57 protein-coding genes and 1 pseudogene (2 of these 58 only partly in view) are annotated in these 57,671 nt (G+C 45.6%); 38 read left to right on the top strand and 20 right to left on the bottom strand.

Annotation, left to right across the window (positions count from 1 at the left end; all coding sequences use genetic code 11):
* The 3 genes from K3F53_RS08125 to K3F53_RS08135 form a co-directional block, all read right to left on the bottom strand.
* Positions 1 to 1,122: the 5' portion of a recombinase family protein gene (locus K3F53_RS08125; RefSeq protein ID WP_057899032.1), read on the bottom strand. It extends 348 nt beyond the left edge of the window; 1,122 of the gene's 1,470 nt are visible here — the first part of the coding sequence; the start codon lies at positions 1,120 to 1,122; the stop codon falls past the left edge of the window.
* Between the two features lie 895 nt (positions 1,123 to 2,017).
* Positions 2,018 to 2,275 carry a hypothetical protein gene (locus K3F53_RS08130; RefSeq protein ID WP_057899031.1) on the bottom strand — a complete coding sequence of 86 codons (258 nt, stop codon included), beginning with the start codon at positions 2,273 to 2,275 and terminating at the stop codon, positions 2,018 to 2,020.
* A gap of 6 nt (positions 2,276 to 2,281) precedes the next feature.
* Positions 2,282 to 2,581 (bottom strand): helix-turn-helix domain-containing protein, encoded by a 300-nt coding sequence (locus tag K3F53_RS08135; protein WP_091259901.1) that lies wholly within the window; start codon positions 2,579 to 2,581, stop codon positions 2,282 to 2,284.
* Between the two features lie 141 nt (positions 2,582 to 2,722).
* Here K3F53_RS08135 and K3F53_RS08140 point away from each other — a divergent pair, with 141 nt between their 5' ends.
* The 8 genes and pseudogenes from K3F53_RS08140 (at position 2,723) to K3F53_RS08170 (ending at position 6,162) form a co-directional block, all read left to right on the top strand.
* Entirely contained in the window at positions 2,723 to 2,929 is a 207-nt protein-coding gene (locus K3F53_RS08140) for a helix-turn-helix domain-containing protein (protein WP_057899030.1), read from the top strand.
* Between the two features lie 220 nt (positions 2,930 to 3,149).
* Positions 3,150 to 3,323 carry a hypothetical protein gene (locus K3F53_RS08145; RefSeq protein ID WP_156424053.1) on the top strand — a complete coding sequence of 58 codons (174 nt, stop codon included), beginning with the start codon at positions 3,150 to 3,152 and terminating at the stop codon, positions 3,321 to 3,323.
* 55 nt (positions 3,324 to 3,378) lie between these two features.
* Complete coding sequence (locus tag K3F53_RS08150; RefSeq protein WP_156424052.1) at positions 3,379 to 3,555, top strand: hypothetical protein; 177 nt, start codon at positions 3,379 to 3,381, stop codon at positions 3,553 to 3,555.
* A 42-nt stretch (positions 3,556 to 3,597) separates the two neighbouring features.
* Positions 3,598 to 3,723 (top strand): hypothetical protein, encoded by a 126-nt coding sequence (locus tag K3F53_RS19655; RefSeq protein WP_257721568.1) that lies wholly within the window; start codon positions 3,598 to 3,600, stop codon positions 3,721 to 3,723.
* 12 nt (positions 3,724 to 3,735) lie between these two features.
* Positions 3,736 to 4,047 (top strand): hypothetical protein, encoded by a 312-nt coding sequence (locus K3F53_RS08155; protein WP_057899029.1) that lies wholly within the window; start codon positions 3,736 to 3,738, stop codon positions 4,045 to 4,047.
* A gap of 343 nt (positions 4,048 to 4,390) precedes the next feature.
* A complete protein-coding gene (locus K3F53_RS08160; RefSeq protein WP_057899028.1) occupies positions 4,391 to 4,588 on the top strand; it encodes a hypothetical protein in 198 nt (65 codons plus the stop codon).
* 146 nt (positions 4,589 to 4,734) lie between these two features.
* Positions 4,735 to 5,354, top strand: a pseudogene (locus K3F53_RS08165) (recombinase RecT); the annotation flags it as partial.
* A gap of 229 nt (positions 5,355 to 5,583) precedes the next feature.
* The gene (locus K3F53_RS08170; RefSeq protein WP_057899027.1) at positions 5,584 to 6,162 is read left to right on the top strand and encodes an OmpA family protein; all 579 of its coding nucleotides are present in this window, start codon (positions 5,584 to 5,586) and stop codon (positions 6,160 to 6,162) included.
* A gap of 354 nt (positions 6,163 to 6,516) precedes the next feature.
* Here K3F53_RS08170 and K3F53_RS08175 read toward each other — a convergent pair whose 3' ends face one another.
* Positions 6,517 to 6,711, bottom strand: coding sequence for a hypothetical protein (locus K3F53_RS08175; protein WP_057899026.1), 195 nt, complete (start codon positions 6,709 to 6,711; stop codon positions 6,517 to 6,519).
* A 179-nt stretch (positions 6,712 to 6,890) separates the two neighbouring features.
* On the opposite strand from K3F53_RS08175, the gene K3F53_RS08180 reads away from it, so the two are divergent.
* Positions 6,891 to 7,064 (top strand): hypothetical protein, encoded by a 174-nt coding sequence (locus K3F53_RS08180; protein WP_220560323.1) that lies wholly within the window; start codon positions 6,891 to 6,893, stop codon positions 7,062 to 7,064.
* 91 nt (positions 7,065 to 7,155) lie between these two features.
* On the opposite strand, the gene K3F53_RS08185 is transcribed toward K3F53_RS08180, so the two are convergent.
* Positions 7,156 to 7,512: a group I truncated hemoglobin gene (locus K3F53_RS08185; protein WP_057899024.1), complete on the bottom strand. Its 357-nt coding sequence runs from the start codon at positions 7,510 to 7,512 to the stop codon at positions 7,156 to 7,158.
* Between the two features lie 340 nt (positions 7,513 to 7,852).
* On the opposite strand from K3F53_RS08185, the gene rarD reads away from it, so the two are divergent.
* The gene (gene rarD / locus K3F53_RS08190; RefSeq protein WP_057899023.1) at positions 7,853 to 8,809 is read left to right on the top strand and encodes an EamA family transporter RarD; all 957 of its coding nucleotides are present in this window, start codon (positions 7,853 to 7,855) and stop codon (positions 8,807 to 8,809) included.
* A gap of 335 nt (positions 8,810 to 9,144) precedes the next feature.
* Here the strand turns inward: rarD and K3F53_RS08195 are convergent, their stop codons facing one another.
* Positions 9,145 to 10,065, bottom strand: a complete 921-nt coding sequence (locus K3F53_RS08195) for a LysM peptidoglycan-binding domain-containing protein (RefSeq protein WP_220560333.1) — start codon at positions 10,063 to 10,065, stop codon at positions 9,145 to 9,147.
* A gap of 59 nt (positions 10,066 to 10,124) precedes the next feature.
* Between K3F53_RS08195 and K3F53_RS08200 the strand changes: the two genes are divergently transcribed.
* Complete coding sequence (locus K3F53_RS08200; RefSeq protein ID WP_057899021.1) at positions 10,125 to 10,904, top strand: alpha/beta hydrolase family protein; 780 nt, start codon at positions 10,125 to 10,127, stop codon at positions 10,902 to 10,904.
* 145 nt (positions 10,905 to 11,049) lie between these two features.
* On the top strand, positions 11,050 to 11,307 hold the full coding sequence (locus K3F53_RS08205; RefSeq protein WP_057899020.1) for a GlsB/YeaQ/YmgE family stress response membrane protein: 258 nt from the start codon (positions 11,050 to 11,052) through the stop codon (positions 11,305 to 11,307).
* A 69-nt stretch (positions 11,308 to 11,376) separates the two neighbouring features.
* On the opposite strand, the gene K3F53_RS08210 is transcribed toward K3F53_RS08205, so the two are convergent.
* Positions 11,377 to 12,336, bottom strand: coding sequence for an MBL fold metallo-hydrolase (locus tag K3F53_RS08210; protein ID WP_062731156.1), 960 nt, complete (start codon positions 12,334 to 12,336; stop codon positions 11,377 to 11,379).
* A gap of 167 nt (positions 12,337 to 12,503) precedes the next feature.
* A complete protein-coding gene (locus tag K3F53_RS08215) occupies positions 12,504 to 13,490 on the bottom strand; it encodes a type I phosphomannose isomerase catalytic subunit (protein WP_057899018.1) in 987 nt (328 codons plus the stop codon).
* A 642-nt stretch (positions 13,491 to 14,132) separates the two neighbouring features.
* Between K3F53_RS08215 and K3F53_RS08220 the strand changes: the two genes are divergently transcribed.
* The 5 genes from K3F53_RS08220 to K3F53_RS08240 all read left to right on the top strand — a co-directional run bounded on the left by K3F53_RS08220 (position 14,133) and on the right by K3F53_RS08240 (position 20,116).
* Positions 14,133 to 15,176, top strand: a complete 1,044-nt coding sequence (locus tag K3F53_RS08220) for a nucleotidyltransferase family protein (RefSeq protein WP_057899017.1) — start codon at positions 14,133 to 14,135, stop codon at positions 15,174 to 15,176.
* Positions 15,173 to 16,387, top strand: a complete 1,215-nt coding sequence (locus K3F53_RS08225) for a glycosyltransferase family 4 protein (RefSeq protein ID WP_057899016.1) — start codon at positions 15,173 to 15,175, stop codon at positions 16,385 to 16,387. Before K3F53_RS08220 ends, K3F53_RS08225 begins: the two co-directional genes overlap by 4 nt.
* Complete coding sequence (locus tag K3F53_RS08230; RefSeq protein WP_220560335.1) at positions 16,368 to 17,486, top strand: glycosyl transferase; 1,119 nt, start codon at positions 16,368 to 16,370, stop codon at positions 17,484 to 17,486. Before K3F53_RS08225 ends, K3F53_RS08230 begins: the two co-directional genes overlap by 20 nt.
* Positions 17,470 to 18,888, top strand: a complete 1,419-nt coding sequence (locus K3F53_RS08235) for a phosphomannomutase/phosphoglucomutase (RefSeq protein WP_220560347.1) — start codon at positions 17,470 to 17,472, stop codon at positions 18,886 to 18,888. The genes K3F53_RS08230 and K3F53_RS08235 overlap by 17 nt, the downstream gene beginning before the upstream one ends.
* A 307-nt stretch (positions 18,889 to 19,195) precedes the next feature.
* Positions 19,196 to 20,116, top strand: a complete 921-nt coding sequence (locus K3F53_RS08240) for an ROK family protein (RefSeq protein ID WP_246615696.1) — start codon at positions 19,196 to 19,198, stop codon at positions 20,114 to 20,116.
* Positions 20,117 to 20,214: 98 nt separating this feature from the next.
* Here K3F53_RS08240 and K3F53_RS08245 read toward each other — a convergent pair whose 3' ends face one another.
* From K3F53_RS08245 to K3F53_RS08255, 3 genes are read right to left on the bottom strand one after another with little or no spacing between them, the layout of a single operon-like run.
* Complete coding sequence (locus tag K3F53_RS08245; protein WP_057899013.1) at positions 20,215 to 21,666, bottom strand: sigma-54-dependent transcriptional regulator; 1,452 nt, start codon at positions 21,664 to 21,666, stop codon at positions 20,215 to 20,217.
* Between the two features lies 1 nt (position 21,667).
* Positions 21,668 to 23,359 carry a GAF domain-containing sensor histidine kinase gene (locus tag K3F53_RS08250; protein ID WP_327859958.1) on the bottom strand — a complete coding sequence of 564 codons (1,692 nt, stop codon included), beginning with the start codon at positions 23,357 to 23,359 and terminating at the stop codon, positions 21,668 to 21,670.
* Positions 23,360 to 23,372: 13 nt separating this feature from the next.
* Positions 23,373 to 24,521, bottom strand: a complete 1,149-nt coding sequence (locus tag K3F53_RS08255; RefSeq protein WP_057899012.1) for an iron-containing alcohol dehydrogenase — start codon at positions 24,519 to 24,521, stop codon at positions 23,373 to 23,375.
* A 321-nt stretch (positions 24,522 to 24,842) separates the two neighbouring features.
* Between K3F53_RS08255 and K3F53_RS08260 the strand changes: the two genes are divergently transcribed.
* Positions 24,843 to 26,000 (top strand): iron-containing alcohol dehydrogenase, encoded by a 1,158-nt coding sequence (locus tag K3F53_RS08260; protein WP_057899010.1) that lies wholly within the window; start codon positions 24,843 to 24,845, stop codon positions 25,998 to 26,000.
* Between the two features lie 110 nt (positions 26,001 to 26,110).
* On the opposite strand, the gene K3F53_RS08265 is transcribed toward K3F53_RS08260, so the two are convergent.
* Positions 26,111 to 27,700: a sigma-54 interaction domain-containing protein gene (locus K3F53_RS08265; protein ID WP_220560359.1), complete on the bottom strand. Its 1,590-nt coding sequence runs from the start codon at positions 27,698 to 27,700 to the stop codon at positions 26,111 to 26,113.
* 208 nt (positions 27,701 to 27,908) lie between these two features.
* On the opposite strand from K3F53_RS08265, the gene K3F53_RS08270 reads away from it, so the two are divergent.
* From K3F53_RS08270 to K3F53_RS08315, 10 genes are all read left to right on the top strand, one after another.
* Positions 27,909 to 28,820, top strand: a complete 912-nt coding sequence (locus K3F53_RS08270; RefSeq protein WP_343211545.1) for a proline dehydrogenase family protein — start codon at positions 27,909 to 27,911, stop codon at positions 28,818 to 28,820.
* 201 nt (positions 28,821 to 29,021) lie between these two features.
* A complete protein-coding gene (locus tag K3F53_RS08275; RefSeq protein ID WP_057899009.1) occupies positions 29,022 to 29,513 on the top strand; it encodes a hypothetical protein in 492 nt (163 codons plus the stop codon).
* Between the two features lie 392 nt (positions 29,514 to 29,905).
* A complete protein-coding gene (thiM, locus tag K3F53_RS08280) occupies positions 29,906 to 30,706 on the top strand; it encodes a hydroxyethylthiazole kinase (protein ID WP_057899008.1) in 801 nt (266 codons plus the stop codon).
* Between the two features lie 27 nt (positions 30,707 to 30,733).
* The gene (thiE, locus tag K3F53_RS08285; RefSeq protein ID WP_057899007.1) at positions 30,734 to 31,384 is read left to right on the top strand and encodes a thiamine phosphate synthase; all 651 of its coding nucleotides are present in this window, start codon (positions 30,734 to 30,736) and stop codon (positions 31,382 to 31,384) included.
* A 194-nt stretch (positions 31,385 to 31,578) separates the two neighbouring features.
* Positions 31,579 to 33,561 carry a DNA gyrase/topoisomerase IV subunit B gene (locus K3F53_RS08290; RefSeq protein ID WP_175493543.1) on the top strand — a complete coding sequence of 661 codons (1,983 nt, stop codon included), beginning with the start codon at positions 31,579 to 31,581 and terminating at the stop codon, positions 33,559 to 33,561.
* A gap of 7 nt (positions 33,562 to 33,568) precedes the next feature.
* Positions 33,569 to 36,064, top strand: a complete 2,496-nt coding sequence (gene parC, locus K3F53_RS08295; RefSeq protein WP_082706007.1) for a DNA topoisomerase IV subunit A — start codon at positions 33,569 to 33,571, stop codon at positions 36,062 to 36,064.
* A 150-nt stretch (positions 36,065 to 36,214) separates the two neighbouring features.
* Positions 36,215 to 36,613: a S1 RNA-binding domain-containing protein gene (locus tag K3F53_RS08300; protein WP_057899006.1), complete on the top strand. Its 399-nt coding sequence runs from the start codon at positions 36,215 to 36,217 to the stop codon at positions 36,611 to 36,613.
* Between the two features lie 102 nt (positions 36,614 to 36,715).
* Positions 36,716 to 37,630, top strand: coding sequence for an aspartate carbamoyltransferase (gene pyrB, locus K3F53_RS08305; RefSeq protein ID WP_408863343.1), 915 nt, complete (start codon positions 36,716 to 36,718; stop codon positions 37,628 to 37,630).
* Positions 37,631 to 37,708: 78 nt separating this feature from the next.
* Complete coding sequence (gene pepF, locus K3F53_RS08310) at positions 37,709 to 39,604, top strand: oligoendopeptidase F (RefSeq protein WP_162265026.1); 1,896 nt, start codon at positions 37,709 to 37,711, stop codon at positions 39,602 to 39,604.
* Between the two features lie 128 nt (positions 39,605 to 39,732).
* The gene (locus K3F53_RS08315; protein ID WP_057899004.1) at positions 39,733 to 39,993 is read left to right on the top strand and encodes a hypothetical protein; all 261 of its coding nucleotides are present in this window, start codon (positions 39,733 to 39,735) and stop codon (positions 39,991 to 39,993) included.
* Positions 39,994 to 40,077: 84 nt separating this feature from the next.
* On the opposite strand, the gene leuD is transcribed toward K3F53_RS08315, so the two are convergent.
* Both leuD and leuC read right to left on the bottom strand, forming a co-directional pair.
* Positions 40,078 to 40,686 carry a 3-isopropylmalate dehydratase small subunit gene (gene leuD / locus K3F53_RS08320; protein ID WP_091259891.1) on the bottom strand — a complete coding sequence of 203 codons (609 nt, stop codon included), beginning with the start codon at positions 40,684 to 40,686 and terminating at the stop codon, positions 40,078 to 40,080.
* Complete coding sequence (gene leuC / locus K3F53_RS08325) at positions 40,673 to 42,112, bottom strand: 3-isopropylmalate dehydratase large subunit (RefSeq protein ID WP_057899002.1); 1,440 nt, start codon at positions 42,110 to 42,112, stop codon at positions 40,673 to 40,675. The genes leuD and leuC overlap by 14 nt, the downstream gene beginning before the upstream one ends.
* Before the next feature lie 143 nt (positions 42,113 to 42,255).
* On the opposite strand from leuC, the gene K3F53_RS08330 reads away from it, so the two are divergent.
* Positions 42,256 to 43,164 (top strand): LysR family transcriptional regulator, encoded by a 909-nt coding sequence (locus tag K3F53_RS08330; protein WP_057899001.1) that lies wholly within the window; start codon positions 42,256 to 42,258, stop codon positions 43,162 to 43,164.
* On the opposite strand, the gene K3F53_RS08335 is transcribed toward K3F53_RS08330, so the two are convergent.
* The gene (locus tag K3F53_RS08335) at positions 43,130 to 44,203 is read right to left on the bottom strand and encodes a CapA family protein (RefSeq protein ID WP_162265025.1); all 1,074 of its coding nucleotides are present in this window, start codon (positions 44,201 to 44,203) and stop codon (positions 43,130 to 43,132) included. The two genes, K3F53_RS08330 and K3F53_RS08335, sit on opposite strands and share 35 nt — an antisense overlap.
* Before the next feature lie 163 nt (positions 44,204 to 44,366).
* Between K3F53_RS08335 and K3F53_RS08340 the strand changes: the two genes are divergently transcribed.
* Positions 44,367 to 44,783 carry a hypothetical protein gene (locus K3F53_RS08340; RefSeq protein ID WP_057898999.1) on the top strand — a complete coding sequence of 139 codons (417 nt, stop codon included), beginning with the start codon at positions 44,367 to 44,369 and terminating at the stop codon, positions 44,781 to 44,783.
* A gap of 63 nt (positions 44,784 to 44,846) precedes the next feature.
* Here K3F53_RS08340 and K3F53_RS08345 read toward each other — a convergent pair whose 3' ends face one another.
* Entirely contained in the window at positions 44,847 to 45,065 is a 219-nt protein-coding gene (locus K3F53_RS08345) for a hypothetical protein (protein ID WP_057898998.1), read from the bottom strand.
* A gap of 334 nt (positions 45,066 to 45,399) precedes the next feature.
* On the opposite strand from K3F53_RS08345, the gene K3F53_RS08350 reads away from it, so the two are divergent.
* The gene (locus K3F53_RS08350; RefSeq protein ID WP_057900339.1) at positions 45,400 to 45,645 is read left to right on the top strand and encodes an AbrB/MazE/SpoVT family DNA-binding domain-containing protein; all 246 of its coding nucleotides are present in this window, start codon (positions 45,400 to 45,402) and stop codon (positions 45,643 to 45,645) included.
* A gap of 50 nt (positions 45,646 to 45,695) precedes the next feature.
* On the opposite strand, the gene K3F53_RS08355 is transcribed toward K3F53_RS08350, so the two are convergent.
* Entirely contained in the window at positions 45,696 to 46,301 is a 606-nt protein-coding gene (locus K3F53_RS08355; RefSeq protein ID WP_057898997.1) for a hypothetical protein, read from the bottom strand.
* 76 nt (positions 46,302 to 46,377) lie between these two features.
* Positions 46,378 to 47,115 carry a BMQ_0737 family morphogenetic spore coat protein gene (locus K3F53_RS08360; RefSeq protein WP_057898996.1) on the bottom strand — a complete coding sequence of 246 codons (738 nt, stop codon included), beginning with the start codon at positions 47,113 to 47,115 and terminating at the stop codon, positions 46,378 to 46,380.
* A 213-nt stretch (positions 47,116 to 47,328) separates the two neighbouring features.
* Between K3F53_RS08360 and K3F53_RS08365 the strand changes: the two genes are divergently transcribed.
* The 4 genes from K3F53_RS08365 (at position 47,329) to K3F53_RS08380 (ending at position 53,174) form a co-directional block, all read left to right on the top strand.
* Positions 47,329 to 51,246: a hypothetical protein gene (locus tag K3F53_RS08365; RefSeq protein WP_220560379.1), complete on the top strand. Its 3,918-nt coding sequence runs from the start codon at positions 47,329 to 47,331 to the stop codon at positions 51,244 to 51,246.
* Positions 51,246 to 51,668: a M67 family metallopeptidase gene (locus tag K3F53_RS08370; RefSeq protein ID WP_057898994.1), complete on the top strand. Its 423-nt coding sequence runs from the start codon at positions 51,246 to 51,248 to the stop codon at positions 51,666 to 51,668. Before K3F53_RS08365 ends, K3F53_RS08370 begins: the two co-directional genes overlap by 1 nt.
* 127 nt (positions 51,669 to 51,795) lie before the next feature.
* Positions 51,796 to 51,978, top strand: a complete 183-nt coding sequence (locus K3F53_RS08375; protein WP_057898993.1) for a hypothetical protein — start codon at positions 51,796 to 51,798, stop codon at positions 51,976 to 51,978.
* 704 nt (positions 51,979 to 52,682) lie between these two features.
* A complete protein-coding gene (locus K3F53_RS08380; RefSeq protein ID WP_139184894.1) occupies positions 52,683 to 53,174 on the top strand; it encodes a hypothetical protein in 492 nt (163 codons plus the stop codon).
* 154 nt (positions 53,175 to 53,328) lie between these two features.
* Here K3F53_RS08380 and K3F53_RS08385 read toward each other — a convergent pair whose 3' ends face one another.
* Positions 53,329 to 53,682: a hypothetical protein gene (locus tag K3F53_RS08385; RefSeq protein ID WP_057898990.1), complete on the bottom strand. Its 354-nt coding sequence runs from the start codon at positions 53,680 to 53,682 to the stop codon at positions 53,329 to 53,331.
* 197 nt (positions 53,683 to 53,879) lie between these two features.
* On the bottom strand, positions 53,880 to 54,218 hold the full coding sequence (locus tag K3F53_RS08390; RefSeq protein WP_057898989.1) for a DUF1360 domain-containing protein: 339 nt from the start codon (positions 54,216 to 54,218) through the stop codon (positions 53,880 to 53,882).
* Positions 54,219 to 54,436: 218 nt separating this feature from the next.
* On the opposite strand from K3F53_RS08390, the gene K3F53_RS08395 reads away from it, so the two are divergent.
* The 3 genes from K3F53_RS08395 to K3F53_RS08405 all read left to right on the top strand — a co-directional run.
* Complete coding sequence (locus tag K3F53_RS08395) at positions 54,437 to 56,041, top strand: tetratricopeptide repeat-containing glycosyltransferase family 2 protein (protein ID WP_057898988.1); 1,605 nt, start codon at positions 54,437 to 54,439, stop codon at positions 56,039 to 56,041.
* The gene (locus K3F53_RS08400) at positions 56,034 to 57,431 is read left to right on the top strand and encodes a glycosyltransferase family 2 protein (protein WP_062731155.1); all 1,398 of its coding nucleotides are present in this window, start codon (positions 56,034 to 56,036) and stop codon (positions 57,429 to 57,431) included. Before K3F53_RS08395 ends, K3F53_RS08400 begins: the two co-directional genes overlap by 8 nt.
* A 117-nt stretch (positions 57,432 to 57,548) precedes the next feature.
* Positions 57,549 to 57,671, top strand: partial view of a glycosyltransferase gene (locus tag K3F53_RS08405; RefSeq protein WP_057898986.1) — the beginning only. It continues 3,300 nt past the right edge of the window; 123 of the gene's 3,423 nt are visible here — the first part of the coding sequence; it begins with the start codon at positions 57,549 to 57,551; its stop codon lies beyond the right edge, outside the window.

A 57,671-nucleotide genomic window follows, 5' to 3' on the forward strand; every position in this document is an offset into this window, starting at 1 on the left:
TTCTAGCCGATCATGTTCGGAGCGTTCTTTTTTGTGTGATGATTTTCGAGTTGTTTTGGCAACAGTCGAATAGGAGTCGGTGATTTCATCTAACTTCTCTGCAAATGCCTCTTCAACAAGGTAGTCGGTTAGAGCGGGACAGTCGCATTTTTTGAACTTTACGTTCTGACATAAATATTGCCGAATCGTATATCCACTTTTTTTACGAATCGTATGACCTACCATAGAGCTTCCACATCGAGCGCAGCGGAGAAGCCCGGAGAAAACATACGTTGAGGCAATCTGACGGGGATGCATCGGGCGTTTTCGTTGCATGATGAGCTGGGCATGTTCGAATGTTTCTTTTTCGATGATAGCCGGATAGACCCCTTCAAGTAAAATCCAGTCTTCGGGAGCATTTAGTTTAGCACCATTTCCGTATTCTTTGTAATTCCACCGCAGAGCGCCGTAATAGGCAGGGTTGTTTAAAATATCAAAAATTGCTGTGCGTTTGAACTCATTTCCTTTTTTTGTTCGATAGCCTAGTTGATTGCATTCTACAGCAATGGAAGCCATACCAGCCCCTTGCAGGTAACGGTCATAGATAAAGCGCACAACAGAAGCTTCTTTTTCGTTTATAACAAGCTTTTGGTCAACCAGTTCAAATCCAAATGGGGGAGGGCCACCAGGACGACGTTCTTGGCGCACCATTTGCTCCATACCGAAGCGCACTCTCTCGGCCAGGTTCTCTCTTTCCCATTGGGCTAACGCAGCTACAAGAGTCAAAAATAAACGTCCTATGGCACTTGTTGTATCGTATACCTCGGTGGCTGACTTAAACTTTACCTCATATTTTTCAAATTCCTGAAGCAGCTTATAGAGATCGAGTACAGATCGGGTAAGACGATCAAGTCGGTAGACAAGAACGATATCCACTTTCTTGTTCCTGATATCCCTCATCATGCGTTGCAGCTCCGGGCGGTTTGTGTCCTTTGCTGATACACCTTCTTCGATGTAATGGTCGAATATGTCCCAGTTCTGTGATTGAACGTATTGAGTCAGCCGTTCCTTCTGAGCCGGTATTGAGAATCCTTCTTTGGCTTGTTCATCTGTCGAGACCCTTATATATAGCGCTGTACGCAATGCTATCCCTCCTGTGAATATTGTGGATAAACTTGCTAATAACAGGAATATATGTTCTATTTTATGACGAAAAAGAGAGCCTGAGGGTGGCTTATCCCCCGGCAATAACTTCGGCTGATTCCCCTTCATTATCAAACATTTCAACAGATCCGCCGTTTTGAACTTCTATGCTGGATTCTTTTTGAACATATGAAAACACGTCATAAGAATAGACCATAGAAATAGTAATAATGTAAATGAGAATAGTGCTAACCAAAAATCTTTAAATATGGGCTAGGAAGCGGCCAATAATGAGCCCCATATAATCAAATGTAACGGAATTATAGATTTGATTCCTTTTTGTTTATTCCGATACCAAAGATATGCACCATATATAGCTGCTCCGAATCCACCTATCCAAAGAATGTTCTTTAATATCCAAACAACCAATTCACCTGATGTTCAATCCCCATATGTAAACCCCTCCAGAAATGTTTTATTTTTCCATCCCAAAGGTGTAAATAAAAACGACTTCTTAATAAAAAGCAAGGGAAGTCGCCATCAATTCTAGCTGTTAATTATTCTGTTTTTCTAAATTATCAAGGCGAATATTGAGTTTTTTAGAAAATACCTTGCTGAAAAAGAGTTATCAGAGAGTGATTTTGCAACAGTAATCGGGGGAGCGCATCGTACCGTAAATCGCATACTTAATGGTAAGCATAATCCTGGTAGCAAGTTTATTGTCTGTGTCCTAAGAAATTGTGAAAATATAACCTTTGAACAGGCATTTTCTTATACATTTTCATTACCAAAAGGTAATAAAAACAACTCTAAATCAGCCTGAAAGAAGGTGAGAGCATGAACATCGAGCAGCATCTTGCTGAACTAGGGAAGGAAGTCACCAAATAGATGATAGCTACTTGATACGCTTGAGTTCGCGCAGTTCGGTTTCTTGTTCCAGGGAGCGAAGAGCAAGCGATTCAAGGATTTTGTCTTGGCGTTCTTGCCCTTCAATAAGGCGAGCAAGTAAATCATCGTGTTTTTGTAGTGTCTCTTTTAGTTCTGTTACATCACCTTGTATGTGCGCTACATCCATCTTAAGTTGTTCGAGCGTGGCGCTTTGTACGTCCAAACGTTCGATAATTTTGTTCAGTAAAACTTTTGTTTCATCCATAAGAGATCATCCTTTCAAAGTTTGTAGAAATGTGGTTAACGCTTTCCGTTCCTTTGGTGTGAGTTTCTTGGCAGTCTCGATGAGTTGCAGGAGGTCGGGGGGCAGGTTGGGGGTATATCCAAAAAATTCCCCCAACGTTACATCCAGTGCTTCGCAAATTGATGTCAGCTTATCAATAGATGGTGTGGTTCTGCCTTTTTCTATATCGCTTAAATAAGGTTGTGAAATATGAGCTTTTTTTGCAAGTTCAACTACCTTCATACCTTTTAAAGTTCGTAAGTCTTTAACTCTTTGTCCAATATCCAAAATAATCACCCACCTATCATTATATAGCTGACAACTATATAAAAACAGAAAAACTGAATAAAAAATATCGTAAATAACTATCTTTTTTCTTTTTATATCGCTGAAAACGATATAATAGAAAGTGAAAAGAGGCTGACAGCGATGAAGAAAGTCAGAATGGTGAGAAACAGCAAAGACATGACTCAAAATGAACTTGCTGATAAAGCTGGAATCGCTCAAGCATACCTGAGTGAAATTGAAACTGGTAAAACCATTCCGTCAATACCAGTTTTAAGACGCATCGCCAAAGCTCTCGGCATAATGGTCGCCGAACTGCTGGATGATGAAACAAACAGCCTAAGGAGGTGAAACCTTGAAAACGACTGAGCAACGTCTCGCTGAGCTGGAAGCTCGAGTTGAGAAGTTGGAAGCCGCTATCGGAAGAACTCAAACTTGCCAAAATCCTAGTTCTTCCGAATACCATAATTCGACAGGGAGAGAGGAAAATCTTACAAATTAATAAGTTTAAATCACAGGGCAGTCCTCGTTGTCCTACACCATATCTTTAAGCAAGAAGGGAGGGGAGGATATGAAGCAATCCAAGACGATCATCATTTTCAACACACCTCCAGAAGAACTTTTTAAGCAGTACTTTGACTATCTTGCAAACTCGGGTATCCCCGAGCGTGTATTGGCAGCTGAAGCAGAAGAAAGAGCCAAACAGCAAGAGAAGTCCAAGCCCACTACGCCTACTACCGGGTGAATCCCGGAATTTTTCTTCGGGACAAGCCTTTAAACGAAGGAAAGGAGGTCAGTGCATGAACCACCAAGCCGAAGAACTTCGCAAAGAAAGCGAAGAAATCAGTCGCGGCATCGATCGGGTTTTTGCACAGCGCACGCCGGAGCAAAAGCAACAAGAGCTGGCACGACTGATCGAAGCTGCTCATCGACTACTGGGAAACGCCCGGCGGGTGAAAGGTGGTGAAAGGAGATAGTTGGCTTCTACTTTTATTATCCTATCGAAAGGGGGGGGAGCCATGTACCGAGAGTGTAGAAATTGCGCCGGACTTAGCATCGAGGTTGCATCTGAAGAAATCGGAGTGGCGCCACGGACGCTTAATAGCACAAATGGAGACGGTAGAAGAATGGGGGCAGGAAGTTAGGAGGGTGTTGCGATGAGCTGGAATATACGTATACAGGAAGTGCTAGAACGGACGGCTGACTACGATATGAGCTTGATGGATGCCGAACAAAACGAAGCCTATCAACATCGTCTGGAACTGAATCGAATCAAACTAGAAATGCAAGAAGCCAAGAAAGAAGCTGATGAGTTCTTGAAGTTGGCTGAGGCATATAAAGCAGCAGGGGAAGAGAAAGGATATCTAGCAGCATGGTCATATCACAAATTGAATCTGCGGCGCTATCATGATTTGTCACTTTATTACATGAAAAAAGCTGCCGAGTGCGGGAACACTCAAACAGCTTAGCAGAAATGGTCACAAAAATCATAACACACGTTCGTGTGTACGGCAAGCTCGGGCTTGCTGTAGGGGCCGGGAATTCCACCTCTTAACCACATCTTTTCTCTCTGCCTGGCTCCTACAGCACTTCCGAAAGGAGGGATGAGCTATGAAGTAAAGACATAAGCCCTTTGCCTTCCAACCTTTACTATCTTACAGGGCGATGCCCTGACTTTTTAGCCCATAGGACAAGCCTACAGTCGGTGTAAGTTCGACAGGGGGCCACCACAACAAGAACTACATAGGCGCAGCTAAAGGGCTGCAACGCCAGTGTAGGGGTAGGGGCGCTGGCACGAAAGGGGGTTAGAATATGACGAACTTAGACAGGTTTTCTCAAGGTCTTCCAGACCCAAAAGAAGCGCGAGTCGTTGGTGAATGCATCACTTGCGGCGGTGGAGTCTATGAAGAAGAACTGGTTTGGGGGACAGATGAAGGTTTGTTGCATGACAGACGCGATTGCATCAGGGAGTACATTGCTGATTTTGCAATCCAAAAGGTTGCAGGGTAATCAAAAATGACCTGCGGCAACAGGTCATAATCACTTTGATAATCGGTTACTTAAATCTTATCACGAACGCTCTTTGAAAATCAAATAGGAGGCAAAACGATGCAAGCAAATACTCGTCGCCGAATGGAAAACCATAATACATCACATCCATTATCAATTTATATAACAGTGAAACATCATTGCAAAAATGCGAATCGATGAGCATTGTTTCTTCTGCAATCGTTGCTGCTACATTGGATTTGCCGATTGACAAAAATTTAGGGTATGCCTGGATTATCCCTTACGGAAACAAAGCACAATTTCATCTGGGGTACAAAGGATACATTCAATTGGCCTTGCGGTCTGCTCAATATCGGTATATCAATGTGACTCCCTCTACGAAGGTGAACTTAAAAAGTGGAATCCTCTTACTGAAGAAATCGACATTGATTTTGAATCACGAGCCTCGGATGTCGTAATCGGATATGCAGCTTATTTCGAACTGTTAAACGGATTTAGAAAAACCGTCTACTGGACGAAAGAACAGGTTGAAAAGCATAGGAAAAGATTCAGTAAATCGGATTTTGGGTGGAAAAACGATTGGGATGCTATGGCCATGAAAACTGTGCTTAAATCCCTTTTGTCTAAGTGGGGCATCTTATCTGTCGAAATGCAGAAGGCTGTTGTAGAAGATAAGGATGAGCGTGAGCTAAAGGACGTTACTAGCGAGTCACATGCCGACATGATAGAAGTCGAAGGGATGACAGTAGGTGGAGTCTTAATCTAATAACCAAAAAAGCGTAGCCAATAGTTACGCTTTTTTCTTTGGTAGAAAACATATGGAGGTGTGTAAGTTGTATCGATTTTATTTTGGAACCTTATCCGTATTACTAAAAACCATATTAAATTAAATGGCCAATAGTAACACATTAGATAAAAAAGGAATAAAAAGTAACTTTTTATCTTTTATTTGTTATTATTAAGGAAACTTCTATTAGCAAAGGGAGGAGTAAAAAGTGTTAAACCATAAAAATGTAATGTTTTTATTTTTACTTTCTTTTTTGTTGCTTTCTGCATGTGCGGAAAAGGAGCAACAAACATCTGTACCAGAAATAAATGCTCCTAAACTAGAAGCTCCTAAACTAGAAGCCCCTAAACTAGAAGTTCCTAAACTAGAAGCCCCTAAGTTTGATGTACCAAAATTAAAGGCACCTGATCTCTCTGTAACATCTGATAATAAACAAATTAAAATTCGAATTCCTGATACCGTTCTCTTTGACTTTGATAAGAGTGAATTAAAGCCATCAGCAAAAGTTGTATTAAATGAGATAGGTGAAGTTTTTAAAAAGTACGAAGGAGCAAAAATAGAAATAAATGGGCATACTGATAACATAGGTGAGGAGGCATATAATAAATCACTTTCTGAACGAAGGGCAAAAGAGGTTAGCAATTATTTAAAGGAAACCTATGAAGAAGAGAACCTTCATATAAGAACAAAAGGGTATGGCGAAAGCCAACCCATTGCGCCTAATGATACTGAAGAAAACCGGCAAAAAAATCGACGTGTTGAAATTGTTATTGAGCCTAAAATGTAACAAAATAAATTACGGTAAGCATATATACAGCTTAAAGCCTGATAATAAATCACTACATAATTTCGAGTATTTAAAAAGGAATTATCATTATATATAGGGAAAAAACTGCTACAGTCAATGTAGCTGCCGGGGCAGAGTTGTTATCGTATAAATATCTTGAGAATAGAGGGTTTGCAAAATTAGAAAGAGTAAAGGATAGCGAAAAATACAAACTGGTTATTCTACCTGTAGGAATTTAATTTCTAAAACAACATGAAGAATAAATGTGCATAATTGCGAAAAGGCATCGGATAATTCCGGTGCTTTTTGTTTTATCTTAGAGATAAAACGCATAAAAAAGAGGGGCTGCCACCCCTATGCTTCCTGCGCGATATTCGTTTCTATGTAGCAATACGGACAGCGTTTAAAAGGATTATATCCTACTGACCAATCGTCCACGTCCGTATCAACGTGGTGATTGTCTCGCATTTTCTCGATGTTGCACTTGGATGTAATATTTGCGCTGACATGAACCTCTCTCTTGTAGACATTCACGATATACGTAGCCAAAGTATCACCTCCTGCTACATTCTTCGATAAGGAGTGAGGAAAAAGCTAGCGCGTACGGTATTCAGCCAGATAGCGCAGGAGAAACCAGTCCGTATCATCATCCATACATGATTCCCGTAGCGAAAGCAGACAAAATCATCGCCCTCATCCAAGCAGAATGGAAAGAGAAGGATGAACAAATGAAGCAATATCAGAAAATGTGGCAAGAAGAAAACGCGAAGCCGGACAAGTGTCAGCAGAAGCTGGACGAGTACCACAGAGCAGCAGAGGCGCTGCGTAAGGATATGAAAGAGCTTGGTGAGCTGGCTGACGAGGTGAGGAAGGCGTCAGGTAGGAAGACCGTGAATAGCTGACCATATCGAGCATTTTCTCGAAATGTTTGCGAAAATACCCTACTACCCTTTATTGGGTGGTAGGGCTTTGTATTTATAAAAGAATGAGATACTATTTATATATAATATCTTCTCGTAAGGTTTCCACCTTTTCTAATGCTTGGGCTATATCATCTTCATCAACACCAAAATGTGCAAGAGCATCACGAAGATGTCTAACGATAGCATCGAAGTGAGCAGGCTGTATATTCATTCCTTCGTGCACCTTTGCCATAGACCCACCAGTGTATTGATTGGGTCCGCCTAATGCGAAGCTAATAAACTTCGTTTGATGTCGGCGCTGCTTTTCCATGTCCGTGTTTTTGAAAAAATGGTTCACGGTATCATCTGCTAAAACTAAATCATAGAAGTAGTCCACCACTTTAGCAATTGTCTCTTCGCCGCCAAGCCTTTCGTATAATGTGCTCATATGAACCTCCCTTTGGATAAAACAGTCAATATATATATTTTCACGAAACGGTCTGAATCATTCACTGAATCGAGAATTTCAATTTGAAGAAAAACGACTTATCTGAATTTAACTTTTTTCATGTTTACATATGCAAAGTTATGGGATACATAATTTCTTTCCTATGCGTAACTGTAAGAATATCAAGTAAGTACCAACATCCTCCACATAGGAGCCATACCTGATGAAGTTGCAAACGGCCTTTATATTTCTATTTGTAAATTTTTACTTTATTGTTCTATAATGAAAAGATAAGATTGTACCAGGAGGAATGAAATAAAATACAGGGAGGGGGAATATAATGAAACATGAGGAAGAAGAGAGAGAAAAAGCGGCCGGTGTCGCCTACATCGTTATTGCATATGTTGTGTGGGGATTGTTGCCGCTTTATTGGAAGTATCTTGATGATATTCCTGCTTTTGAGATTTTGGCGCATCGAATTTTCTGGTCTTTCGTATTTGTCGTCTTTCTTTTGTTTTTCTATCGGCGCTGGAATGTATTTGCAACTGCGTTTAAGAACAGAAATAACCTTCTGTTTGCTTTTTTCAGTTCCGTTTTAATTAGCGCGAACTGGTTTGTTTATATATGGGGGGTTAACAACGGGCATGTAGTTGAAGCAAGTCTGGGATATTATATTAATCCGTTGCTTAATGTGGTGCTCGGTGTGCTGGTGCTGCGCGAACGCCTGACAGGATGGCAGATAACTGCGCTGGCGCTCGCGAGCGTTGGTGTGGCGATTTTGACGGTGCAGCACGGCAGAATTCCATGGATTGCTGTCGCGCTGGCGACTACCTTTGCGCTGTATGGCCTTGTGAAGAAAAAGGCGCAGACGGAGGCGCTGGTTGGTCTAGTCCTTGAAACCGCCTTTATGGCTCCGCTTGCGCTTATGTATATTCTGTTGCTGGAAACGCGGGGAAGCGGAGCGCTTGGATATGGTTCCAGCCTTACGCTGCTGATGTTGGTTGGCACGGGCGTTGTGACGGCGCTGCCGCTGCTTTGGTTTGCCAAGGGTGCGCGTGTCGTGCCGCTGTCAACGATCGGCTTTATTCAATATGTATCGCCTACGATTAGCTTGTTAATTGGGGTGTTTGTGTTTAAAGAAGCTTTTACTTTTGTTCATTTGGTCAGTTTTTCGCTGATTTGGAGCGCGCTTCTGTTGTATTCCTTGTCGTACACGAATGTGTTGTCCCCGCTTTCCCGCTATCGAAAGCCGGGTTCGTATTCCGGGCAATTGCGCGAAAAAAAACACTTTCACTAATGATGTGAAAGTGTTTTTTCGCGCGTTTATTTTTTACAAATAATGAGCAAAATCTTTTCATTACTTCACATAAGAAAAAGGCCGTCCCCTCTTTGTGCTCGCATACAGTAAAGCAGGGAGGGAGCGGTATAATGTGGATAAAAGATGAAAAAAGTGTACTCGGCGAGTAGGCGGTATGGGAGTTTTTTGAATTTTTGCTACGGACCGGATTGCCGCAGCGCGTCGCCGCTGCGAAGCAAGAGGAGCGGAGGGAGGAAGGAGATGGAGAAAAGGAGAAATAAGCGTAAAATTTATGTAGGGTGGTATAGGATGTGGACGTAAGATCGTTCCATTTTTTATTTATGAATGCTTATGCGACGGAGTGGGCCTCCACTCCATCCCCATTCATATGTCATAATGATCACGAAATCGACGATGCGGCCGTGGGCGGCGTAATCATGTGCACCATGCCATTCGCCTGTTTTGAGATCGGACGATTTCGGGGCGAGCGCGGTGGACACGAGCAGGCCGTTGTTATGCATAAACGCGGTCAGGCGTTCTAGAAACGCATTGTATAAATTTCGTTGCTCTGGATAAATCCGTTCGAAGTCCACGTTGATGGCGCGGTAGCCTTTTTCCTTCGCGACCCGCAGCACGTTGTTAAATAGGCGGTTTTCCAGTGTGCGATTGGTAAAAATGGCGCTTGTAATCTCTGCTCTGAAGTTTCCCTCTGCAAAGTTCGTAATGACCATCATCGGCGCCACATTATTTTGCAGCGCAGCTTGGATTACGGACGTGTCGTTTATCGGCTCCAGCGAAGCGTCGGACCTTACATGATAGCTAAAAACGGACAGATATGTAAGGTGCGGCGCTGTTTGCCGGACAATCGGGACGTCACGGTTCGGAGCACGCGGCTCAATGTAGCCATTTGTTCCGATTGTTCCGTATTTTTTGCTTACGGAAGGGATAAGCAACACTTGACCAGGCGTGAGAACGTAGGGCGGCGGCAGCGGATTGAGCGTCAGCAGCGCGTCTACGCTGACCCCATAGCGGTTGGCGATGGACCAGAGCGAGTCGCCGGGCCTAACCGTATGTCGTCTGACCCTGGTTGGAATGACAAGCGTCTGGCCGACGACGAGACGATCTGGTGTTCTCCACTCATTAACGAGCGCAATTTCCGCCGGATCGACGCCGTATGCTTGGCCGATAGACCAGAGCGAGTCGCCTGGTTTTACAACATAAATATCCAGAAAGCATCCACTCCTTATTTTTTTCATGATATATTATTCGGCAACAGCCTATTTGGCGCCATTTTTTAGCAGAAGGAGGGATTTTTATGTTGATTTCCCGCATCGCTCTGCCTTCGTCCTTGCCCGATGTAAGCGTCTACCACATTCTGTACAAGTCGGGTGATGCGGTTGTGGCCGGATATTTAGCCCGCCCAAAGGCGCCTGACATATATCCGGGGCTTGTATACTGTCGTGGAGGAATTCGCCGGGTCGGTATGGTACAAATCACATGGATTGAGCATATGGCAGCTTGCGGCTTTGTCGTATGCGCCCCTTCTTATCGCGGGAATGAGGGCGGGGAAGGACATGATGAATTCGGCGGCGCGGACCGCGAGGATGTGTATGGCGCGTTTGATTTGCTTGCACATTTGTCGTGGGTGGACAAAAAGCGCCTCGCGGTTATCGGTTTTTCCCGGGGCGCGATGGGCGCGTTTCTCGCCGCGGCGGAGATGAACTTTGTGCGTGCCGTCGTTTCCTGGGGAGGGGTGGTCGATTTGCATCTTACATACGAAGAGCGCGCAGATTTACGCCGGATGCTCAGACGAGTGGTCGGTCATCCGGTTAAGGACGCGCGCGCCTATATGGAACGTTCAGCGCTGTACCGGGCTGAAGACATCACATGTCCTGTCCTTTTTATTCAGGGAGGAAAAGACGAACAGGTAAGTCCCCGTCATGCGCGCTACATGATAGAACGGCTTGAGCGCCTCGGCAAGCCGTTTACGGCTTGGTATTATCCGCAGTATGGGCACCACTTTCCAAAGGCAGCTCATTATGGAACGATCAGTGAGGCATGCCATTGGCTGAAAGACGTATTGTCGGTCCCATGAAGGGATTACCGAATGAAAAAAATGATAAAATTTTTGAGATTTAGAAATAATATGTTTTCCACTATATGTATGTTACGATTTTAAGATCTAGGTGAATACTAACGATACCACGGTAGAAAGCTATAGGAAAAAGGAGGACACACATATGGCATTTCTCTGGTCTTTGATTGTAGGCGGGATTATCGGCTGGTTGGCAAGCCTAATTGCCGGACGTGACATCCCGGGGGGAGTTATCGGTAACATTATCGCGGGTTTTGTCGGCGCCTGGATTGGTTCAGCGCTGTTTGGTAACTGGGGGCCGGTTATTGGCGGGTTTGCGATCATTCCGGCGGTTATCGGCGCAATTATCGTGGCGTTTGTAGTTAGCTTTATTTTGCGCAGCATGGGTCGCGCTACGAAATAAACAGCTGCGCCAAGAGAAAAACAAAAGAGCCTGCATCCGAAAATTTGGATGCGGGCTTTTCTCATCTGCTTACTTTTGGGAGCGTACTTTGGTCTCCATATAATGGAACATACCTTTTGCGTTCATCTGGATATCGAACTCGAATGTTTTTAGAATTGGATCGTTTTCCGGTACGCCCATTTTGACTAATTCGTTATGGAAGTAGCGGCGTAAACGCTCAGCCACATGCTCCCAGGTCGCATGTTCCGCATATGCCTCTTCGGCGATGCGGGCATACATATTTGTCCGTTCGATATTTTCCGCAATGATGCGTTGCGCGTCCGCATGACGGCCATAATGAGTCATATATATTTGTTCTACATCCAGGTTGGCGAAGCGGCGCAACGTGGCGCTCATTGCTTCCGGGTCAAATTGTGTGGGCGACGAGCTTGGCGTATAGAAGTCAACACCGAATGTTTCTTTTAACCAAGGAAAGCTGATGCCGATGGCGTCACCGCTGAACAATCCTTTACTTACCGGATCGTACACTACAAAATGGTGGTATGCATGCCCCGGACTGTCATAAAATACGAGCGTACGATTATCGTCGATGGCAAGCTCCATTCCGTCTTCCGCGATCATCATTCGCTCTTTTGCAATAGGTATGATCGGGGTAAACAGGCGGTCAAAATCGTCGCCATACACTTGTTTCGCGCCTGCAATTAATTTCGCAGGGTTCATCATATGTTTCGCGCCGCGCGGGTGAACCACCAGCTTGGCGTTTGGCAGTTTTTCGAGCAATAGTCCGGCTCCTCCCGCATGGTCAAGATGAATATGCGTTACGATAACGTATGTAATTTGTGCGGGGGCCACACCCAGCTCTTCAAGCGCGGCGAGCACACGTGGAACGGAAACGCTTGCGCCCATTTCTACGACCGTTTTTTGCTCGCTGTCAATAAAGTAGCCGGTTGAACGACCTTGCTGCATGCGATCCACAAGTTCAATCTGGTATATATTGTCACCGAGATTTACAATATGATTTGTTTTCACTACCATATCTCCTATCATTTTGATTTTTCTAAATTTACTTTATTATAACATAAAGAGCTTGTATATAAGCAAAGTTGAAATGATCACCACAGCGACATTCGGCCTGGAAGTGGTCGTGGTGCGCGAAGGTAAATAATGAGGATACGAAGATGGTAGCCGTGGATAACTTAATAGAATGTTCTGAGAAGAGATAATTGTTCCTTTGTGTGGATGTGATAGCCGTTACACGTACTCGGAATCAAAATCGTGTCGCCGCGTCTTAGTTCCAAATTCTCGCTGTTCGTATCGGTTTCGAGCACACCGCTTCCTTCCGCCACGATCAGTATGTCTGGATTCCCTTTTTTTCCGAGTGATAGGTCACATCCCCCATTTTTAATCAAAAGTTTCTCGATCGAAAAATAAGGGCATGTCAGTAGATGTTCATGTTTCATAGTAGATGTCTTCGAGATAAAAAAGCGCTCCTGGTTCGATTGTGTTGCCAGCGGATTGGAGTTATCGTAAATCATCACATCTGCCGCTTTATCAATATGTAGCTCTCGGCTTTTTCCGTTTTTGTCCACGCGCTCCCAATCGTATACACGATATGTAATATCAGACGTTTGTTGAATTTCGATCAAAATGGTTCCGGATAGTAAAGCATGAAGAGTTTGCGCAGGGACGAAAATCAGCTCGTCTTTTGTAATCTCTTTCGTTTGCAAAAAATAGGGAACTTGTTTCTCTGCAATAGCCCGTAGATATTCTTCCTTATTCTTGAACGTATGACCGTACACGATTTTCGCATTCGGTTTATGTTCCAGGATGTACCATGCCTCGGTTTTTCCAAAGTCACTTTCGACTTCCTTCGCGTAGCAATCGTTCGGATGGATTTGGACGGATAAATCTTCACGGGCCTCAATGAATTTAATAAGCAGGGGAAAACGATCCTGTGGAGAATGGCCTAAATAGTCCTGGGGAAATTCTTCCGTTAATTGAACGAGTGTTTTTCCGGAAAGAGGTCCGTTCATGACAACGCTCATTGCATTGGGATGACTGGATAACACCCAGTATTCCCCAATAGGCTTTGAAGTGCGTACATCAAACCACTCTTTTAATTGGTTTCCACCCCAAATTCGTTCTTGTGGAATAGGAAAGAACTTGACAGGATATGCCTTCATGTTTCATCACCCTACCGATGGATTTTTGAAAAATTCAACAGTCAGGATTAGAAAGATGAAGCAAAACAGCCTAATGCGAGCATTAAGGCGGTTTTTCCTACCATGTATTGGAATTTAGGAGAGGAAAGGTATTTATATTTTTATATCTAGTATGTTTATTCAATCAATTCAACAACGAAAAAAGAAAATGAAGCACAAATAAGGCTTATTTTTTGCAAAAAAAATGGATTTGTTTCTTTTTTCTCTTGCTGACATGCAAAAAAAAAATGAATCGTATTCAATGGAAAACTAAGCAGGCGTAAACAAGAAAAAAATTTATATTTCAAGAAAAAAATAAATGATTTTGCAAGGAATCGACAGAAAATAGTCAAACATTAACATTGATCGCCGTTGTAAAGAATACGAATGATTTTTATATTATTGTTAGCAGCCGTTTTATATGAGTGCTAATAAGTTGCGTGAGAGAAAATTTCATAAACAGTGGTAAGGTTTTCTCTTTGTTCTCGTTTGAACGTACATACTTTATTGTTAGATTCCCATTGTTGCTAAATTTATCAGATGAACCAGCTTCCATGTAAAGTCTTTCTTCTTGCATTTTCTGCTATTTTTAAACTTTATAACATTATGTAGGAGATGATGTAGATGAAAGCATTGCTGTTGGCTGGCGGATTGGGAACGCGTCTAAGACCGTTGACGGAGAATTTGCCGAAACCGATGGCGCTGATCGGAAATCGGCCGTGGTTAGAGCATCTCATACTGCATTTGAAGAGCGAAGGAATTGCTGATTTTGTGATCGCGGTGAAGCACTATCCAGAGATGATTCGTGATTATTTAGGTGACGGAACTTCATTAGGTGTGCGCATTCAATACGCAGTCGAAGAAACGTTGCTTGGTACGGCGGGCGCGATCAAAAATGCACAGGAGTTTTTAGATGATCGTTTCCTTGTTGTGAATGCCGATATTGTTCATCAAGTGGCTATCCAGCCTTTGCTGGATTTTCATCTGGAACACGGAGGAGCGGTCACGATCGGATTGACTGAGGTTAAAGATCCTTCGCAGTACGGCGTGGTCGAGCAGGATCCGTTTGGGCAAATTGTCCGTTTTGTGGAGAAACCGAGTAAAGAAGAGGCTCCTTCCAACCGCATCAATGCCGGTATTTATGTAATGGAAAAAACGGTGTTGGAGTGGATTCCGAAAGGGGAAGAGGTATCGATCGAAAGAGAGACGTTTCCGCTATTGATCGAAAAGGGAATGAGAGTCTACGGTAAAGTCATTGATGGTTATTGGCTCGATATGGGAACGAAAGAACGCTACCGTAAGGTTCACTGGGACCTATTGGAGCGAAAGTTCAGGCTTCCTTTGGGAGGAAAGGAAGAAGAAAATGGCATCTGGATCGGTGAAAATACGAAAATTGGGTCAGGGGTGTTGTTTGTTCCGCCGGTGCTTATTGGAAATCGTGTGAAAATTGGTGATCGCAGCGTGATCGGGCCTTATGCGGTCATAGGGGACCACTGTGAAATCGGGCAAAACGTCCGCTGCTCGGAAACGATTATGTGGAACAGATGCAGGGTTCACAATGCTACACAGTTGAAGAACTGCATTTTTGGCTACGACCTGGAGTTAGGTTCCAAGCATATTCTTTATGAGGCCGTAATGAATCGATGGGCAGGTGGATTACAAGGATGAACGGTATAGCCTATGTAAGTACGTATATTCCAAAAAGATGCGGTTTGGCAACGTATACCCACCATCTAAGGCAAAACGTGAAGGCGGCAAAAGGATGGAAAGGGTTAGATCCGGTTATCGTTATGATCGGATCTAAGGAACAATCGATGTACCAAGAGCCTGATCCAGCTCTTTGGCCTTTGTTGCGTGATAAAAAAGAAGCGTATACCAAAATGGCCAGAAAAATTAACAACAGTCATGTTTCGCTCGTCTCGCTGCAGCATGAATTCGGTATTTTCGGCGGTCATGCGGGCGAGTATATTCTTGAATTTATTGAAAACGTAAAGAAGCCGCTCGTTACTACTTTTCATACGGTTTTTCAAAAGCCGGAAGAACCCTATCGTTCCATTCAACAAGTGATCGCGCAAAGAAGCGACCGTATTGTCGTAATGAATCGAAAGGCGATTCCATATTTAGTGGACGCTTTTTCGATACCGGAAGACAAAATTGTTTTTATTCCACATGGCACTCCGGTTCCGGAACCCGAAAAAAGGGAGCAGTTCAGGGAGCAACTGCAATGGACAGGCCGAAAGGTTTTGCTTACGTTCGGACTTCTAAGCAGGGGAAAAGGAATTGAAATGCTCCTGCACACATTATCAATGGTTGTAAAAGTGGTGCCTGATATACTGTATGTCATTGTTGGTCAAACACATCCTGAGGTAAAGAAACGGGAAGGCGAATCGTATCGGCAAGAGTTGCAGGAACTGATCCGCGAAAAAGGGTTAGAGCAACACGTGCTGATGATCGATCGGTATGTAGCGGAAGAGGACTTGGTGAAGTATATAACGGCATGCGATCTCTATGTCACTCCTTATCCGGGAATGCAGCAGATTACGAGCGGAACGCTCGCCTATGCCGTAGGATTGGGACGACCTGTAGTGACAACTCCTTACACGTATGCGCAAGACCTGTTACGAGGTTATGAAGAATTGTTGGTTCCGTACAAAGATTACACCGCCTGGGCGCAAAAACTGATCCGGCTTCTTTCCAATCCAGACGAATTAAGACAATGGGAAAAAAGGATGGAGCAAATCGGGCGAACGATGCACTGGCCGCATGTGGGAGCGGAATACGCCCGCCTTTTTGCCCGGGTCGCGCAAACGGCTCAGACGCTTTCACCTCGGGGAGAAGGGCAAAGAGAGGTGAAAGAAATTGTATCCTTATACAGTTAGTTTTCGCCATCTGGAACGGATGACGGATGACACGGGGCTGTTGGAGCATAGCTTAGGAATGATTCCCCGGCGCAAAGAGGGGTATACAACCGACGATAATGCGAGGGCGTTGTGGGTTTGTCTCGAGTGGCTTCATTATTATTCGTTAATCCCCAACGAGTCGCAAAAAGAAAAGCTTTTTCATCTTATTGACCGGTACCTGGCTTTCCTGTTATGGGCACAGCGTGAGGACGGCCATTTTCATAATAACTTCGCATATGATCGGACACCGGAACCAGAACGTCCTTCCGACGATTGTCTTGGGCGAGCGCTTTGGGCAAGTGCGATTACGATCGTCAAATTAAGGCATGATCAAGATCGCTTGCTTGCAGCTGAACAGATATTCGATAAAGGAATGGAACCATGCGCCCAGATGGCTTATCCCCGTGGATGGGCTTATGCGCTCGCAGCATGCAGCTTACTGGCAGGTAATCTCACCAAAATTAAGGAAACGCTGGAGCGCTGGGGGGCGGGAATGGAATCCGTTTTACGCTCCCGTGTAAGACTTTTTGAAAATAAATTAACGGAACTTTATCGCTGTCACGCCCGGGCTGGATGGCATTGGTTTGAACCGGTGATGACCTACAGTAATGGTGTTTTTCCGTGGGCGATGCTTCATGCTTATAACGTCACGGAAAAACAGGAAACACGCCAGATCGCCAAAGAAAGCCTTGATTTTTTGATTGAGAAAATGACCGCGCCTCAGGGGTGGATCAGACCCATTGGGAACAGGGGCTGGTGTACGGAAGAGACGAGAAGCAAGTGGGATCAACAGCCGATCGAAGTGATGAAATTGGCGCTAGCCTCAGCGCAGGCGTATCGGGTACTGGGAGATCTTATATATTGGGAAGTGCTTAACAAATGCCGTTCTTGGTTTTACGGAAATAATGACTGGCAAACGCCGCTGGTTAATTTCCAGGAAGGTAGCTGCCATGACGGTTTAACACCGAAAGGAATCAATGGAAATCAAGGTGCTGAATCGACGATCGCGTACTTGCTAACGGAGGCCAACTATTCCATTTTGAAATTGGAGGTTGAGGCAAATGTCTGTTGTGTCTGAGAATGCTGTGATGCCCGCTCACGTTTTTAGGGAATATGACATAAGAGGAAAAGCGGGAGCGGATATTGATCAGCGGTTCGCGTATCTGTTAGGCAGAGCTTTTGGCGACAAAGTGAAAAAAAGAGGAGTAAGTCAGGCCGTAGTTGCAAGGGATAACCGAACGTCTTCACCGGAATTGCATCGTGCTTTAATTAGTGGGCTTCATCGGTCAGGTTGCGAAGTGATTGATGTTGGTGAAGTGACAACCCCGATGTTTTACTACGCGTTGGAACATTTTAATATATCGTGCGGGGTAATTATCACCGCAAGTCATAATCCGGGGGACGAAAACGGATTTAAAATTGCGATGGATAAGACTACCATTTACGGAAGTGCCATTCAACAATTGAAGACGGTGATGAAGGAGCTTAACGCTTCGGAAGCGATACCGGATTCATTTGATTGGGATAAGAATTTGTTGAAACCACGCGATATTGAAACCCCTTATTTACATATGCTGCGGGAAAAAATCAAGCTGGGGCCGAGAAAATTGAAAGTGGTTGCTGACTGTGGAAACGGAACCCCGTCGCCTTTTGTGCCGAAGGCGTTAAAGGCTTGGGGATGCGACGTCATACCGTTATATTGTGAATCTGACCCGAGCTTTCCGAATCATCATCCCGATCCGGTCGACCCGAAAAATTTGCAGGATTTAATTTCTAAAGTAAAGGAAGAACAGGCGGATCTCGGTATCGCTTTTGACGGCGATGGTGACCGCCTTGGAGTGGTGGATGAGAAAGGACACATATTATGGGGCGATCAGCTCATGATTTTGTTTTGGCGTGAAATTTTGCCGAAGTATCCTGGATGCGAAGCGCTGGTGGAAGTTAAATGTTCCCAGGGGCTGGTTGAGGAGATCGAGCGGTTGGGAGGGAAGCCGGTCTTTCACCGGACGGGACACTCCCATATTAAAGCGACGATGAAAAGAATCAACACGCCTTTTACCGGAGAAATGTCGGGACACTTGTTTTTCCGTGACGAGTACTACGGTTTTGACGACGCACTTTATGCGGCGGGAAGATTGTTACGCATTCTGTCGCACAGCGAGCGCCGTTTGTCTGATTTATTTTCGGATGTGCCCCAATATTTTTCTACCCCTGAAACGAGAGTCCCATGTGAGGAAGGGCAAAAGCAGCCGGTACTGGAGCAGGTCAAACGGCATTTCAGCGGGAAGCATGATATTATTGATGTCGACGGAGTAAGGGTTTTATTCGGAGACGGCTGGGGATTGATACGAAGTTCCAACACTCAACCGATTTTGGTGTTGCGAGCGGAAGCCGAATCAGAACAGGGTTTGAAGCGGATCAAGCAAAAAATGGAAAAGGCGCTTCATGCGGCATGTTCTGACCTTGTTATTTCTTGGTGACAGGCATAAACTGATCAAACATGAAAAAGGAGTCCTACCTTTTGATAAATCCTGTGAGCTTTAAGGGAGGACTCCTTTTTTGTTAGCAGGCCAAGTTGATTTTGTTGGATAGGCGGAAGGATTGATTTATTTTAACGGCACTTGATATTTATATTTATATTATGAGATGGTGGATTCCAAGCTTGGGATCGCTATGTTTAATGCTATGTATAGAATAAATGTACATATTTTTTATTTATATCAGCGTTTTCGGCTTTCGGGTCGTGAGATTTCTAGAATTGGAACTTTGGTACAAGGGGGTATGGAGGTGAAAGTGAAACCTTTCGCTGTTGGAGTAGATATCGGAGGAACGAAAGTGGCGATTGGAATCATCGATGCCAAGGGCTGTGTTGCCGCATCGACGATAATTCCAACGAATGTATCGATCCTTGCGACGGAAATGGTTGCACAAATTGCAGAACATATTTTACGCCTGCTTGATAAGAAGGGAATAACAATGGAACAAGTTGCAGGAATTGGCATCGGTGCCCCGGGACCTTTAGACGCAAAACAGGGTAAGTTGATTTGCCCGGTGAATTTGCCGTCTTGGGACGATTTTTGCGTAGTTGAAGAACTAAAGCGAAAAATTTCGGTTCCGGTCCTGCTTCAGAATGACGCAAATTGTGCCGCTCTTGCCGAAAATTGGGCAGGTAATGCCCAAGGGTGCGAGCATTTTATCTATTTGACCATTAGCACCGGAATTGGGGCCGGTGTAGTTATCGATAAAAAATTGGTTTCCGGCTATCGCGGGAATGCGGGCGAGGTCGGTCATATCGTGATTGATCCGGCACAGGGAAGATGCGCTTGCGGACAGAAAGGCTGCTTTGAGTGGGTTGCATCAGGAACAGCGATTGCCAGGCGCGCGTCCGAGGTGATGGGAACGAAGCTTACGACAAAAGAGGTGTTTGCCCTTTACCGAAAGAACGAACCTCGGATCGTACCTCTAATCGAGGAAGCATTTACACATATTGGCATGGGATGCGTCGCTTTAATTAATTTGTTTGATCCGGAGAGGATCGTGATCGGCGGCGGTGTAGCGGAAGTGCGATCCTCTATTTGCAGCGGTTCGAAAGTATGTGAGAAACCATACGCTAAACCCGGCGGCACGCAATACTCCGATCGTTCCAGCGCTGTTGAAAAAAGATGCGGGAATGATCGGCGCAGCCGCTTTGATACATGTAAACTTTGAAAAATGAGGAAGGCTCCGTCATTTTTTCGCGAAAGTAGGTGGGGCGGCGTGCGGCCTGGCCGTTTGGCTTCGTCATGGAAAACGGACGCGCGGGTACATTACTTTCCTTTTTCATTCAGTAAATAGCGCAGGGTGCGGACGCTAATATTTAATAGACGGGCAGCCTTTTTCTGATTGCCCAGTGTTTCACGTAGCGCTTTCGTGACAAAGGCTTTTTCAATTATTCGTTCCAGTTCTTTTATGCGTTTCATAATCGATGGGAAATCGATGTGCTCTATGCTGCTTTGCCATTGTGCAAGCAGCTCTTGTTTCCATGATTCAAGATAGTCTTCAAATGGCAGAAGCGCTTGTCCTTCGTTCCTGGGAGAAGGGGAGGAAGTTTGAGATATACGGACTGGCTTAACGATGGAAGCAGGTAAATAATCGGGAGTAATTCTTGACGTTTCTCCATCTGCCAGCGTAAGTGCGCGTGCTACCACATTGGATAGTTCTCTTATATTTCCAGGCCAGTCATACTCTTGCATCAGAGCCAGTGTTTCAGAGACGAAGAACATTTCGCCGGTTTTGTGTCGTTTGGCAAGGTATTGCACGAGATATGGAATATCTTCTCTTCGTTCGCGCAACGGCGGAATAGAAAGCTTGACTACATTCAAGCGGTAGAGTAAGTCCTCACGGAATTTTCCCTGCCTGACCGCTTCATGCAAATTGACATGAGAAGCGGCAATAATGCGTGCGTCCGTATGACGGTGCTGTTCGCTTCCGATCCGCATAAATTCCCTTGTCTCTAAGACACGCAACAGTTTAACCTGAATGGAAGGGGAAGCATCGCCAATTTCGTCGAAAAATAACGTGCCTTTGCTGGCGATCTCAAATAATCCTTTGCGTGTTTGGGTGGCGCCGGTAAAAGCGCCCTTTTCATGGCCAAACAATTCGCTTTCCAGCAATGTTTCCGTAAACGCTCCGCAGTTGACCCCGATAAAAGGTTGTTGCTGTCGTGCGCTGGCGTGATGAAGAAAGCGGGCAAGCACTTCTTTTCCTGTACCGGTTTCTCCTTCGATCAATACGGTAATATTTTTGCGCGCAATTTTGTAGGCGAGGGATAGCAAATGATGCATCTCGGTACTTTGACCGACAATAAATCCGGTTTGTTCGGCCAGGCGCAGCATTTCCGTTTGTCGCTGATTCACAGGAGAGGTGAAGAGACTGTGAATCAGCCTTTCTAGTTCATCAATATCATCGAACGGCTTCTCGATATAATCTTCCGCACCGAGTCGGATGGCTTCAAGCGCTGATTTTACCGTACCGTAACCGGTCATAATGATAACTCTGCACCCGGGCATTTTTTCCTTGATGGCTTTTAAAATATCGAGTCCGTTCGTATCTGGCAGCTTTAAGTCGACAAGAGCGGCCTGATATGGTTCGCCGGCGAGCGCTGCCATAACTTCATATGCATTGCTAGCAAATGAAAGATGGATATCTTTCCTGTGCAGTAGATAGGAAAAAAACGTTTGTACCTGTGTTTCATCGTCAACAATTAGCATTCGATTCATATCATTTCTCCTTATCATTGTTCGTTTCTTTCATAAGAGCCGGAAGAATAAGGGTAAAGCAACTTCCATGTCCAGCTTTGCTTTCCATTTCGATGGTTCCGCCGTGCGCCCGGGCGATACCAAGGCTGACGGAAAGACCGAGTCCTGTGCCTTGTTGCGCTTCCTTCGTTGTAAAGAAAGGGTGAAAAATCTCGTCTTTGTTTTCTTCTGCGATTCCGCAGCCGTTATCCCTGATGTGCAGGCATATAAACCGTTTGTCTTTTTGAACGGTTTGGATAGCGATGTTTTTTTGTTTTTTCCCGTTTGCGTTGACGGCATCTTTTGCATTGAGCAATAGATTGAGAATGATTTGTTCGATTTGCTGGATGCTTCCTTCTATAAGCGGTAAGTCCGTCTGGAGTTGTACGGTAAGCGAAATATTGCTGCGCTCAATTTGATAACGAACAAGGCTGAGCACCTGATTGACCGCGTCATTTAATGAGCATTCATAAAACATGTAGTCTTCTTGGCGGGAAAAAGTAAGAAGATTTTGAATAATGTTTTTGCATCGTTTACCGCAAATAAGAATATCGTGCAGCAATTGATTCTTGCGTGTTCCATTTTCACTTTCCCGCAATAGAAGTTGCGTATTTCCAAGAATGGCTGTGAGGGGGTTATTTAATTCGTGTGCAACACCAGCTGCCATTTCGCCGATTGCCGCCAATTTCCCGGATTGGATTAGCTGTGCTTCGATGTGTAGCTTTTTTGTTACATCTTTTATGTAAAGAATCGCTCCGTACATCTCGTTCTCTTCATTCAGAACCGGATAAGCAAATACATCACAAATGCGTTTGCCGACAAGCTGAAGTTGTTGATAGGCGGTTTGCCTCGTACGGTAGCATTCGCTTAACGGGCAAAGCGTCCATGTATGAGTCGGGGGACGAAATAATTCGTCGTATTTTTTTCCATAAATTTTGGTTTCGGGAATGCGGAGAAATTCACAAACTGCTTGATTGAAACGAAGAATATGATAATCCATGTCTACATATAATAGCAAGTCCTTCACGGCACTGAACGTTCGTTCCCATTCCCGCTTGCTTTGTAGCACCTCGTTATAGAGCCGCGAATTTTCGATGCAAACCGCTAGTTGGTCGGCCAGTTGCTGTAGAAATGTTAAATCGGAATGATTATATGTATCAGAAGATGTACCGCCAAGGTTGAGCGCGCCGATAGGACGATTTTTGCTGAATAAAGGAACAGCAAGCATTTGCACGATATTTACATTTGACAAGATTCGTTCTTCTGCATAAAGCCCTTGTTGATCCAGAGAAGGGGTGACAGTATGTAACAGCACTTTTTTTTCATGAATGGCTTTCCAGCATAATGAATCGTCCGGGGTTAATAGGGTGCCTGGTGGAATGACCACATGGTTCTGTGGATAGGCGTTGCTTAGGATAAGGCTACCGTTTTCAAACATAGAAAGGGATAGGTAGTCAAAGGAAAAGATATTTTTCAGCTTGTCCATGACATTTTTCAGCATATCGTCTATGGACATATCTACATTGAAACTTTTTACAACCTGATTAATAATTTCAAGTTGCATATTCTTCTTTTTAATTTTGCGCAGGTTCTTTTTTAATTCGGTGTAGTAGTTGCGTTTGGAAGAACGGGCGCCTGTAAGCAGCTCGATAATATCTCGCTTGTTTTCCATCATATATAACCGCCTCCTATAAAGCTTTCCGAAAGATCATTTCCAGTTCATGAATGCCGATGTCACGGGGATTGGTAACCAGGCACACGTCTTCGCTGGCCGCCTGGCTCATTGGCAGGATTAAGTCCTCAGTAAATCCGATATCAGAAAGACGTTGCGGGATGCCGATGTCTGAAGCGAGTTGCTTAACATGGTAGACCGCACGTTTCGCGGCTTCGGCCGCCGTCATATCGGTAATGTTTTGTCCCATCAAAGCGGCGATTTGTCCGAACCGCTCGGGAGCGGCCAAGAAGTTATATTCCATTACATAGGGCAAAAGAATCGCGTTTAGCTTGCCGTGCGGAAGATCGAGATACCCGCCTACCGCATGAGCCATAGCATGGACGGCGCCGAGAATCGCATTTGAAAAGGCGAGCCCCGCTTGCAGGCTGGCCATCGCCATGGCCGCTTTTGCTTCCTCGTTTGTGCGTGAAGCGGTGGAAGCTCGCAAATGCTTAGACACGAGTGAGATGGCGTTTTTAGCTTGTACATCCGTTAGCGGAGTAGCCGCCACGCTGACAAATGCTTCGATGGCATGAGTGAGTACATCCATTCCCGTTTCTGCCGTTAATTCCGCATCCTTTGTAACCAGCGTTTGTGGATCGGTAATCGCGATGTCCGGTACAAGTGACTTGGAAACAATGGTCATCTTGATTTTACGGGAAGAATCCACAATGACGGAAAACTGGGAAACTTCCGAGCCAGAACCCGCAGTCGTTGGAATCATCAGAAGCGGTGGGAGAGGTCGTTTGATTTTATCGGCTCCTTCATATTCATGAATGATCCCGCCATTCGTAGCAAGAATCGCGATCGCCTTGGCCGCATCCATTGCGCTGCCGCCTCCGATGCCAAGGACGGCATCACATTCGCTGAACTGGTAGCGCTGTACACCTTTTTCGATTTCATAGTCTTTCGGATTGGATGTAATATCATAGAATAGCTCATAGGCTAATCCGCTCGCCTGGCATACTTTGATAATCTTTTCGACCCAACCGGCAGCCATGACGCCTTCATCGCTAACAATGAATACCTTATTGGCTCCGATCCTTCGACAGCATTCTCCTGTCTGATGCAAGGAGCCTCGCCCGAAGAGAATTTCCGGTGCAGCGAATTTAGAAATGTGCATGTGTCGCCCTCATTTCGGAGATTTGATACATTGTAACAAAAAATTGGCTAAAAGCGCCGAATTCTTGCTCTTTTTTCCCGCGATTTTTTGCTTCTGAAAGCGGAAGCGCATAGAAAACGCTTATGAAATATATTTTTTGTCTATTTATACTAATCGGAAAATTTGGCATAATCTTTGCGTTAGATGAATAGTGGAAGCGAAACAGCAGGGAGGGAACTTCCGCCTTCCTTCTTTTTCTTTCCTTCATAAGTAGAATTATAGCAACGGTGCAACGAAAAAGAAAATATTTTCATGTAAAGAATTTGAAAGGAGAGAAGAAAAATGGAAAATCAAGTGTTTGGATTTTACATGCCGGCTGTGAATATAATGGGGATTGGCGCGGCAAAGGAAATCGGGGAACGTATGAAATCATACGGCAAAAAGAAAGCGCTTATCGTCACAGATGCAGGGCTTTATCAATTTGGCGTAGCCGATCAAATGGCTGCCTATGTGGAAGAAGCGGGTTTACAAGCTGCGATTTTTCCCGGAGCGGAACCAAATCCGACGGATAAAAATGTAGAAGCTGGTCTTGCCATGTACCGTGAAGAACATTGCGATTGTATCATTTCACTGGGCGGGGGAAGTTCACACGATTGCGCGAAAGGGATTGGTTTGGTCGCCGCTAATGGCGGAAGGATTCATGATTATGAAGGAGTGGATCGTTCCCAATCGCCAATGGTGCCCTTGTTTGCGGTAAACACGACTTCCGGTACGGCCAGTGAAATGACCCGCTTTTGCATCATTACCGATACATCGCGCTCGGTAAAAATGGCAATTGTAGACAAGCATGTAACGCCAACGATCTCCATTAATGACCCGATGCTGACAGTAAAAAAGCCGCCTGCTTTGACCGCGGCAACTGGGATGGATGCATTGACGCATGCGGTAGAAGCCTATGTTTCAACCGCCGCCACCCCGATTACAGACGCATGTGCGCTTCAGGCGATTCGCCTGATTAGCCGGAATTTGCGCGTAGCCGTAGCAAACGGCGAAAACCTACAGGCGCGCGAAAATATGTCGTACGCGCAGTTTTTGGCAGGCATGGCCTTCAATAACGCTTCACTTGGGTATGTGCACGCGATTGCGCATCAGTTTGGCGGTGTGTATAACTTGCCGCACGGCGTATGCAATGCGATTCTCTTGCCGCATGTCGAGCGTTTCAACTTAATTTCCCGAGCCGAGCGATTTGCCGATATCGCTGAAGCCATGGGTGAAAACATCAGCGGCCTGTCGATGCGGGAAGCGGCGGAAAAAGCAATTGAAGCGATTGAGACGCTGGCGCGCGATGTAGGCATTCCGAGAGGATTTGCCGAACTGGGTGCTAAGGAGGAAGATATCGAGCTGTTGGCCGTGAATGCGATGAAAGACGCGTGCGCATTGACCAACCCGCGCAAAGCAACGCTGGAAGATATAAAAGAAATCATTCGCGCCGCATTTTAACATGGGACAGGTCGTGCACCTTGTCCCTTCCACACAGAAGTAAAACCGCCTCCTTGCTGTTCTTTTCTGCTTACGCAAACAGGAGAAGAGCAAGGGGGCATGATAGGACGCTATTCGATCTGGATATTGTATTTCTTCATTCTGTTGTACAATGTTACACGCGAGATGCCAAGTAACTGAGCCGCAGCCGACTTGTTGCCGTATGTTGTCCGGAGCGCTTCCACCAGCTCCTCGTATTCATTTCGTCCTGTTATTTTGCGAGGAAGAGAAGCTTGAGGAACCAGTGGTGTCTGGGAGGGGAGAAACCCTTCGGGAAGATGCTCCGGCTCTATCCGTTTTTGATCCGTTAAAATAACAAGGCGCTCCATCAGATTGCGTAGCTGTCGGATGTTTCCTGGCCACGCGTATTCCAGCAGCAATACGATCGTTTTCGGTGCCAACTCTGGAAACGGTTTGCCATATTTGACTGCAAACTCCTTCAAAAACAGCTGTGCCAGTTCCGGAATATCCTCTTTTCGTTCGCGCAGCGGGGGGATAGCCACGGATATAACATTCAGTCGATAGAACAGATCCTGGCGGAACTGTCCCGCTTCCACCATTTCCTCAAGGTTGCGGTTGGTTGCGGCTATAATACGTACATTGGTCGGAATCGGTTTATGTCCTCCTACACGGTAAAACTGCCGTTCTTGCAGAACACGTAGCAGTTTCACTTGTTGATCAAGCGGAAGTTCACCGATTTCGTCAAGAAACAGCGTGCCTCCAGCAGCCATATCGATCTTTCCTTTTTTCCCTTCGTGAACCGCGCCGGTGAAGGCGCCTTTTTCATAGCCAAACAGTTCACTTTCAAACAGGGCAGCCGGAATTGCGCCACAGTTCAGCGCAACAAATGGCCCCTCTTTCCGCGGGCTTGCGCGGTGTACCGCTTCAGCAAACAATTCTTTTCCGACACCGGATTCTCCGGTGATTAACAGGGTTGCGTCAGTATGGGCCACTTTTCGGGCCAGTTCGATTGCGTGTGTGATCGCTGTGCTGCGCCCTTTAATCTTATAGAACGGATCTTCCTGCTGTTCGGCGTATCGTTCGGTTTCCAAATTGTGCAGGTGGGCAGTCGTGCTGGAAAGCTGGTCATGCAGGCGCACCACATCGCTGATGTCCTTTTCTGCAGAAATGCCGCCGATAATGCGTCCAGAAAGTATTACCGGAGATGTATTGATAAGTACGTGTGCTCCTTCGCGTGGCTGATTGTAATGACGGGAGATGGAAGAACCGTCACGAATGCTTTTGAGCAACATGATCGCGTCTTTTTTAAAATGGCGGGTAATGTGGTGGTGCAGAATGTCCTCCGACGGGATGCGATACATTGCTTCCGCCTGTTTGTTCCAGCCGATCACGTTTCCTTCCGCGTCGACAATAGTCAGCGAATCATCAACCGTATGCAGCACTCCTTCATAGAACGCGAAGCATTCGCGCAGTGCGCGGGAAAGCGCTTGTACCAGCGTTTCCGCCGAAATATATCCGACCGTTTCCCCGGCTTCGGAGATGACGTCGACATCGATGGCGTCCGGCTTGTCTGAAATTAAGTCGAACAGGCGAAGTGTTTCTTTAGCCCGAACGGAAGCGAAACGTTTGGGCAAAGTGGAAAGCGGTTGCATAAGATTATGAAGGAGCGGGTTATAAAAAGAAAAGGGATATTTTTTCATTTGTAATCACCTAGTTTATTATAATTAACAAAGTTGTATAAAATATGGACGGAAAAACCGGGATGATTTACAAAAATGTAAAGGTGGTAACAATATCATTATACAATTAAAAGAAATGAATGTACAATTTTTGGCGCATGGATGGCAGGAGAGAAGCGATCCTGGGGATACGGGAAAGACGTAGGACAGGAAGGTGAAAGATATGATCATCGAGACGGCTATGAAAAAATTTTTTCTATTTCTGTCGCAAAACAGGACGCTGAATCGGGCGGCGAAAAAGTGGGGCCTTCGCTTCGGCGCGCACCGTTTTGTAGCAGGAGAAACGATTCGTGAAGCGATCAACAAGGTAAGAGAATTGAATAAGCAGGGGCTCGTATGCACGCTTGACCATCTCGGCGAGTTTGTCTCGAGCCGAGAAGAGGCGGTGGAAGCAGCTGATTATTGTATTCGTACTCTTGATGCGATTCACGCGGCAAGAGTCAAAAGCAATCTTTCGCTAAAGCTGACTCAGCTTGGACTTGATATTGACAGAGACTTGTGCCGCGTCAATATGCAACGTATTTTGGAAAGGGCGAAGAAATACGGAAATTTTGTAAGGATCGATATGGAAGATTACAGTCATTGTCAGATAACGATTGACTTGTTGCGTGAATTGCGCCGGGAATACAGCAATGTGGGGACCGTAATTCAGGCTTATTTATACCGGGCGGAAAAAGATGTGGAAACGCTGCGTGGTGTGCCGCTCCGGCTCGTTAAAGGTGCGTATAAAGAATCACCTGAGGTGACGTATCCGGACAAGAAAGACGTGGATGAAAATTATAAGCGTATCATTAAAGCGCATCTTTTGAGTGGAAGCCATACGGCAGTGGCCACTCACGACGATAAAATTATTGAATTTACAAAGCAGCTTGTTGCAAGGTATAACATTCCACGGCACAGATTTGAATTTCAGATGCTGTACGGCATCCGTCCCCAGTCACAACTTGAACTGGTGCGCCAGGGCTATACGATGCGTGTTTATGTACCGTATGGCAATGACTGGTATGGATATTTTATGCGTCGTCTGGCCGAGCGCCCGGCTAACGTAGCCTTTGTGTTGAAAGGAATGCTGGTAAAATAATAGGGCAAAAGACTCTTTGTGTTTTCCTATCCACTTGTCTTCTACGATGAGAAACGAATGAATTTTATGGCAAAAGTCTTGAATATTTATATAAAGAGGAGGGAATAAATCATTCTAAATAACTATATTGTAGATAGATATATGCTGTTTTAGTGCTCATTTTCGTAGTATTATAATAACAGGAAAATGAGGTGGACGAATATGGGCACAGAAAATGGATGCACGATTCATAAAAAAAAGAGCAAAAAAATTAGTGATTCAGTATTCACTTTCCTTTTTGGAGATTTAGTAGAGTCGGAAAAGATTAAGTTGTATATGGATGAAGTGACACAGCGTGTTTACGAAGAGAAGATGGAGCCGGATGAACTCAGAAAGAGCTTGTCGGAATTGACTGATCGTTATGTTATGGATGAAATGAATCCGGCTGACCAAGCGAGTGTGATTCGTTATATTAGCGCGTTTGCCAAAATAGAAAATAACGTAAAGGCCAATCTTCGTATCATGAGATTTAGAGAAAGGCATCGAGGGCTAGAACAGGAAGAATTGAATGAAGCGATACGGAAAATCATTTGCCAGTATCAAGGGACACAGAAGGTAATGAACGAATGGGTTAGACAGTATGCCGCCCAGAGGGGGCTTAGACCGGAATGGGTGGCGACGCCGGACTTAGAGTGGATCGACAAGGAAGAGTAACGGGGGCGCATTAAAATATGTGGCCCCTAAGTTGTGCTACATAACTATAAAAAAAAGAGCCTGGAAGAAGGCTCAATTGAAAAGAGGTGTGCCCATATGCTCCTAAGCTCGGGTAAGAGGCAGTGGGACAAGACTATGCTTAGTTTTAGAATACACGCAGAATACGAATTTTGTATCATCATTTTGTTAAGATTGTGTTAAAAATTGTCCCGGCTAAATGGCCGGGACCAAAGAGAATGGGGCTGCCACAGAATGTGGCATGATTTTGGAGATCAATCCACTCATTATACTACTATAGGTATGTAAGTATTTTGTTTTGTTAGCATTAAGATTATATTAAGATTGGCACAAGTTTTTTTCATGTCCGACTAAGATAAAAAGGAGGAAATGTTATGCTTGGACAGGAGGCTGCAGCTTTGCTTTTGAAGCTGCGTGAAAAAAAACCGCTTGTACATAATATAACAAACGTAGTGGTAACAAATTTTACGGCTAATGGGTTATTGGCGCTTGGCGTTTCCCCGGTGATGGCGTACGCTCCTGAAGAAGTAGCTGATATGGCGAAGATTGCGGGTGCCCTTGTGCTGAACATGGGCACGCTCACGAGGGAAACGGTAGAGGCAATGTTGATCGCCGGAAAATCGGCCAATAAGCACGGGGTTCCGGTTGTGTTTGATCCGGTCGGAGCCGGGGCGACGCCATTTCGGACGGAAATGGCGCGTCGTATTGTCAACGAACTTGATATTGCCATTATTCGCGGCAATGCAGCGGAGATTGCCAATGTAATCGGCGAGTCATGGGAGATTAAAGGTGTGGATGCCGGAGAGAAAGGCGGAGATACGGAAGAACTTGCCAGAAAGGCGACGAAAGCGCTGGGCACGGTTGTTGCGATTACCGGTAAAACGGACGTGGTGGCCGGGCCTGACAAGCTGTATATGATTCGTAACGGAGACGAGATGTTGACCCGGGTTACTGGCACCGGGTGCTTGCTTACTTCCATTCTTGGGGCTTATGCCGCCGTAGAACAAGATTTCGTGTTCGCGGCAGCCGCGGGACTTGCGAGCTACGGTGTCGCTGCGGAACTGGCGCGACAAATTGTATCTGCCCCGGGTTCGTACCAGATTGCACTTCTTGATGCGCTGTACAATCTCGAAGAAGCACAAATTATCGAAATGGCAGATATTACAGAAAAATAAACAAACAAAAGAAAAGAGAGGATAGCAATGAACCCAGAAGCATGGCAGGAACGTTTGGGCGTCTATCTTGTGCTTGGCATCGATAACGCGGGAGGACGTAGCGCACTGGAAACCGTCCGCCTGGCTATCGAGGGCGGTGTCGATGTTGTGCAATTACGCGAGAAAAAAGCCCCTCTCCGGCGGGTATTGGAAGTGGGGCGGAAAATGCGGGAACTATGCCGTGAGCACGATGTGCTATTTGTTGTCAATGACAGGGTAGATGTAGCGATGTTGCTGGACGCGGACGGAGTGCATGTCGGACAGGATGACCTTCCAGCGGGTGAGGCGCGTAAACTGATTGGTGACCATATGTTTATCGGTGTTTCGGCGTCTTCGGTGGCAGAAGCGCGCTGGGCAATTGAGCAAGGAGCCGATTATCTAGGAGTCGGCGCGATTTACGCAACCGGTAGCAAAGCGGATGCAGGCGATCCAGTAACGCCAGCGTTGATCGGGGAAATTCGCAAGTTTTCGGCTTTGCCGATCGTGGGGATTGGTGGCATTACTGCTGAAAATTGCGCAGAAGTTATGGAACAGGGGGCAAATGGCGTGGCCGTCATTTCAGCGATCGTCGGGCAGCCGGACCCGAAACAGGCGACCGTTCGCCTGAAGCAGGCGGTAGCCCCGTTTATCGGAAAATAAACAGACATGGAGCGGAAGCTGTATCCGCTCCGTTTTTCTTTCTCTTTTAAAAATTCTGCACACAAACAAACGTTCTTGTTCTTTGAAGTTTTGTGTATAATAGAAGAGGAAACGAACGGCAGCTAAATTGGCGAATATTGCTTTTCGCTATAAAAACAAGTACATTGTAATGAAAGAAACAGGAGGGGATAGATTTGAGTCATCCAAGCGTATCACTGAATGTAACAGCATATAGCGATGATGATATTCGTGTCCTCAAAGGTTTGACCGCTGTTCGCGTCAGACCTGGGATGTATATCGGTTCAACCGGCAGCCGCGGCTTGCACCATCTTATCTGGGAAATTATCGATAACTCCAAAGACGAGGTGTTGGCCGGTTATTGCGATACCATTAAAATTACGATTCATCCGGATAAAAGCATTAGTATCGAAGACAATGGCCGCGGAATCCCGACCGGGATGAATAAAGACGAAGGCATTCCGACGCCTACTGTCGTCTTTACCGTTCTCCATGCCGGGGGTAAGTTCGGCGGCGGAGAAGGATACAAGAAGTCAGGCGGACTACATGGCGTGGGAGCCAGCGTCGTGAACGCGCTTTCCGAATGGCTTGAGGTAGAAATTTACCGTGACGGCCATATCTACCGCCAACGTTTTGAATATGTGGAGGGAGCGGACGGAGATTTTAAAGCCGGTCATCCTGTGACCGACCTTGAAATCGTCGGCACGACGCGAAAAACTGGAACAAAGGTCACATTTCTTCCAGATAAGCGTATCTTTGGCGACATTAACATCCAGTATAACATTTTGCGCGAGAGGCTGCGCGACAATGCATTTTTGTTAAAGGGCGTCACCATTCATCTGCACGATATGCGCCCGGGTGCGCCTGGGAAGGAGACGTTTCACTTTGACGAAGGCATTAAAGCGTTCATTGAATATTTAAATGATGGAAAAAATACGCTGCACGATATCGTATATTTTGAAGGCGAAAAGGACGGAATTGAAATTGAACTCGCTTTTCAATATAACGATAACACGTCGGAAAACCTGCTCTCCTATGTCAATACGATTCCGACCATCGATGAAGGAACGCATGTGTCCGGTTTCCGCAATGCGTTTACGAAAGTGTGCAACGAATACGCGCGTAAGAACGCGCTTTTGAAGAAAAATGACAAAAACCTGACCGGGAATGATTACCGGGAAGGGTTGATGGCGGTGCTCAGCATTCGGATGGACGATCCGCAGTTTGAAAGCCAGACAAAAGACAAGCTGGGCAGCGAGGAAGCTCGGTCTGCGGTCGAAGCGTTTGTCAGTGAGAAAATGAGCTTCTTCCTTGAAGAGAATCCAGATATCGCCCGCTTGATTATTGAGCGGGCCATTGAGTCACGCCGCATTAAAGAAGAAATTAAGAAGGCGGCGGAAGCGTTGCGGGGTTCCGGAAAGAAAGGCAAAAAGAAGGGCAAGCGAACCATAAGTGACAAGTACACGCCACCGAGCAAAAAAGACCCTGCGCGCAATGAATTGTTTATCGTTGAGGGTGACTCGGCGGGCGGTTCTGCCATTAATGGTCGCGACCGCAGTTTTCAGGCAGTGCTGAGTTTGCGCGGGAAACCGATTAACGTGGAAAAGAAGAAAATTTATGAAGTCATTGGCCCGAACGGGAATGAAGAAATCAACACGATTGTCGAAGTTCTTGGCACGGGGATCGGTGATGAGTTCAATGCCAACGATTGCGCGTTTGACAAAATTATTATTATGACGGATGCCGATTATGACGGCGCGCATATTCAGATTTTACTGCTAACGCTGTTCTACCGTTACTTCCCTGAACTTATCAAACGCGGCAAAGTATTTATTGCGCAACCTCCGCTGTACAAGGTGTACAAGCAGGGAAAGAAAGGGCAGGAAATCATCTATGCCTGGACGGACGAAGAGCGAATTGTTGCGCAGAAGAAAATGGGCAGCCAGGCAGAAATTCAGCGCTACAAAGGGCTTGGCGAGATGAACGCAGAACAGTTGTGGGACACGACGATGAATCCTGCTACACGCAAGCTGATTCAGGTGGATTTGGAAGAAGCGTCAGAAGCGGAGCGAATTGTCACTATTTTAATGGGCGATAAAGTACCGCCGCGCCGCGAGTGGATCGAAAACAACGTGAAGTTTGTAATGGAGGAGGAATAAAGAGCTAATGTCATTACCGCATGAAGAGTATTTACAGATGAGCGTGCGGGATGTATATCGCTCCAGGTTCAGCGATTATGCCCGCTATATCATTTTATCGCGGGCCATCCCGGATGTGCGGGATGGCTTAAAGCCTGTGCAACGCCGAGTATTGTATTCAATGTACAAAGAAAAAAACACACCAGATCGTCCGTATCGCAAGTCGGCGAAGACGGTTGGTGACGTTATGGGAAACTATCACCCGCACGGTGATTCATCCATCTATGAGACGATGGTGAATCTGGTTCAGCCGCACAAAATGCGCGAACCGCTCATTGACGGGCATGGTCATTGGGGTACGGTAGATGGCGATACCGCCGCGGCGATGCGTTATACGGAAGCGCGTCTTATGCCGATCGCGATGGAAATGTTGCGTGATATTGAAAAGGATACGGTTGATTTTATTCCGAACTACGACAATACATCGAAAGAGCCGACCGTGCTGCCTGCGCGTTTTCCGAATTTGCTCGTAAACGGCGTGACCGGGATTTCCATCGGGTTTGCCACCGAAATTCCGACGCATAACCTGCGGGAAGTTATAAATGGGACGATTGCGCTGCTTCATAATCCGGACATTTCGCTCGATGAGTTGATGAAATATATTCCGGGCCCCGATTTGCCGGGCGGCGGCATTATCCAGGGTCGGGAAGAGATTAAAAAAGCGTATGAAACGGGAGCCGGTCGGATGATTATCCGCTCAAGGACCCATATGGAAAACGGCAAGCAAGGACGAAAGCTAATCGTGGTCGATGAGATTCCGTATACGGTGAAGAAAAAAGCGCTTGTCACGCAAATTGAAGAAGAAATTATTGAGAAAAACGTGGATGGCCTGCTTGAAGTACGGGACGAAACGGATCGCGAAGGCATGCGAATTGTGCTTGAGGTGCGCAAGGATGCTGATGTGGATGGCATTTTACACTATCTGTTCAAAAAGACAGATTTGCAGATTTCATACAGCTTCAATATGCTTGTGATCGCTGACGAGCGTCCCCAGCAACTCGGTTTGAAAGGCATTCTCGGCGCTTATATCGCACACCAGAAAGAAGTAATTACCCGCCGGACGACACATGATTTGGAGAAGGCGCGAAAACGTCTGCATATCGTAGAAGGAATCATTAAAGCGATTTCCATTCTGCGCCAGGTGATCGATACGATTATGGATTCGGACGGACGGGAAGACGCGCGAAATCGTTTGATGGCGAATTTTGCTTTCACGTATGAGCAAGCGGAGGCCATTCTTGATATTCGCTTGCATCAGTTAACACGCCTGGATATTAAAAGGTACGAGAAAGAAGAAAAAGATTTGAACAAGAAAATTTCCGCTCTGGAGGGAATCCTAAAGAGCGAGAAAAAACTGAACAAAGTGCTGGAAAAAGAACTGAGCGAAATCCGCGATAAATACGGCGATGATCGCCGGACGACGCTCGAAGATGAAATTGAAAACCTAGAAGTTGATATTTCTGTTACCGTGCCGGCAGAGGAAGTGATCGTTACGATTACCGAGGAGCAATACATTAAACGGACGTCGCTGCGTTCGTTTAACAGTTCCGGTGCTTCTATCGAAACGGCTGGCGTCAAAGAAAGCGACACGATACGCTATTTTTTCAGGACAAATACAATCCACCACCTGCTTTTATTTACGAATGATGGATATTTCTATCAGATTCCGGTTCACGAAATTCCAGATGGCCGCTGGAAAGACATTGGCACCAGCTTGGTCAATGTCTTGCCCCTTAGCAAAGAGCAGAAAATTGTGGCCGCATACAAAGTAGATTCACTGGATCGTGTAGCGGATGAATCGTTCGCATTTGTGACCGAAGGCGGTATGATTAAGCGGACAAAAGGAGAAGAATACAGCAAAACCCAGAAAAAGCGCGGCATTGTCGCGGTGAAGCTAAAAGACGATGATAAGATTGAAACAGTGCATATGTGTGGCGAGGAAGATGAGTTCCTGCTTGTGTCTTCCGGTGGTATGGCGATTCGGTTTCCTGTGGCTGAGGTGCCGCTGACTGGACGAAATACGGCAGGTGTGCGTGGCATGAAGCTTGAGGAAGGTGAGCGTGTCGTGGCTTCTTTCGTAGTGAAGCCAGAAGCGGAAGATGTGTTACAAATCATCACAAAAGAAGGGGTCATCAAGCGCACTTTCGTCACCCAGTTTACCACGCAGGGCCGGAGCGGTAAGGGCGTGCTCGTAATTCGGCGCCGCAAAGTGCAGCCGCATGAGGTGAAAGTTGCGTTCCTTGAAGGAGAGATGAAGCACGGTCTACTGGGTCGCACGGATAAAGGCCGTGAAGTACGGATCGACTGGGAGGCGTACTGCAAGCATTTATCAGTAAACGATCAGGGTTCTGTCGGACGCACCATGGTACAGCTTGATCCTGGCGAAGAAGTAGCGTCTATTTTGTTTACAGCGCGCGCGGAGGAAAAACAAGCCGGAGAAGGTGTGGACAGTTGCTCCGAGTAAGCAAAGGAGTACCTTTTTGGTAAACTGGAAATACTGTAATAGAAAAATGACGCATGATGACTTGTATTTTGCTGGCCGCAAAGTTCTTTATTATTCTTTTTGTTTCATGTATAGTAAACGTATAGTAAATTCTTTTAGGGGGAACATTTTTTGAGTAACATCGCTGTCGGCAATATTTTGGAAGGTACCGTTGTAGGAGTTCAATCTTTTGGCGCTTTTGTTAATCTCGGAGAGAACAAGCAGGGACTCGTCCATATTTCACAAATTGCTTCTTCTTATGTCGAGGATATTAACCAATTTGTCAAAGTAGGAGACAAAGTGACTGTAAAAGTGCTGGAGATTAAAAACGACGGTAAAATCTCGTTAACTATGAGGATCAATGAAGAAAAGAAGGATGACCGTCGCGCTTTTAAGAAGCGGGATGAGAACCGCAGTCAAGGCGGACGTCAGAACAGCTCGAAAGAAGATTTTGAAGCCATGATGAAACGCTGGCTGAAAACGAGCGAGGACAAGATGGGCGACCTGGGCAAGCGTGAAAAACGGCGCTGAACGGGACCTTACCACTCTTTTAGTAGATTCAACCACTCTGATTTTCGTCAGAGTGGTTTTCTATGCACTCATATACATATGAAAGGAGAAACCATCGTGTTACTGTACCATGTATTAGGAGCAAAGCAATTTACCCGTCCGGAATTGGACGAGATTTTTGTAAAAACCAAAGAAATGGAACGGGTGGTGGCGGAAGGTGGAAGCGATCGCTACAGCAATAAAGTGATGACGACACTTTTCTTTGAGCCGAGCACCCGGACGCGCCTGTCGTTTGAGTCGGCAATGTCCCGTCTTGGCGGCAAGGTAATCGGAACAGAAAATGCGGCTCAATTTTCGTCCACCATTAAGGGGGAAACATTGGAAGACACTATTCGTGTCGTATCCAGCTACAGCGATGTTATCGTTATTCGCCATACGGATATTGGAGCGGCTGAACGCGCTGCTGCGGTGGCGACCGTACCGATTATTAACGCAGGAGACGGCGCGGGGGAACACCCGACGCAGTCGCTTTTGGATTTGTACACGATTAAAAAAGAACTCGGCCGTCTGGATGATCTGCATATCGTCATGATCGGAGATTTGGCGAACGGACGTACGGTTCATTCCTTGTCTTATTTGCTTGCCAATTATAACAAGATTCACATTTCGTTCACCGCTCCGGAAAACGTACAAATTCCCACATATGTGAAAAAATATCTGGATGAAAAAAGGGTTTCGTACGAAGAAGAACACGATTTGGAGAAAGTGGCAAAAACGGCAGATGTGCTCTATCAGACCCGCATCCAAAAAGAGCGTTTTACGTCGCTTGACGAGTATGAGAAAGCCTGCGGCAAGTATATCATTGATAATGCCTTGCTCTCGGTGATGAAAAAAGATAGCATCGTACTGCATCCACTGCCGCGTGCTGGTGAGATTGCGGTCGAGGTGGATCATGACCCGCGCGCCGCGTACTTCCGTCAGGCGGAAAACGGCCTGTTCGTCCGCATGGCGCTCATTGACAAGTGTTTCTCTATGTAGAAGAAGAAAATTACATATTTCCCTCTTTCTTTGCAAAAAATTAGGAAGAAAATGCAGAGAAGGAGGCGGATGGGGGCAATGCGCAAAAAGTTGCTGATTCCGTTCGCAGGTATGGCAGTTGGTGTATGGCTGATTGTGGGCAGCGGGGGACTCGGGGTTCCCACATTCCGCACAGCGGAGAGAGCAACTCCCCCTACCTTGCACGAGCGCCCCGCTATTGCGGATACATGGGACCTTACAAGGTTGTACGCTTCATCAGATGCTTGGCAAAAAGATATTCAATCGATTGTGAGAGAGGCTGCGCTTATCGCTTCTTATAAAGGAAAATTAGATCATGCACATCATTTATATGAGGCGCTTTCGAAGCAAGAAGAAGCATCCCGTAAGCTAGAAAAGGCATATGTATATGCCCAACTACAATTCGATACGCATACTACCGATTCAATCGCACAGCAAAGATTGCATGAAGCGCGGCGGACGGCGCAAAAGCTGACGCTCGCCACTTCATTTATTGGCCCGGAGCTCGCAAGGCTTGATGACAAAAAGCTGGAACGGATGTACCATGCAGAAAAAAAGCTGGTCAAATATAGGCGCTATATTAGTGAGTTACGCAAAGAACGAGGCCATATTTTATCCGAGAAAGAAGAAAAATTGCTTGCGTTGACCGGGGAAGCGATGGGGACAGCCGCTCAGGCTTACCGGTTTTTGCTTGATACGGATCTTGCGTTTCCTTCCATCAAAGATGAAAAAGGAAAAAGCGTGCCGTTGACCCGCGAACGTTACGTTTCTTTCATGACTTCCCCGAAGCAAGCCGTGCGCCGCCGTGCGTTTGAAGCGGTCTATGGCACATACGCGCAATATGGGAACACGTTCGCTTCATTGCTTGCAGGAGAAGTAAGAAGGAATGTCGTATATGCGCAGGCGCGGCGTTATCCGTCTGCCCGTTACGCCGCGTTGCACGCATCCGACATTCCGGAAAGTATATATGATCAATTAATTTCAACCGTGCGCCATCGCATTCATTTGCTGCATCGTTATACGGCGCTACGAAAAAAAATGCTGGGGCTTTCAGCGCTGCATAAGTATGATTTATATGTTCCTTTCATTCGAGGAAAAAAGCGGGAGTACACGCTTAGCGAAGCGAAAACGATGGTGCGGGAAGGACTTGCGCCGCTTGGCGCAGAGTATCAGCAGAAGCTGGAGGAAGCATTTAGAAACCGCTGGATGGACGTCTACAGCCGCACAGGAAAAACGGGCGGCGCCTACCAGACTGCGGTGTACGGGTATCCGCCGTACGTACTTTTAAATTACAACGGAAGGCTGGATGATGTGCTGACGATGGCGCACGAAATGGGACATGCCATGCATTCGTATTACGCCAATAAGACACAAAACTATTTGAACGCAAATTATGATATTTTTGTGGCGGAAGTCGCATCGACAGTCAACGAATCGCTGCTTTTGCGCCGCTGGATTGAAGAGGCCAAGGATAAAAAAGAACGGGCCATGTTGTTAAACCGCTACCTGGACACGTTTCAAGGGACGCTGTTTGCCCAGACGATGTTCGCCGAATTTGAACGCGATATATATCAGGCGGCGGAGAAGGGAGAAGCGTTGACAGCCGATGATTTGGTGCGACGTTATCGGAAGCTGGTGGCCGAGTATTACGGGCCGGCGCTTACGCTAGATCCGAATGTTGGCTATGAGTGGGCGCGTGTGCCGCATTTTTATAAAAATTTCTATGTGTACCAATATGCGACCGGTTTTTCGGCAGCGACCGCGCTCGCGGATAGGCTTTTGCACGGCGGCCCAGAAAAGCGGGAACAATACCTCGCATTCCTGAAAGCGGGCGGCTCGGCACCGCCGCTTGATGTACTTAGAAAAGCCGGGGTTGATTTGCGGAACCCTGAAGTTATTTCACGGGCGCTTGATGTGTTTGAACAAGCATTGAACGAATTGGAGAAATTGGCGTAAGAAGTGTAAGAGAAGCGGATGAGCTGGGCTGGGAGCCTATTTTGTGCAAAAAGAGGGGCATTCGCTTTGCATGATCATAGTGTAGTAGCATATGAAGACTACATTAAGAATGAATGTGGAGGCTCATTATGGAAAACAAACAACCCGCTTTTACCTATGAACAGCATTCATTTCCGTACACTGAATATGTGTATCCTGTGTCATATCCGCACCACTATGGTTATGTACAGGATGAGCGCGGCTCGATCTGGCCCATTATTCCGTTTTTGTTCCTAACCCCGTTCCTTTTTGGACACAGTAAAAAGTATGTGCCGTATCCATATCCGGCACCGTATCCGTACCCCGCTCCGTATCCGACACCATATCCATATCCGTTTGCACCGTATTAAAAAGTAGCTGAAGAATAAGGAGACAGAAACCAGAAAAACTTGCGAGACATTTGTTCACAAGTTTTTCCGGCTTTTTTTAATGATTTATTGCGCGATTTTGTAATAGCTTGGATAATTTTTTTCATATTCGGCGATTTTGTCTTCATGCATCAGAGTGATGCCAATATCGTCCAAACCTTTGAGCAGGCACTCGCGGCGGTATGCATCCACACTGAACGCAATTTCAAGGCCCTGCTCATCTGTAATCTTATTGTTTTCCAAATCGACGGTCAGCTTATAGCCTTCGGTTTCTGTTATGTTGCGGAACAGCCTGTCCACCGTCTCTTCCGGCAGTACAATCGGCAAAATGCCGTTTTTAAAGCAGTTGTTATGGAAGATGTCCGCAAAAGACGGTGCAATAATTACTTTAAAACCGTAATCGAGCAAAGCCCACGGCGCGTGCTCACGAGATGAGCCGCATCCGAAGTTGTTGCGCGCAAGCAAGATGTGCGCTCCTTTGTAGCGCGGCTTATTTAATTCGAAATTCGGATTCGGGTTGTTGTTTTCGTCAAAGCGCCATTCATAGAACAGGAACTGGCCGAAACCGGTGCGTTCAATGCGCTTCAAGAATTGTTTCGGGATAATTGCGTCTGTATCGACATTGACACGGTCGAGCGGAGCAACCACGCTTGTAATCTTTTTAAACGGTTCCATGTGCTTTTTCCTCCTTTGCTTTTACTTCCCAGTTACGGACGTCGACGAAATGGCCGGCGATTGCGGCTGCCGCTGCCATTTCCGGGCTTACGAGGTGCGTGCGTCCACCGCGGCCTTGGCGTCCTTCAAAATTGCGGTTTGAAGTGGAAGCGCAGCGTTCGCCGGGAGCGAGTACATCCGGGTTCATCGCTAGGCACATGCTACAGCCCGGCTCGCGCCATTCAAAACCAGCTTCAATGAAGATTTTATCCAGCCCTTCTTTTTCCGCCTGCTCCTTTACCATCCCGGAACCTGGTACAACCATCGCCTGCACATGCGGCGCAACTTTGTAGCCGTTGGCGATTTTCGCTGCGGCGCGCAAGTCTTCGATGCGTCCGTTCGTACAGGAACCAATGAACACGCGGTCGATCTGGATTTTAGTCATCGGCGTGTGTGGCTCGAGGCCCATGTATTCCAGCGCTTTTTGTGCCGCTTTGCGCTCATTTTCCGTCGCAAAATCTTCTGGCGCCGGAACTACGCCGGTAATGCCGATTCCCATGCCCGGGCTTGTGCCCCATGTAACCTGCGGTTCGATGGTGGATGCGTCGATGACTACGCGACGGTCGTATTCCGCGCCCTCATCGGTCACGAGCTTCCTCCAGGCTTCTACCGCCTTATCCCATTCTTCGCCTTTTGGCGCGAACTGGCGTCCTTTTAAATATTCAAATGTCGTCTCGTCCGGCGCGATCAGCCCTGCGCGTGCGCCTGCTTCAATTGACATATTGCAGACGGTCATTCTCTCTTCCATGGACAGTTTTTTGATAGCTTCGCCCGTATATTCAATGACGTATCCGGTGGCAAAATCTGTGCCCCACTTTGCGATAATAGCAAGAATCAAGTCTTTTGCCGTTACGCCGAGCGGGAGGTCGCCTTCCACATGCACTTCGAGCGTTTTTGGCTTTTTTTGCTGCAGGCATTGGGTCGCGAGCACATGCTCCACTTCGCTTGTACCGATACCAAAGGCGAGCGCGCCGAAGGCTCCGTGAGTAGATGTATGGCTATCTCCGCATACGATCGTTTTGCCCGGGTGCGTCAAGCCGAGTTCCGGGCCCATGACGTGAACAACGCCCTGCTCTTTGCTGTCAAGGTCAAACAGCGTGATGCCAAATTCTTTGCAGTTTTGCTGCAACGTTTCAATTTGCTGACGGGAAATTGGATCTTCGATCGGAAGGGAGCGGTTTGTTGTTGGCACGTTGTGGTCGACGGTCGCAAACGTTAAATCCGGACGCCGCACTTTACGGCCCGCGAGACGCAATCCTTCAAACGCCTGCGGAGATGTTACTTCATGCACAAGATGCAGGTCGATGTATAGCAGACTGGGTTTGTTTTCTTCCGCGTGGATGACGTGATTGTCCCAGATTTTTTCAAACATTGTGCGTGGTTTCATTCGTCTCTCCCCTTTTTCTGTAATTGTTTATTACTTTTTTGAATCTTTATATAAGTTTTAGCATAGAAAACTGAAAAGTTCAAAGATATAATATTTATAAAATGTATAGGTTTTTCCTATAAAAATGAAGAAGGAAGATTTGAATGGAATTTAGACAATTGCTGTATGCTGTGACGATCGCGGAAGAAAAAAGTTTTTCAAAAGCGGCGGAAAAGTTGCATTTAGCGCAACCATCGCTTAGCCAGCAAATCGCCAAGTTGGAGAAGGAATTGGATGTTATTTTATTTGAGCGTTCAAGTTCGACCCGCCTGACCGATGCAGGAGAGCGTTTTTATGAATCGGCGACGAGAATTCTTGATGCGGTGGAGCAATTGAAAAAAGAGATGCAGGATATGGTGGAATTGGAAAAAGGGACGCTTACGGTCGGTAGTCTGCCCATTACGGGAGCACACATTTTGCCGCTCGTACTTCCCGTGTTTAAAAGAAAGTATCCTGGCATCCAGGTGCGTTTGGTTGAAGAACCGACCCTTGTGTTGGAGCAATTGACGGCCCGCGGCACAACGGAAATGAGCCTGCTTTCACTGCCGATACAGGAGCCGAATCTTGAGTGGGAGCCGATATTGGAAGAAGAAATTTGTCTAGCTGTGCCACCTGATCATCCGCTTTCCCGGAGAAAGGAAGTAGAGATTCGCGAACTAAATGCTGAAGCGTTTATTATGCTGAAAAAGGGCCAGGGGTTTCGCACCCTGGCCGCCAAATGGTGTGAAGAAGCGGGATTCGTTCCGCAAGTTGTATTTGAAAGCAGCAACATTGAAACCGTACAGTCGCTTGTGGCCGCAGGAATGGGGATTGCCTTTGTCCCCAGAATGATCACGCGTTTCTCGAAAGAGGAGATGCTGCCCGTGTATGTATCGTTGCGTGATCCGACGCCGCGGCGCACGCTTGTTATAGCATATCGCCGCGGCCGTTACCGCTCGCGCGCGAGCCGTGCGTTTTTGTCTACCGTCAAAGAGGTGCTTAGGGAGATGGAACAATCGTTCCGTCGCTTTTAACTGTCGCTTTAGGTGAGATGCGGTCTATGAAGTTCAGAAAGCTTGCTTTTTCCGCTCCCGTCATCAGGCGTGGCCGTCCGTTTATGATGTGAGCTGGAACAAGATTTGCCTGTATGCGCTTGCCGTTGAGTGCCACTTCGAGAATCGCCGTCTGGTTACAGAGGTCCATTTTGCTTTTTGTGAAGACAAAATTGCCGAGCGAGTAGGCAATTAGCTTCCCTTTGTACCATTCCACCGGTTGCATGATGTGGGAGTGATGACCGACAACAAGGTCCGCTCCTGCATCCACCAATTTATGCCCCATTTCTGTCTGATATGCTTCAGGTACGGTCATGCGTTCTTTGCCCCAGTGGATAAAAACGATAACCATATCGGCATTTTTTCTTGCTTCCCGGACTTTGCTGTACATACCTTTTGGATTGTACGCGCTGGCAAGTCCCGGCTTGTTCGCGCCAGCCATCCAGCTTGTGGAAGGTAACACACGGCTATAGTTTAAGAATGCGATTGTTTTGCCGCGCTTTGTTATGTAGTGGATTTGCGTCGCTTCTGTAAGATTTTTACCCGCTCCCATGGGGATGAGCTTCGCTTTTTGCAGGTGCTTAATGGTATCGAGGAGCGAATCTTGACCGAAATCCATCGTATGATTATTTGCGAGTCCAACAAGATCATAGCCGCTATCAGCCATTGCCTGGGCCATGCGCGGGTCGGAGCGGAATGTGAATTGTTTATTTTGCGCTGCTCCTCTGGTTGTCAGTGTCGTTTCTAAATTGCCGACCGCAATATCTGCTCGCGCCAGTATAGGCTTCACGTCGGTGAACGGATAGCTTGTTCCGTTCTTTTTAATTTGTTTAGCTACCGTACCGGTGAACTGTAAGTCTCCTGTAAATGCCAGTGTCACGCGGTCAAGGCTCGTAATCATCACATCGGCGTTTTTGGTTTTGGCGTCAGCTATTACGTTCATTAAACCGCCCGCAAGGAGCCCGAGGGCAAGGATGCCTGCCGCAAGCCAAGCGAAGCGGTATTTTCGGTATGTTTTCATGCTATGTTTTTCCTCTCCCTTAGACATGTTCCTTTTATTTCCTTTCTATCCTTATAACATCATATCACACCTATGTTGAATGAAAAGATTATCTTTCAAAAAAATACCTTTGCGCATTCTTGGGCCCATAGTAAAATGAAAAGAAAAGAGAGGGTGGAAACCGTTGTTCTACGTTGTTTTGACTTTCCATCTGCTGGCGATCACGGCCAAGCTTGCCGTGCTGTTCTTGATTCCACGGCTGCGAAGCGTGGAGCAAACCCGGCGTTTTCTCGCCACATATCGGAAGTTGGACTGCGCGGCCGACGTAGTGCTCTGGAGTACGGGCATTGCGTTTTTCTTCGTTACTTCGTTTCAATATTTAATGCAGATGTGGCTGATTGTGTCCATGCTTTTATATATGTTTGTTTTCTATATGATGAAGCGGTTTCTTATGCGTGGTTTGGTAGAAGTAGCAAACAGTCGCAAAATTTATGCCGAGAAAGAATTGAAAACGCTTCGTTTTCAGAACCTGTGTGTCGGACTTTTTTCCATATTTTTAATGGGCTGTATCGCGTTTATGATGATGAACAAACCGTTCTAAATACGGTTGAAAAAAGAAAAAGCAGGGATGGGAAATTGCCTATCCCTGCTTTCATTTATGCCGTTAGTTAACCCATTCGGCCACGGTTTGCTTCGCTTCTTCCAGTTCGCTTTCATGCACATAGATAGCGGCCCTTTTTTCCACAAATGTCCGGATTCCTTTCTCTTCCAGACGTCGTTGCATAGCTCGTAACCGGAAGTCGTTGCGGTCAAGGAACACAACAACCCATCCTTCTTCCGGTTTTGCTGTACTGCTGAACATTCTGCGCAGTTTCTTCAACATGTTAAGATTCACCACCTTAGGATGCCTAAGTTTGTATAGTATGATCTTCGAAGCGTGGGTGGTTTTTTTGACCGGGGAAACGAGCGGAGCCGTTTGTCTTTCATGCCTGTACACAATCTATACAAATACGTATTGTCATCATGCCATGTGCAGGCGCAAAGGGCAATACGCGAAAAGTCCCGGAAACTATAAGATACAGCAATGCAAGTAAAAGGGACTATTGCCAATTCCATGCAATATTTGCACTGTTAATTAATTGTAGACTTGATAAAATTTAAGGTAAGAAAACAGTCAGCTATTTAAAGATAAAGCATAGGAGGGCATAAAAATGGCAATGAAAGCAACCGGTGTAGTTCGGAAAGTAGATGAGTTGGGACGTGTCGTGATTCCGATTGAGTTGCGTCGCAATTTGGGTATCGCCGAAAAGGATGGGCTGGAGATTTTCGTTGATGAAGAAAAAATTATTTTGAAGCGGTACGCTCCGGCCTGCATTTTTTGCGATTCGGCAGAAAATATCACAAGCTACCGTGGACGCAACATTTGCAAGAGCTGTCTGACGAATTTAAAAGAAATGGAGTAAAAAAACAGTCGGCCTTATATAGGGCCGACGTTCTTTTTTCTTTTCTCTATTTAAAAATTAATCACGATATTATTTAGCGCCGCTACTCCTTCGTATTGCTCCTTGAAATAGGCGAACCCTTTCACAATGATGGAATTTCCTTCAGGTGGTTTCGTAAGATGCAATGTAAAATTGGCAAAGACCAAGCGGTTGCCAGCCATCAATTCGTTGCAGAAGAGCGGAGTTAGCCAGTACTCCCCGTTGTTTTTTCCCTGTTCACTCTCGTTCTCTTGAATGTACTGCCATTCATTTGAAGAGGACGATTCAATCAAAAAGGATGTCTGCTTTTTCGTTTTTCTGATCTTTCCGCTCAGTGTTCCCGCTGGAGCGGGCGAAATCCGGATGCAAATGATCGGCGCATGTAGCGTCGCGTTTCCCGTATTTTTCACAATGAAGTCGCCCATAACAAGCACATTGTTTTCTTCATCTTCATCTGGCAAAATGACCGAGTAATTAAAAAAAGCCGCACTTTCTATCCTGCCCCCGTCGCTTGTTGCTCGCTCCTGGTTATCGTTTGGCTTCTGAATAGGCTTAGTCAATTCTTTTTCAATTAAAGCGGTGTAACGTGAAAGTTCAGCACAGTAAGATAGGATGGTTTGCGTATGGTTCTTGTCCATTCTATTCTCCTTTTTCTAAAAAAGTAATGTAGACAAGAAGAGAGGATTTCTCTCCTTGTCTGAGAAAGAATGCCGATTAACCTGGAAAAACAGTAGGGCATTGCGGCGGGAACGGGCGCGGTGGGCATTCGAATGGCAATTCTGGACGTGGCTGGCAGAAGTCGGCCAAAATTTCGAGCTTAACCATCGCTTCCATTTGAATGTCCTGGCACATGTTGATGGAAATATCGAGCTGGAATTCGTCGGTTCCATTTGTGCCGGTGCAAGGGAAGAAAATGAGCTGCGCATCGCATTCAAAATCAGTAATATGGCACTGTAGGAATGTTCCCGGAGGTGCGCACAGGAAAAACTTCTCTGCTACTTGGAACGGTTTTGTTACACAGCAGATAATTGGTTTCTCACATACGGTTGGCAGCACCTTTAAAACAACGGTGACGAATCCTTTTTTCAGCACTTTCACTTTTTGCAGTGTAACTACTTCGCCTGTAGGCAGCGTAACCTGCACATCTTGACGACCACCCGGCTGCGTGATTTCAACGCAGCAAATCGATCCTTCATCTAACGGATCAAGCGGTTTTCCGAACTCGTCGGATAAAAAGCATTCGACGGTTCCGAATTTTGCAACATCTTGGGTGGTTATTCCTGTGGGTAATGTGCAACCAGGGAAAACCTCAGTAAGAAGACCGCGCTGGCTAATGAGTGGAACGTCGACTTGGCGGGTTACCCAGTCAAACACTTTAGGCACTTTGATACATACAGTTTCTTGTTGTGCGCCTTGAATTGCTTCAGGGTTAAATTCATGGTTTATATGCATGCATAACCATCCTTTCTGAAGTATTGGTGGGGATTGGAACTACTTTATTTTATGGAGAGGGCTCGGAGGCAGTTCTAGGCATTCGCGGAATTTTTTACGATAGGTAAAAAAGAAAAAAATCGTTTAGCATTTTTCACGACGACTTCACCTATATCTAGACGGATGCATAAAAATAGAGAGACACAAGGGACATATATCAAGAAGAGGTGATTGATGATGAAAGATGGTTCGATCGTCCGGTTCGAATCAAGTGATTCGAGCCAATTGCAGTTAAAACAAAAGCTAATTAATTTACAATCTGAGCTTTCGCGCTATAAAGTCATTCTCTCGCGCTATAAAGCGGAGCTTTCTCGTTATAAAACAAGAGTCAAACAGTATAAGAATAGTGGAAATCTTAGCCAGATACAGGAAGAACTGAAGAACAAAATTTTATCACTGCAGGATGAACTGGAAGCACAGAACAGGCGTTTGCACGAATTGAGCGAAGAAAGAAGGCATCATATGGAGGAGAAGGAGCAGCTTTTACAGACAATAGAAAAGCTAGCGTGCGAAGTGGATGTCTTGGAAGGCAAGGTTGCGCAATATGAGAACGATAAAAAGGATTGGCAAAAGCGCGTCAAAAAAATGGAAACAGAAGCGAAGACCCTTCAGACACAGCTGTACGAGCAGGAGCAAAGATATAAAAAAGAATGGGAAAATCGGCTTGTGAAAAGAGAACAACAGATTGCGCAGCTCCAAACGCAGCTTGAGGAAAGAACTGAGGAAAATGAAAAGCAGAATCAGCGAGCACAGCAGCGCATGGAGGAGCTTGAATGCCAGCTAGAAGAAATGCAGACATGCCTGTACAAAAAACAGCAACATATTGAACAATTAGAATGGCAAGCGGCACAGTATGAGGCGGAGAAAGCGGAACTTAAGCAGCGTATGGTTGAATTTGAAGCGCAGCTTCAGCAGGCACAGCAGCAGGTTGCGGATGTGAAAGGAGAGAATGAATTAGCGTTGCGGCAGCAAATCGCGCGCTGCGAAGAAGAACTGAAAAAAGCGCAGGTACATGTAGAGGAACGAGATCGGCAGATTAAGGAACTTACATGGCAGCTAGAACAGCAAGCGGCACAGTATGAAGCAGAGAAAGGACAGTTGCAACAGCAAATCGCGCATTATGAAGCAGATTCGAAAAAAATGCAATGGCATGTAGAAGAACGCGATCGGCAAATCGAGGAACTTAAACAACAGCTAAAACAGAAACGAACGCAATATAAAGCGGAGAAAGCGGAGCTTGAGCAGCGTATGGTTGAACTTGAAGCACAGCTACAGCAGTCGCGGCAGAAACATACGAAAGAGAGAGAAGAGCATGAAAACGTGTTGCGACAGCAAATGGCGCATTATGAAGAAGAACTGGAAAAAGCACAACGGCATGCAGAAGAGCGCGAACGGCAGATTGAAGCGTTTAAACGGCAACTGGAACAGAAATTGGCGCAATATGAAGCGGAAAAAATGGAGCTTGAGCAGCGCGCCGCTGAGCTTGAGGCACAGCTTCAGCAAGTGCGCGAGAAGCGCGCGAACGAGAGAGAAGAAGAAGAAATAAGGCGGCTGCAACAGCAAATCGCGCACTATGAAGAAGAGTTGAAAAAAGCGCAGGTACATGTAGAGGAACGAGATCAGCAAATTGAGGCATTTAGATTGCAATTGGAACAGAAACTGGCACAGTATGGAGCAGAGAAAGCGCAAATTCAGGAGCGTATTCGTTATCTTGAAGAGGAAGTGAAATACGCCGAATCGTGTTTGTTGGAAAAAGAGCAGTTAATTGATGAACAAACACAGCAGCATATTAATGAATTAGAACAAGAATTGTTGCTGGCGCAGGAATATTTAATGGAAAAGGATCAATTAATCGAAGAGCTTAAGCTTCAGTTTGCACAAAAAGTTGAGCGGTATGACGCAAAGGAAAAGGAAGCGGAAGCGATACAAGCCATAAATGATGCATGGCAGCATGAACAATTCGCGGCACAATTACAGCAGCATATTCATGCGCTGGAGGAAGAGGTCAAGCAAGCGCAGGAACAATTGAGCAATAAAGAACAGGAATTTGATAAGTTAAACAGCCGGCTTGAAAAGAGAATTGCTGAACACGAGATAGAAAAAAGGCAATTGAGAGAAGAAATCGAGCGGTTGAAGCGACAGATTAAACGAATGGATGATGAGGTAACGCAAGTCCGGACAGAAATAGAAGAGAAAGAGCAACTTATTGCTAGATTGAAGCAGCGGGAAACCCGGCTGAAAAACGAAAAGGCGCAACTGGAACATCAGCTTGATGAGTACGAGGAAAAATCCAGCCGTGCGCAATTTGAACTTGATAAAAAGGATAAACAACTGCAACAATTGCAATCAAAGTTGGATGAAGAAGTGAAGCAGGCGCAGACACAATTATTTAATAAAGAACGGGAAATTCGTGATCTAAACGGTCAGCTTGAGAAGAGCATGGTAGAACATGAAACAGAGAAAAAGCAACTCGTGGAAGAAATCGAGCGGTTGAAGCGGCAAATTAAAAAGATGGATGATGAGGTAGCACAAGTTCGGACAGAAATAGAAGAGAAAGAGCAACTTATTGCTAGATTGAAGCAGCGGGAAACCCGGTTGAAAAACGAAAAAGCGCAACTGGAAAGCCAAATTGATGAATATGAAGGAAAAGCGAATTACGCACAAACGGAACTTAATAAAAAAGACAAACAATTGCATGATGAACTTCACAAAAAAGACAAACTGCTTCAACAATTAAGGGTACAGTTCAACGAAGAAATGAAGCAGATGCAGGAGGAGTTATTCAACAAAGATCAAGAAATTCGTGAGCTAAATAGCCGATTTGAGAAGAAAGTGGCGGAACATGAAACAGAGAGAAAGCGACTTGCGCAGGAAATTGAACAGCTAAAGCAGCAGATGAAATTGACAAATGATACGGTAACGCAAGTTCGGATGGAAATGGAAGAGAAAGAGCGACTCATTACCAAGTTGAAGCAGAAAGAAAACTGGCTAAAAAACGAAAAAGCGCAACTGGAAAGCCAAATTGATGAATACGAAGGAAAAGCGAATCACGTCCAAACAGAACTTGATAAAAAAGACAAACAGCTGCATGAACTGCAACAGCAACTGGAGAAGCAGGCGATGCAATATGAAGCTGAGAAAAAGGAACTGGAAAATCATATTGCCCAGCTTAAGGAAGATACAGAAGAGGCACACACTCGTATGGTCGAGAAGGAACAGAAGATTGGGGAGTTAGAAAAACAGGTGGTCGAGTTAACGGCGCTTCCGCAAAAAGAGGCAACACCTGCACCGGAAACAGTGGCCGTAAAGAAGCCGTGGTTTATGCGAATTTTCGAGGAACAGAAGGCGTTTGCCAGGCCAAACCCGTCAGTTATGATGCGGGTTACTGATATGAAGAGAGGACAGATCAACGCAGGAGGAACGTTTAAAAGGTTGCAGCAGATGGCGGCACATGGACAGACGAAGCCTGCCGAAAGCAATAGAACCTTTAACATGCAGCAGATGGCAGCACATGGACAGACGAAGCCTGCCGAAAGCAATAGAACCTTTAACATGCAGCAGATGGCAGCACATGGACAGACGAAGCCTGCCGAAAGCAATAGAACCTTTAACATGCAGCAGATGGCGGTGCATGGACAGATGAAGCCGGCCGAAAGCGAAGAAACCTTTAATATGCAGCAAATGGCGGCGCATGGACAGATGAAGCCTGCCGAAAGCGAAGAAGTCTTGAATATGCAGCAAATGGCGGTACATGGACAGACGAAGCCGGCTGAAAGTGAAGAAGCCTTGAATATGCAGCAAATGGAAGCGCATGGACAGACCAAGCTGGCCAAAAGTAAAGGGACATTCAAAATGCTGCAATCGCTGGCCACAAACGGACAGATGAAGCCTACTTCCGAAAGTAAAGGAACCTTTAACTCATTTTCTTCTTTCCAGGTATCGGAAGAAGGGGGGCAGCTTTACAATATACATGAACCGAACAGAGCTTTTGCTGAAGATGAAAATACGAGAATAGAGATGTTCACGGAAAATACAGGAGATAGAGTAGAACCTGCAAAAAAAAATGTGATGTTCGGAAAAGAGGAGGAATAATGTTTCCCGCTCCATTTCACCTGCACGAAGCAACATATGAAGAGATGATTGCTTATTGTAAACAGAAGCTTCCGAACGAAGCGTGCGGACTCATTTCTGGTCCGATAGGGGCTGAGATTGGTCTTACGCTCTGGAAACTTTCAAATGAAGCAAAGAAGCCAGATCGCTTTTTATTATCGAAGCCGGCTGTAGCGGAAGTATTGGAGAAGATGAAACAGCAGGGAGAACAATTAACAGGAATTTTTCATTCGCATCCCACAACGGAAGCGTACCCTTCCGTAACGGATATCGCCTACAACCCTTATCCGGAGGTGGCTTACATCATTGTATCGCTAGCAGCTCCGTCTCCGGTTGTACGTTGCTTTACAATGAAAAATAATGAAGTGCGGTCGCTTGAGCTTGTGTTTTTCAGAAGCGATTAAAAAACAGGGTAAGGAGGTTTTCTATTTCATGTAAGAAAGCCTCTTTTTTTACTCTATCACACCATTTTGTGCAGTAAGCATATTGTGTTAATAGGATGGTACATGCTAGTAGAAAGGAGTGGTTAGCATGAACAACCCTAAGTATCGGGTAAGCCCGGGACTTTATCCGAATAAAACCAACAGCAAAAGTACAATCCTAAAGCAGGGAGACAACATATGGGGAAGTTATGGATTTTCACAACAAGCTCGGAATAAAGCGAAAAAAGGCGGATGCGCTTGTGGCGGAGCCAAGGTGGTAAAAAGGAAATAGAGATAACAAAGTGAGAAGCGGAAATCAGACGCTAGGCGCCTGCCTGCTTCTCACTTCTTTTGTTCCTTTTTATCTGAAAATTTTCCTATCACGGTACAAATGTCGGAACATACATGAAGAGATAGATATTATAGAAAGGATATCGATATACCAAATGTTATGAATATAGAAAATAGATAATTTCCCTACGACAGACGCGGAGGCATTTACATACTAGAATAATAGAATATAGTAATCTATCCTTTCGAAGACACTGGTGGGGAACAGAATCGGAGATAAGGAAGATGGATAGGAAGGCTCTTCAGTATCTTGCCGGGGAGCTTTCTTTCGTTTTGAATGAAGGGCTCATTTCCCTCTTTTCTATGCCCCTATTCTTTTGTCAGTCGTGCGAATGTTGGAACATGGAGGATGATGAGCGATTTGCTTGTTGCGTAATTTACGGGAGTCAAGGAGATGACAGACTTTTTTATATGCTGTCTTGCTATAAACGCATTTTGATTTTATAAAATGTGTGAATTCATCAGGGTAAGCGTGGAGTCAATGAGATATGCATGTATATAGAATATAGTAAATGAAAAAAGGAGATGATTATATTGGCTTGTAGTTTTTGTTTAAATTCGTGCTGTCCAGGTTGCCGTCCTGCTAATCCAGTGATCTTTTGCCCGCCTTCATGTCCGCCCCCTGTACGGGGAGAGGAATGTAATTTGCTTTGTGAATTACAAGTAAGCGAAAGCGTGCCGGTTACGCCCCCCCCTACTACCCAACAGCCCATTACTTCGGTGACGATCACAACTGACCAGGTGGGCGATCGGGTGTATTTGGAAGGAACGGTAGAATGGGCTCCGGCTGGCCTTACTACTTTACCGATCACGGTTCTCCCGTTGAGCATTAACTTGGGCGTCCCGGGAACGTTTAGAATCTGGCGGGATGCCATCGGACCGGCTGGCGTGAACGTTTTCGAAATTACGGATACAAGCTCGCTTCTAAACTTAACGCTTTCCGCTCTGGTTCTGCCTCTTACGGTTACCCTTGCGTTCAATCCGACAACGACGAGCTTCCACTTTGTCGATCAGAACGTGCCGCCGGGAACGCATACGTACTTCCTGACTGTAGATGTGCCGCCTACCTCCAGCGGAATTACGACCTCCGCATTTGTCTTTACCGCTGAAGAGATTAACCCGAACCCACCCGTATAATAGGGAAAAAGCACAGAAGCTCTCTGTTAGCATACGCTGACAGAGAGCTTTGTGTTTTGTTGAAGGCGCTGGCGATGCCGTCTGATACGGACGGAAAAAGAGCGAGAAGGCAAACGCCTGCAAGTCGTTCTTACATAATAAGCCAGTCTGCCTGTTAGCCATGGGGAAGAGTCCGAATAAAATTTCTAAATTCATCTTCCAGCCCCTTTTTCGCAATAAAACATTTCATAAGCGAATATGCGCTGATGGTTCGTTGCATATCTTCCTGTTTTTGCTTTACTAATTCACAGGATTTCGTATACAATTCGCGCATTCGGCTGTATTTTTCCCGGTATTCAATCAATAATTTGCGCGACTCTATACATAAATCGAATAGTTCGCTGCACTGTTCATGGTATTCAAGCAGCAGCCGAGTCAGTGTTTCGTTGTGGTATTCTTTGTATTTTCTTCGTATTGTACCGCGTTCTTTTAATAAAGCAAAAGGGATCACTTTTTGTTCTCTGTCCACTTTTATCACCCCACTTTTTAACTATTGTATTATCGTGTTGTCCAGCCTGTCTCGGCTCTTATGGAGGATGAGGATGTATTTTTACTTTTGTGGGGAAAAGGGACATGAATAAAAATTGCCGGACATAAAGACCCGGCAGTTGCAGATGTCCATCAATGCTATCCATTCGTAAGATGGGGTTGAAGAAAGGATGAAGCTTATGTTTTTGACTCAATGAGGGCCGCCGCTCCCGCGATGGCGAGAATCACCAGGAAAATAAATGAGGCTGGCAAGAACCAGTATAACGTGACTACCAGCGCGGCGGACCAAATGCCGACGCACCAATAGCAACTTAAAAGTTTGCCGATTAAGCGACGCAGGCCTGTTCCCTTGATCTCAATGTGCTGGATGGTCTGGCCATCTACGTCTTCTTCATGCGTTATGGCTAAAAAAGGGGCTCGGATAAATGATGTGATTTCGTCAAATACAAGCAAGTGGGTAAGGCGGAAAGAAGCGAAAATGAGAATAACCAGATGAATCCATGAAAGTTCAGGCAAGCTGTCTCCTCCTTTTCTGAAATAAGTAGCTCTCCAGTCAATATTGTATTTTATGATATCCCCTTGTAGAAAATGAGAAAGCGAAATGCAGGTTCCCGTTCCTTTATGACTATTCCTCTTGCATTTTCTAGTCACATATCCAACCATTAGGAAATACGATAAAAAAGAGGAATCGTGTTGAGGTTGAGAAGAGGATAGAGAATGGGGGGAAGATGTGAATGGGTACCAAAAAAGCAAAAGTAAGCCTGTGTATGATTGTTAAGGATGAAGAACAGCATTTGCCTGCCTGCTTAGAGAGTGTGCAATCGCTTGTCGATGAAATCATTATCGTGGATACTGGCTCAACAGATCGAACCGTTGCGATTGCCAAAAAATATGGCGCTAAGGTGTTCCACAAACCTTGGGAAGACGATTTTTCTAAGGCGCGCAATGTTTCTTTGAAGAAAGCGACAGGAGATTGGATTCTACAGCTGGATGCGGATGAACGGCTCGAACAAGAAGACAGGAGGAAATTTCAGGCATTAATTCAATCAGGGACAGCAGAAGGCTACCTTTTTCAAATTCTCAACCACAACTTTGAATTTACCGGAGATGTATGCGTATTTCCCAGTGTCCGATTGTGGAGGAATAGGCCTGAATACCGTTTTGTTGGCGCTCTTCATGAACAAATTACTTTGTCTATTATTAAACGGAGCACAACGGACAGCTTGTTAATGACACCGATTCGTATTCATCATTATGGATATTCGGCAGCAGTAATGCAGAAAAAACGCAAAGTAGAACGAAATATAAAAATTGCTGAAGCGGAGGTGAAAAAACATCCTGGCCATCCATTTCATTATTACAATCTTGGTACGGAATATTTAAATGTAAAGCGATATTTGGAGGCAAGTCAGCAATTTCAACTTGCTCGCAAGCATTTGCAGGACTTTCAAGAAATCTGGGTAGCAAGCTTGTTCAAGAATTATACCAGTGCGCTACTGGCGATGCGGAACTTTCCCGAAGCCATCCATCTTCTTGATGAAGGAATACAACTTTTTCCGGATTTTACAGATCTCATTTATTTGAAAGCAGTTTGCCTTTTTGAATTAGGTGAATACTCACAAGCGATAGAGATGTTTCACCAATGTCTGGCTATGGGATCATCTCCTATTCATAAGTATCCCAGCAATAAGGCATTAAGTAATGAGAAAGCCCATTATGCTTTAGCGCTTTCTTACAGAAAATTAAATCAAGTCGATAAGGCGGTTCACCATTTCCAGCAGGCATATGTATGTAACCGAAAATGGACGGAGCCTCTTTATCAACTGTTTCCTTTGCTTTGTAAGAAAAGTTCGGTGGAAAAAGCAACGGCGAAATTGCATGAGCTTGTCCAGCCTGCCCAGACCGTAGACTATATGTTGATGGCGCAACTCCTCATAACATGGTATCAATTTACAGCAGCCAAACATTATTTGCTGGAAGCAGAACGGATAGAACCAGCTAATCAACAGATTTTTTACCTTGCGGGAATTTGTGCGTTGCGAGAAGGAAACTATGCTCAGGGCATTTACTGGTTGGAGCGCCTGAATAAAACGTTCCCTAATTATGGCGTATCACGCCTTTTTCTTTACTATTGTTACGCAGCGAGCGGGCAACAAGAAGCCGCCCTTCATTTGATGAGCAGCATTGGAAATAATGAATCTCTTTTGCGCGCGCTTGCGAAAGTATATTTAGAGGAAGCCGCCCTGTTGCTACAGGAAGGGCTGTTTTATCATCCTGATTCTAGCATCATCAACAAAGAACAAATTCATCAAATCCTGGAGGTTATGTCCCTTGCCTAAGTTCCCTTGCCTGAGCTTGTGTATGCTTGTTAGAGATGAAGAAGAGTGGATGGCCCGTTGTTTAAATAGCATAAAAGATGTAGTAGATGAAATGATCATTGTCGATACAGGCTCGTCTGACCGTACGGCAGAAATTTGCCAGTCGTTTGGGGCGCAAGTATTTCGCTTTTCCTGGAATGGGAATTTCGCGGATGCCTGCAATTTTGCTCTAGAACGTGCAACAGGGGATTGGATTCTCTGGTTGCATGCTGATGAAGAACTTGATGAAAATGATCGGGATCAACTGCGCGCAAACCGGGATAAAAAAGAATACCATGCTTTCTGTCTGCCTTTCATTACGTACTATGGCGAAAGCTCCGTAACAGAAAAAGGAATTCAGACATCCCATATCCGACTGTTTCGAAATCGCATGGGTTATCGCTTCATTCATCCGCTCTACGAGAGGCTAAATATTGAAGAGGTAGAAAACGACGCGAAAATTGGATTTCTTCCTGTAAAAATTCATCGTTATGGATACTTACATCATGTGATTGAAAAGAGAAAAGAGGCAGGCTCACCACTCGATGCAGGCATCGATCGTATCTTCCACCCGCTGATTCAATCGCTGATTGCGAAGCGAAACTATATTATGTCGCTTCATATGCTTGAAAAGTTAGAGCATATCGGCCTATCGAATGATTGGCTAAGCAGCATGAAAGGATTATCTTTCATGGGGATTGGATTACTTCCGAAAGCGAAAGCGCTATTGGCCAGTGTGCCGAGTTCAAGCCTGTATTATTTTCAGTCGTTAGAAGCGCTGTGTATCATTGCTTGGGTTGAAGAAAAATTCAATGAAGCCGATATGTACGTAAAGCAAATGGAGACGCTGGCAGGTCATGATAGAAAAACGGTGACCTTCCGCTTGCTTCATCAACGATTTACTACAAACCATATGGACGATACGAAAAACATAGATATCGAAGCCGTTAGTGAAGTATTTGGTAAATGTGTTGAACTTAATGGAAAAAAGCAGCTGGAACAACTTGTTTCGTTCATGCATAAGACAGAAAATACGGTGTTGCAGCAAAAAGTCTCCAAATTAGTAGATGAATTTGGATATGTGCCCATAAATATGCCTTGTTCTGAAAAGACACAAGAGAACCCTTTGTTATATGCCGCCCACTTGCTTTCCCAACAAAAGTACCCGGAAGCGAGAAAACTTTATAAACAGATGATAAACCAGCAGCCGTTGCAAGACGAGATCCGTTGCAAATTAGCGGCGACCATGCTCCTTGAATTGAAGCAACTGTTAGCAACGAAGGTAGCCCTTTACCCCAATTTATACAATTTGTATCAAGCTGTTACCGGTCTACACTCTACATTAGAGTACCCATCCAATCCTTCTGTATGAATCAAGCAGCCGTATCTGGTGTTTTTTTCTAAAGTGAAACGTAACCATCCAATTAACATCATGTGTACAGGGGTTCTAAACATATCATGGGTAAATAAAATACTGGAGGTGTGCGCTTTGAATTCGGATACGTTTAAAATAAACTGGGTAGGCTCACAATGTATCAATCATAGCTTAGCCTTGGTAAACCGGGAACTATGCAAAAGGCTCATCGTCGAAAACAAATTTGATATTGGGATT

The organism is Aneurinibacillus thermoaerophilus, from assembly GCF_019603355.1.
GTDB classification, from domain to species: Bacteria; Bacillota; Bacilli; order Aneurinibacillales; family Aneurinibacillaceae; genus Aneurinibacillus; species Aneurinibacillus thermoaerophilus.

Coding starts and splice junctions, on each gene's coding strand:
- K3F53_RS08225 (WP_057899016.1), top strand. CDS start 15,173: ATGAACGGTATAGCCTATGTAAGTACGTATATTCCAAAAAGATGCGGT.
- K3F53_RS08205 (WP_057899020.1), top strand. CDS start 11,050: ATGGCATTTCTCTGGTCTTTGATTGTAGGCGGGATTATCGGCTGGTTG.
- K3F53_RS08185 (WP_057899024.1), bottom strand. CDS start 7,512: ATGAGCACATTATACGAAAGGCTTGGCGGCGAAGAGACAATTGCTAAA.
- K3F53_RS08180 (WP_220560323.1), top strand. CDS start 6,891: ATGAAGCAATATCAGAAAATGTGGCAAGAAGAAAACGCGAAGCCGGAC.
- K3F53_RS08360 (WP_057898996.1), bottom strand. CDS start 47,115: ATGCATATAAACCATGAATTTAACCCTGAAGCAATTCAAGGCGCACAA.
- K3F53_RS08195 (WP_220560333.1), bottom strand. CDS start 10,065: ATGAAAAAAATAAGGAGTGGATGCTTTCTGGATATTTATGTTGTAAAA.
- K3F53_RS08275 (WP_057899009.1), top strand. CDS start 29,022: ATGGGCACAGAAAATGGATGCACGATTCATAAAAAAAAGAGCAAAAAA.
- K3F53_RS08375 (WP_057898993.1), top strand. CDS start 51,796: ATGAACAACCCTAAGTATCGGGTAAGCCCGGGACTTTATCCGAATAAA.
- K3F53_RS08365 (WP_220560379.1), top strand. CDS start 47,329: ATGATGAAAGATGGTTCGATCGTCCGGTTCGAATCAAGTGATTCGAGC.
- K3F53_RS08160 (WP_057899028.1), top strand. CDS start 4,391: ATGACGAACTTAGACAGGTTTTCTCAAGGTCTTCCAGACCCAAAAGAA.
- K3F53_RS19655 (WP_257721568.1), top strand. CDS start 3,598: ATGTACCGAGAGTGTAGAAATTGCGCCGGACTTAGCATCGAGGTTGCA.
- thiE (WP_057899007.1), top strand. CDS start 30,734: ATGAACCCAGAAGCATGGCAGGAACGTTTGGGCGTCTATCTTGTGCTT.
- K3F53_RS08140 (WP_057899030.1), top strand. CDS start 2,723: ATGAAGAAAGTCAGAATGGTGAGAAACAGCAAAGACATGACTCAAAAT.
- K3F53_RS08265 (WP_220560359.1), bottom strand. CDS start 27,700: ATGAAAAAATATCCCTTTTCTTTTTATAACCCGCTCCTTCATAATCTT.
- K3F53_RS08335 (WP_162265025.1), bottom strand. CDS start 44,203: ATGAAAACATACCGAAAATACCGCTTCGCTTGGCTTGCGGCAGGCATC.
- K3F53_RS08145 (WP_156424053.1), top strand. CDS start 3,150: ATGAAGCAATCCAAGACGATCATCATTTTCAACACACCTCCAGAAGAA.
- K3F53_RS08315 (WP_057899004.1), top strand. CDS start 39,733: ATGGAAAACAAACAACCCGCTTTTACCTATGAACAGCATTCATTTCCG.
- K3F53_RS08150 (WP_156424052.1), top strand. CDS start 3,379: ATGAACCACCAAGCCGAAGAACTTCGCAAAGAAAGCGAAGAAATCAGT.
- K3F53_RS08245 (WP_057899013.1), bottom strand. CDS start 21,666: ATGAATCGAATGCTAATTGTTGACGATGAAACACAGGTACAAACGTTT.
- rarD (WP_057899023.1), top strand. CDS start 7,853: ATGAAACATGAGGAAGAAGAGAGAGAAAAAGCGGCCGGTGTCGCCTAC.
- pepF (WP_162265026.1), top strand. CDS start 37,709: ATGCGCAAAAAGTTGCTGATTCCGTTCGCAGGTATGGCAGTTGGTGTA.
- K3F53_RS08350 (WP_057900339.1), top strand. CDS start 45,400: ATGAAAGCAACCGGTGTAGTTCGGAAAGTAGATGAGTTGGGACGTGTC.
- K3F53_RS08370 (WP_057898994.1), top strand. CDS start 51,246: ATGTTTCCCGCTCCATTTCACCTGCACGAAGCAACATATGAAGAGATG.
- thiM (WP_057899008.1), top strand. CDS start 29,906: ATGCTTGGACAGGAGGCTGCAGCTTTGCTTTTGAAGCTGCGTGAAAAA.
- leuD (WP_091259891.1), bottom strand. CDS start 40,686: ATGGAACCGTTTAAAAAGATTACAAGCGTGGTTGCTCCGCTCGACCGT.
- K3F53_RS08355 (WP_057898997.1), bottom strand. CDS start 46,301: ATGGACAAGAACCATACGCAAACCATCCTATCTTACTGTGCTGAACTT.
- K3F53_RS08260 (WP_057899010.1), top strand. CDS start 24,843: ATGGAAAATCAAGTGTTTGGATTTTACATGCCGGCTGTGAATATAATG.
- K3F53_RS08395 (WP_057898988.1), top strand. CDS start 54,437: ATGGGTACCAAAAAAGCAAAAGTAAGCCTGTGTATGATTGTTAAGGAT.
- K3F53_RS08235 (WP_220560347.1), top strand. CDS start 17,470: ATGTCTGTTGTGTCTGAGAATGCTGTGATGCCCGCTCACGTTTTTAGG.
- parC (WP_082706007.1), top strand. CDS start 33,569: ATGTCATTACCGCATGAAGAGTATTTACAGATGAGCGTGCGGGATGTA.
- K3F53_RS08155 (WP_057899029.1), top strand. CDS start 3,736: ATGAGCTGGAATATACGTATACAGGAAGTGCTAGAACGGACGGCTGAC.
- K3F53_RS08250 (WP_327859958.1), bottom strand. CDS start 23,359: ATGATGGAAAACAAGCGAGATATTATCGAGCTGCTTACAGGCGCCCGT.
- leuC (WP_057899002.1), bottom strand. CDS start 42,112: ATGAAACCACGCACAATGTTTGAAAAAATCTGGGACAATCACGTCATC.
- K3F53_RS08130 (WP_057899031.1), bottom strand. CDS start 2,275: ATGGATGAAACAAAAGTTTTACTGAACAAAATTATCGAACGTTTGGAC.
- K3F53_RS08345 (WP_057898998.1), bottom strand. CDS start 45,065: ATGTTGAAGAAACTGCGCAGAATGTTCAGCAGTACAGCAAAACCGGAA.
- K3F53_RS08215 (WP_057899018.1), bottom strand. CDS start 13,490: ATGAAGGCATATCCTGTCAAGTTCTTTCCTATTCCACAAGAACGAATT.
- K3F53_RS08220 (WP_057899017.1), top strand. CDS start 14,133: ATGAAAGCATTGCTGTTGGCTGGCGGATTGGGAACGCGTCTAAGACCG.
- K3F53_RS08255 (WP_057899012.1), bottom strand. CDS start 24,521: ATGCACATTTCTAAATTCGCTGCACCGGAAATTCTCTTCGGGCGAGGC.
- K3F53_RS08200 (WP_057899021.1), top strand. CDS start 10,125: ATGTTGATTTCCCGCATCGCTCTGCCTTCGTCCTTGCCCGATGTAAGC.
- K3F53_RS08330 (WP_057899001.1), top strand. CDS start 42,256: ATGGAATTTAGACAATTGCTGTATGCTGTGACGATCGCGGAAGAAAAA.